A 57,671-nucleotide genomic window follows, 5' to 3' on the forward strand; every position below is an offset into this window, starting at 1 on the left:
TTAAGCTGGCTGAACAGCTCACGAGTGGTATATCTCTTGGTCAGATGCCTGCCCTTTTGACGCCATCCGCTCGCCTTAACCCGCCCGACCGCAGGACATTGAACATTCGATGGCTCGTCGGCACGGTTCTGACGGGCTGCACTTCGATCTTTCTGATGGGCGGAGCATTGATTGCCGGCATTCAAAGCACTGATGAGATTTCAGAAGAGGCCTTTTACAAGCAGACCGTCCAAACCCGCAAATTGAAGCCGGGCGAACTGATCTCGGCGGGCAAAAAGGGCAATCGTCTCTCCCGATCCATACGTCCGGTTTCGCATCGGCGCGAAATTCAGGTCAGCACCATTTCCAATCTTGGGACCGAAGATCTGATTACGACAAAGCCATTCATCCTGATTTCTGCATCGCTTGAAACCAAAAAGAGTCTCAACGTCTCTTTTCCCTCTTTTGATCCAGTAAGAATTTTCTCGACCACCGGTGCAAAACCGAAGCCCGCGAACAACCTTCAGGAAGACCAGTTCTATTCGGCGAACGTCGAGGGGGAAATGCGACTGCGCACCGAACCACTGACCCTCTCCTCAGATTACAAGCTGGATGCTGGCAAGCCGAGCAATTTTGCCATTAGGCAACTGGTCGATCAATCCGCCCTTTTCTTTTCTGACCAGGCGAACGGACCCGAACCTGCCATTGGCGTCATTGATCCCGCCCGCTTTGACTTCCCAACAACCTCGGTGGACGCCTTGACGCCTGCCTATATCCGAATCATTCCGGAGAACATGAGTTCGATTACCAAAAACGAACTCAATGGACAGGGATCGGAAACAGAAGAGAAAATCGTCGTTGCCGTTCAGGGCGACACCGTGCGCAATCTGCTGTTGGAAAATGAAGCAACAGAGCAGGAAGCGGCTGATCTCGCAAACCTGATCGCGGCCAAGGCTGGCATCGACGCCCTTTCAAACAATCAGCGCATGCGGATTGTCTATGAGTTGGTCCATGATGGAATAAGAGAACGCTCTCCATTGCGAATCAGCCTCTATCTGGGCGAAGAGCACCAGATAACCGTTGCCCGGTCTGATCAGGGCACCTTCCAGGTTGCCGACGAGCCGATGGAAAACACGCTTGCCCTTTCGGCCACCACCGACAATATCGCCAACTTGCAGTCCGGCCCGCGCCTCACCGTTTACGATTCGGTTTATCAGACAGCCTTGAACAATGGCATTGAGGCCGAAATGATCGACGAGATCATCAAGATCCTGTCCTTTGACGTCGACTTCAATGCCAAAGTCCAATCAGGCGACTCCCTGCAAATATTCCATTCCGCGCCCCAGAGCGAGAAGGATGAACATGCCGAAATCATGTTTGTCGAGATACAGCTCAACGGCCAGACCAAACGCTATTACAGATACCGGACACCCGATGACGGAATCGTCGACTATTATGATGAAAATGGTCGCAGCGCGAAAAAGTTCCTCATGCGCAAACCGGTTCCCGGTGCAAAATTCCGGTCTCCGTTCGGCTGGCGTCGCCATCCGATTCTCAAGATCATGCGTCTGCATAAAGGCGTAGACTGGTCCGCGCCGCGCGGCACGCCCATCCTTGCATCCGGCAACGGCAGGATCGTCACCAGAAAATGGTCGAGCGGCTATGGCAAATTCATCCAAATCCAACATACAAACGGCTATGCAACCGGCTATGGCCACATGACCCGATTCGAACCGGGCATAGATGTTGGCGATTATGTTCATCAGGGACAGATTATCGGCTATGTCGGCTCGACTGGCCTCTCGACCGGACCACATCTTCACTATGAAGTCACGGTCAACGGCAGACATGTCGATCCGATGCGCATTCGCCTGCCTCAAGGCCGGAGCCTGAATGGCGAGATGCTCGCCAATTTCGATGATGAACGCATACGTGTCAATGAATTGCTCGGCAAATCAAGCAATATCAAATTGGCGAGTGCCGACAACTGATCTGATTCATTCGGATCACTGCCGAGACTGACCCCGCTCGCATCAGATAAGACGCAAAAACGCCCCGGAAGACAAGTCCGGGGCGTTTGCCGTTTTACGATTGCACAGGCAAGCCTGCATTATTCCTCGACGCCAAAGGTCAGGGCGTCATCCTTGACCAGCACATGTACCCTGGAACAATCCAGAATACCGCCCGAAAGCAATTCCTCGGCCAGAGGATCCTGCAAGTAGCGCTGAATGACGCGCTTGAGCGGTCTTGCACCATAGGCCGGGTCATAGCCCTTGTTGGCCAGCCACTGCACCGCCTCGTCGTCCAGAACCAGCTCGATCTTGCGATCAACAAGCAGTTTGGCCATGCGCTGCATCTGGATCTCGACGATAGAGGCCATATGTTCTCTCATCAGACGATGGAAGATGATGATTTCATCAATCCTGTTGAGAAATTCCGGACGGAATGCACTGCGCACCACATTCAGAACATTTTGCCTGTCTTCCTCGCCCAGATCCGTCTCTGCCTTGCCGAGCAGGAATTCTGCACCAAGGTTGGACGTCATGATGATCAGCGTATTGCGGAAATCAACCGTCCGTCCATGACCATCGGTCAGTCGCCCGTCATCAAGCACCTGCAACAGCACGTTGAACACATCCGGATGCGCCTTTTCAATCTCGTCGAAAAGAATCACCTGATAGGGCCGCCGGCGAACCGCTTCCGTCAGAACACCACCCTCTTCATAGCCAACATAGCCCGGAGGTGCACCGATCAGGCGGGCAACCGAGTGTTTTTCCATGAATTCGGACATATCGAGACGAACCATCGCGTGCTCATCATCAAACAGAAAATCGGCAAGCGATTTGGTAAGCTCGGTTTTGCCGACACCGGTCGGACCAAGGAACATGAAAGAACCGATAGGCCGATTCGGATCCTGCAAGCCCGCACGTGCACGTCTGACGGCCTTGGAAACTGCGGTGACGGCTTCTGCCTGACCAATCACCCGCTTGCCAAGCTCGTCTTCCATTCTGAGCAGCTTGTCCCGTTCTCCTTCAAGCATCTTGTCAACGGGGATGCCGGTCCAGCGAGACACCACATGAGCAACGTGATCCGGCTGAACGGAACGTTCAACCATAGCACCCGCCTGCTGTGTCCGTTCTTCCACCTCAGCCAATGTAGCCTCGATGCGCGGAATTTCGCCATAGGCCAACTCACCCGCCTTGGCAAGGTCGCCCCGCCTTTGCGCCTGCTCAAGTTGCACCCGAGCCTCATCAAGCTGTTCTTTCAGCTTTGTTGCATCGGACAGCTTGTCTTTCTCACCTTGCCAGCGCTGTGTCAGAACCGCGGACTCTTCTTCAAGCCCGACCAGTTCACTTTCCAGCTTGCCAAGTCGATCTCTGGATGCCTCATCCTCTTCCTTTTTCAAAGCTTCGCGTTCGATCTTGAGCTGAATGATACGCCGGTCAAGCTCATCAAGGGCTTCCGGTTTGGAATCCACCTGCATGCGAAGGCGAGAAGCTGCTTCATCGACCAAGTCAATTGCCTTGTCGGGCAAGAACCGGTCCGTAATATAACGATCCGACAAGGTAGCTGCCGACACCAATGCATTGTCACTGATGCGGACGCCATGGTGCAGCTCATATTTTTCTTTCAAGCCGCGCAAAATCGAAATCGTGTCGGAAACGGTCGGCTCATTGACCATAACCGGCTGGAACCGACGGGCAAGAGCGGCATCTTTTTCTACATATTTGCGATATTCATCAAGCGTCGTAGCACCCACGCAGTGAAGCTCGCCACGAGCCAGGGCCGGTTTAAGCAGGTTTGAAGCATCCATGGCGCCGTCCGACTTGCCAGCCCCGACCAGCGTATGCATCTCGTCAATGAACAGAATGAGCTCACCGCTCGCAGACTGAACCTCATTCAGAACCGCTTTCAGTCGTTCCTCAAATTCACCGCGATATTTTGCGCCGGCAATCAGAGCGCCCATATCAAGAGCCAAAAGCCGTTTGTCGGTCAATGACTCGGGCACATCACCATTGACGATTCGAAGTGCCAGTCCTTCGGCAATCGCTGTCTTGCCGACACCCGGTTCGCCGATCAGCACAGGGTTGTTCTTGGTTCTGCGTGACAGCACCTGAATCGTGCGGCGAATTTCATCATCACGACCGATAACAGGATCAAGCTTGCCGTCTTTGGCATCCTGCGTCAGATCACGTGCATATTTCTTGAGCGCATCATAGCCATCTTCGGCAGAGGCCGAATCGGCAGTGCGCCCTTTGCGCAAAGCTTCGATCGCCTGATTGAGCGTCTGCGGGGAAACACCCGCCTTGTTCAGGATCTTGGCGGCATCACTGTCGCTGACAAGGCTCAGGGCCAAAAGCAAGCGCTCAACCGTAACATACGAATCCCCCGCCTTCTTCGCGACCTCTTCAGCCTTTTCATACAATTTTGCCATGGTGGGCGACAGATAGAGCTGCCCCGCCCCGGATCCGGATACCGACGGAATGGACCTGAGATGTTCATCCAGCAGCTTGCGAACTTGCGAAGACTGGCCGCCCGACCGGTCGATCAGACCACTGGCCATACCTTCCTTGTCGTCCATCAGAACCTTGAGAAGATGCTCAGGCAAGAAAGCCTGATGCCCCTGCCCTATGGCATAGGTTTGCGCTGACTGCATGAAGCCGCGCGCCCGCTCTGTGTAGCGTTCCAAATTCATCTCTATTCTCCTTGTGCACGATCTCTCTCATCCGAATATCGGCATGATTGAGATGCCACTGATTGATTTGATTATCTCACAGCCCCCCGATCAAAACCCAGCAGGACATTGCGATAATCACTTTTCTTCCCTGCTGCACTCAGCCAGAAAAGATCTCCCTTCCAATATGGTGTGGCATTTACGCCACAAAAGGGCCTATGCGCAAATTAATTCGATTTCCCGAAGAACCAAATGGCGAAAAGGAAGCGCCAGAACTGAACAAACAAAAAAAGCCCGGAACATGTGTCCGGGCTCTCGGTTTTTCAAATGGAATTCGCCGCCAGCAGCAGCATCAATCATCGCCGGCAGCTGCCGCTGCCTCGGGCATTGCGGACACATCCGGCTGAGGTGCGCCCTCTCCACCATCCTGAGGCGCAGGGCGTTTGCGTGAACGATAGGTCGTCCGGCGACGCCGCCGCGGTGCCGCTGGGGCTTTGCCTTCATCATCTCCATCACCGGAGCTGGCTTCGCTAGGTGATGAACTCTCCGATGATGCATCATCGTCATCGGACAAGCCATCAACGACAGCCACGTCCATCTCCATGGCCGTATTCTCGAAACCGCTCACCTCGGCCTGTGGTTCATCACCAGAAATCTCGGTCACATTCGATGGCTTGCGGTTGGAACGCTCAACAGAGGGCTGATCACCGCTGCCATTGGCCTGTCTTGCATCATCACGCGAGGAAGACTGAGCCGACGCGATGATGCGCAAATAATGCTCGGCATGCTGATAATAGTTTTCTGCCATGACAATATCACCCGACGCCAAGGCGTCTCTCGCCAAGGACTGATATTTTTCGGCAATATGGCTGGCCGTACCACGAATTTTCACATCCGGACCATTGCTGTCATAAGACCGGGACAGCGGATTAGACGGTTTGCGCCCGCGACTACGTGTCCGGCTGCTTTTTTGGCTCTGTCGCATTGTTTTTCTCTCGTATAAAAGGCCGACCAAAAGGTTTCTGCATGACAATTTGGCTGGATATTGCCCAACATTCACGCGGCCCTATCTGATCGCTCAGACCCTGGCATCGAGTTGTCAACCTGTTTGAAATGTCACGAGCCTGCCCAAATCCATGTTTGAACGGCTTCTTTGACTGAATAAATCTGAAATCTGCTGTCGGCACGCCTTGTTCTCAGGCCCGACGGATAGATATCCCAACGCCAGTTGAATGGAGCATAATCAGCAAATCAACCGGAACCTCGTCTTGGTAAGTCAAACTTATCGGGTTACGACATAAATTCAAGCCCCAAGAGGTTTTTTTGTTCAAATGCAAACACTGCTTTCAACAGAAGTTTGGCAAAAAGGCTTAATATTGCATACTTTGAAGCAGATATACGCGATTTCGCCCCCCCAAATCCTTCAATATTTTTCCAGAGCTTCCAGCCCGTGCCACGAGACCTGTCATTTTTGCGAGCTCTTGCACATCTTGTGCTTGGGCATGCCCGAATTCAAAGGCCATCAATCCCGGAATCCGATCCCACTCATGAACTGACGAGAAGATCTGCTGATAGGCTTCGAGCCCACTTTCACCGGAAACCAATGCTCCAGCAGGGTCATATTGGGCGACGTCCACCTCCAGATCATCCATCTCATGGGCTGCGAGATAGGGAGGGTTGGAAATCAGAATATCAATCCCGCCAGAAAATGCCTCGGCATAATGGCCACGAACAAAGCAAGCCCGCCCCGCAAGATCCAGAGCCTCCGCATTCTGCTGCGCAACGGCCAGCGCAGGAGAACTGATATCGGCTCCAACCCCGACAGCATTGGGCAACTCGGAAAGAAGCGAGAGCAACAGGCATCCGCTTCCGGTGCCAATGTCGAGAATTGTCAGCGACGCATCGTGGTCGTTGATCGTGTCAAGGATCCCGGCGACAAGCGTCTCGCTGTCCGGTCGTGGTACCAAGGTGTCCTTGGTAACCTTGAAGAGCAGACCCCAGAAATCCCTCTCTCCCAAAATATGAGCGACCGGTTCTCGTTTGAGGCGACGCTGCATCAAGACCTCAAGACAGGCGATATCCCTGTCGTCAAGAATGCGATCAAAACCGGAAAGCAGACCGACATCGCTCAGGCCCAGGGCGTGACGAGCCAATAGCCGCGCATCAAGCTTCGCTGTGTCGATTCCATCGTTTGACAGACGCGCTGCCATTTTGGCAATCATCTGATCGAGGCGCATTGCTTTCCAACTCTATTTGTCAGACCGTCTTTGACCATGTTTGGGCTGTGCGTGAAAGGGTGCACCGTCCGACAGGCTAGATTTCATCAGCTTCCGCAGCGGCCAGCATCTGGGCCTGATTCTCTGCGATCAGAGCATCGATCAATTCGTTCAGGCCTTCCCCCGCCAACACCTTGTCAAGCTTGTAGAGCGTCAGATTGATACGATGATCGGTCACCCTGCCTTGAGGAAAGTTATAGGTCCGAATGCGCTCGGAGCGATCACCGGATCCCACCTGCCCACGACGGGCATCGGCACGCTCACTGTCAGCCCGGGCCCGTTCAGCTTCAAACAGGCGAGCCTGCAAGACCTTCATGGCATTTGCCCGGTTCTGATGCTGGGATTTTTCAGAAGACGTGACCACAATACCCGTTGGCAAGTGAGTAATACGCACAGCAGAGTCGGTGGTGTTCACATGCTGCCCACCAGCGCCGGACGCACGCATCGTATCAATGCGGATATCTTCGGGTCGAATATCGATATCCACCTCTTCGGCCTCGGGCAACACGGCAACAGTTGCCGCAGAGGTATGAATTCTACCACCTGATTCCGTCTCTGGCACGCGCTGGACGCGATGCACGCCGGACTCAAATTTCATTTTCGCGAACACACCGACACCGGCGACGCTGGCAATGATTTCCTTGTAGCCACCAACTTCGCCCTCGCTCACCGACATGATGGAGACCTTCCAGCCATTTTCCTCGGCATACCGCTGATACATGCGAAACAGATCGCCAGCAAAAAGCGCGGCTTCGTCCCCGCCCGTCCCGGCACGCACCTCCAGAATGGCGCTCTTGCTGTCAGCGGCATCCTTGGGAAGAAGAAGAATCTGCAACTCTGAAGCCAGTTGCTCGATCTTTTCTTCCGTTGGTTTAACATCCATCTGCGCCAACTCGCGCATCTCGGCGTCCATATCCGGGTCATTCAGGATTTCCTTCAGGTCGTCAAGTTCCCGAAGCGCCTTGACATATTCCTGAGCCTTCTGGGCCACCGGCTCCAGTTCGGCATAGTCCCGGCTCAATTTCACATAGACATCCGGAGCAGGTCCTGCTGCCATCTCGGCAGAAAGAGAGTCAAATCGTTGAATGAGCGCATCGACGCGTCGTAAAGGAATAGAAATTCCTGCCATTGTCTTTTCTTTCTGTCATCCTCAGCTCTTTTCGGAACATCAACTCGCACCTGCCGAACAGGGAGCAAGTCGCAATTGGGCATCCGAATGGTACCGCTAGATGTTTCCGGCTGAGATATGGATATCATGCTCGGCAGCAAAACCTGCCAGAAATTCGATGACCTGCTCGCTGCTGGTGGCTTTTTCCAAAACAGGTCTGAACTCTGCTTCAAGCTCAGCGAGCGGCAAGTCAAGAACCATCGCCTTGACCGGACCAACCGAAGAGGGTGCCATCGACAAACGCCTGTAACCGATTGCCAGCAAAGCCATCGCGCCAAATGCCTTGCCCGCCAGCTCGCCGCAAACAGTAATCGGCACACCCTTCTCATCACCCTTGCGAATGACACATTGCAGGGCTCGCAAGAAGGACGGGGAGAGAGAAGAATAGCGACCGGACAATCGGGTATTTCCCCTGTCACAGGCCATCATGAACTGATGCAGATCGTTGGTCCCGATCGAAATGAAATCGACCCGATCCATCAATTCATCAAGCTGGAACAGCAAAGACGGCACTTCCAGCATCGCACCAAGACAGATTTTGTCCGGCTTCTGATGGCCATGTCGATCCAGATGGGCAATCTCGCGTTCAAACAAGTCCTTTGCCTGATCAAACTCACCAATATCGGTGATCATCGGGAACATCAAACGCAAATAGCGCCCGGCCGCGGCATGCAGAAGAGCTCGAATCTGTGTCCTCAACAATCCGGGCCGATCCAGTCCCAGACGAATGGCCCTCCAACCCATGGCCGGGTTTTCCTCAGCACTCATGCGCAAGAAGGAGAGCACCTTGTCACCTCCCACATCCAAAGAGCGGAAGGTCACTGGCATCCCTGCGGTGTTGTCCAGAACACGGCGATAGACTTTTTCCTGCTCGCGCATGCGTGGGAAGCTTTCAGCCACCATGAACTGCAACTCGGTTCGGAACAGGCCGATCCCCTTGGCACCGGCACCACTGAGATTGGGCAAATCAACCAGCAGACCGGCATTCATGTAGAGATCGATTTCAACATCGTCCCTGGTAATCGCCGGTTTGTCCCGCAGCTTGCGATATTGCTCCTGACGGTGCGCACGAAACTTCACCTGATCAACGTAGGACGCTTCCACGTCGGCCGGTGGGCGGATATGAACCTGTCCGGTGTCCCCATCAATAATGATGGGATCGCCGTCCTCGCAAAGGTTGACGGCAGTTGTCACCTGTCCGACGGTTGGAATCCCGAGCGCTCTTGCAACAATGACCACATGGCTGGTAGGCGCGCCCTCTTCGAGCACCAGCCCACGCACCCTGTCACGCCCATAATCGAGCAGCTCCGCCGCGCCCATATTGCGTGCAACGACAATAGAATCCGTTGGACGCTCGACGCCCTTCCCCGCGAGCTGGTCCCCTGTCAGTTTCCGCAGCAGGCGATTGGCAAGATCATCAAAGTCATGCAGACGGTCCCGAAGATAGGGATCGGTCGAGCGCATCAGTCGGGCCCGGGTATCACTTTGCACACGCTCGACAGCGGCCTCGGCAGTCAGGCCGGTCTGAACGGCTTCCTTCATCCGCCGCACCCAGCCCCGGTCATAGGCGAACATGCGATAGGCTTCCAGAATATCGCGATGCTCACCGCCGTGAGAGATATCATCCCGGCTCAGAAGATCATCGACGGACAAGCGCAATTGCTCGATCGCCGTTTCCAGACGTTTTTCTTCAGCCAGCGAATCCTCGGCGATCAGATTCGTTACGACAATACGCGGCTCATGCAGCACAACCCGCCCAAGGCCGATTCCTTCCGCCATCGCCAGCCCTTCGATCCGAAGGGGACGCACCAGATCGAGATCCGCTCCAGGGTCTGAAAGCCCTTTCAGCTCGCCCGATGCGATCAGCTCGGCAAGGACCATTGCCGTCGTTTGCAGCGCCTCGACCTCTTCATCCGAGTAGATGCGCTGGGTCTTGTTCTGCACCACCAGAACCCCGAGCGTGCGTCCAGAGCGCAAGATCGGCACACCAAGAAAGGCATGATAGATTTCCTCGCCTGTTTCCGGGCGATAGGCAAAAGCAGGATGGTCCTGAGGCTCGGACAGATTGAGAATGCGGGCTTCAGAGGCGATGTGCCCGACCAGACCTTCCCCGACATGCAATCGGGTTTCGTGAACGGCCGTGGGATTGAGACCTTCCGTGGCATAAAGCTCAAGCTGGCTGTCCGAACGAAGAACATAGACAGAGCAGACCTCGGCCACCATATTGGCCGCGATCAGCTGCACGATCTCGTTTAATCGTTCCTGCGCATCCGTGGGCTTCGCCATCGTTTCGCGAAGGCGTCGCAACAAGATCCGCGGACCAGCCAGATTTCCACGCATCGGCGTCTCTCCGGGTTCCGCATTTTACGATTTGGCCAGACCAGAGGCAAGACCAACGCGTTTCAACACCCAACCCGCACAGCATGACAGAAGTCCATGCACTGGTGGATGGGGATTCGTTCCAAATTCACTATGGCACGTGGCAAACAAACAGATCAATCATTCCTAGCATACTGAAACGATTGAGGATCAGCTCTTGAACAAGTGTCAACACACACAGGCTGACATGCAAGCACGCCAGCCCGTATTTTGCCGTTATTTTTTATCCAGACCATAAAGCGAGTGCAAGGACCGCACCGCCAATTCAGCATATTCAGCGTTAATCAGAATAGAGATCTTGATCTCGGACGTCGTGATTGCGCGAATATTGATACCCTTGTCCGCAAGCGCCTTGAAGGCCGTTGAGGCGACCCCGGCGTGACTGCGCATGCCGATACCAATGACAGACACTTTGACAACATCCGTGGAACCATGCAGCACCGCATAGTTGATATTCGAGCGGGCCTCTTCCAGCACGATCTTGGCGCGCTCGAAATCCCCTTTCGGAACCGTGAAGGTCATATCGGTGATGGTGCCATCCTCAGATATGTTCTGCACGATCATATCGACATTGATATTGGCCTCTGCCAGAGGACCAAAAACATGCGCCGCAATACCCGGCTTGTCCTCAACACGGCGCAGAGAGATTTGCGCTTCGTCCTTTGAGAAGGCAATTCCGGTTACAACCTGTTTTTCCACAATCTCATCCTCATCACAGATCAAAGTTCCCACGGGGTGGTTGCTGTTCATCAATTCCGGAGCATCCGGCTCAACAAATGACGACCGCACGAAGGTACGCACATTATGAACCATTGCCATTTCTACCGAGCGAACCTGCATCACCTTAGCCCCCAGAGAGGCCATTTCGAGCATTTCCTCAAAGGAAATCTGCTCCAGACGACGCGCTTCCGGCACGATCCTCGGATCGGTCGTATAGACCCCGTCGACATCGGTATAGATGTCACAGCGATCGGCCCGAATAGCCGCAGCAATCGCCACAGCACTCGTGTCAGACCCACCGCGACCCAATGTCGATATGCGATTGTCCGGGCCGATTCCCTGGAAACCCGCAATGACGGCAACCTGATTCATCTCGAGCCGCTCGACAAGAGCATCCCCGTTGATTTCTTCAATCCGCGCCGCACCATGTACGCCATTGGTTTTAAAGGGAATTTGCCACCCGAGCCACGACCGGGCATCAACTCCGATATTCTGCAAGGTCAATGCAAGCAAACCGGACGTAACCTGCTCACCTGAGGATACGACCGTGTCATATTCCCTTGCATCATAAAGGGGGGCGGCTTCCTGAACCCAGCCGACCAGTTCATTGGTTTTTCCTGCCATGGCAGAGACCACGACGGCCACCTGATTCCCGGCATCCACTTCACGTTTCACATGTCGGGCGACTCGTCTGATGCGATTAAGATCCGCTACAGAGGTGCCACCAAACTTCATGACAAGACGAGCCATTCACTATCGCTTTCTGTCACTGGTTTCCTTGTTACGAGACAATCGAGGCAGCTCCTGAGACTGCCCCTCTTGCCGTTTGCGCATAGTCATACTCGGCAGACGCCCTGCTTGCAAGCATTCAAAGGCTTGACTTTTTCGATGCCAGACCGAATTTATCAAAAAACCAAACAGACTCCTCCTCTCGTATAGTGATTTATTCAATCTTCGGGCAGTCCTTAGCATCAGGCGGAATTCAAATGACTTCTGAAAATAACCGGCCAACCTCGACTGTGGATGACGCAGAAATCGAACGCTTCTCGGCGATGGCCGCAGAATGGTGGAACCCCAAAGGCAAATTTCGCCCCCTGCACAAATTCAATCCGACACGGCTTGCCTATATCCGGCAGATACTGGTTGACCATTTCGGACGGGACAACAAGTCCGCAAGGCCGCTGGAAGGCATCCGCATTCTCGATATCGGTTGCGGTGGCGGCCTGCTGTGCGAGCCCCTCTGTCGCATGGGTGCTAAGATCGTCGGGGTGGATGCATCTGAAAAGAATATCGGTGTCGCCTCAACCCACGCCAAGGAAGGCGGACTCGACATCGACTATCGGGCCACGACAGCCGAAGCCCTCGCGGAAAATGGCGAACAGTTTGATGCAGTCCTCAATATGGAAGTCGTCGAACATGTCGCCGATGTTGATCTTTTCATTCAGACAAGCGCCAGCATGGTCAAACCAGGCGGACTGATGTTCATCGCCACCCTCAACCGGACCATGAAAGCGCATGCTCTGGCGATCATCGGAGCGGAATATGTCCTGCGCTGGCTGCCCATCGGCACCCACAGTTGGGAGAAATTTGTCACCCCGGACGAGTTGGAACGCGCCCTTGCGCCAACATCGCTGACCGTCCTCGAAAAGACCGGCGTGACTTATAATCCCCTGTTCGACAAATGGTCGCTCTCCAAGGATCTTGACGTCAACTACATGATCCTGTGCGAGCGTCCCGAAACAGACTGAGCAACCCCGATTATCTGCCCCAATCATCTGAGTTGAGCCAAAGGCTTTCAAAAGCCGGCACGATCATCAGTGCAGACAATATCGCGCGTGATGGCACGGTGACAGACACATCGAAGACCGATGAGCGGCTTCAGGCCTTGGCACATTTCTGAAAAGGATCGCCAATGCCCCAGACCTTGACGCATCGGACATTTCTTCAGCGGGAAAAGGGTTGGGGCGGCTTCGGCTTCGCACCAGCCCTTGTCAGGGACATTTCATGACAGACCCGACAACGCCCATCGAGCGTTCAGTTCTTGTCTTCCGGCAATGATGGCAACGGCAGGCAATCAATGCCATCCTCTGCCAAAGACTTGGCATCCTCAACACTCGCTTCGCCGTAAATGCCGCGCTTCTCGCTTTCCTTGAAATGGATCTTGCGCGCCTCTTCGGCAAATTTGTCACCGACATAATCGGCATTCTGCACCACATGGTCCCTGAAGGCCCTGAGCATGTGCTGAACCTGCTGTTGGTCAGGTGTTGCAGCTCCAACCGTAACCGCCTGACTGGGCGCTGAGTGATTGGCAGGAACAAGGGCAGGACCAGATGGCGCATTCTGAGACCGGGTCCCGGACACTTTCGGCGACATCAGGGATTTCGAAATCGCAGTGGAGCTACAGACCGGACATTCCACATGCCCATGCTTCATTTGCGCTTCGCAATCATCATTATTGCGAAACCATACTTCAAATACGTGATCATGATCGCAGCGCAGCGAATACTTAATCAAGGTAGCTCCTTTGAAGACTGAAAAGACCGGCGCTTTGTCGAAAACTGCCGACAAGACCGGATACCGAATTCGGCATCTGTTGGATCCTGTCTCTACATTTGGACCCTGTCTCTATATATAGAGTAATCGGTATCAAATTTCAAAAGAACGATCATGCTGAAGTGATGGAATCGCCTTGCGACAAACGTCTACGCGCGTCATGTCGATATTAGCTGCAATAAAGCCTGGCTCATCTGCGGCTTCGGCCAAAATCGTGCCCCACGGATCTACGATAAGGGAATGACCATAGGTCTTGCGACCATTCTCATGCTGCCCCCCCTGCGCCGCAGCGATCACGAATGCGCCATTCTCGATCGCCCGGGCTCGCATCAACACATGCCAGTGAGCCTGGCCAGTGCGTTTTGTAAAGGCCGCCGGAATTGCCAGAATATTGGCATTCATTTGCTTACTGAGGGCACGATAAAGATAGGGAAAGCGTAAATCGTAACAAATGGAAAGCCCAAGAGTTCCCCACGGCAAAGGAGCCGCCACCGCCTTTTGACCCGGAACAAAGCTCGCCGACTCCCGGTAGCTCTCGCCACTCTCCAGATCGACATCGAACATGTGTATCTTGTCGTATGAAGCCGCAACACGCCCAGCCGGAGATATCAACAAGCTTCTGTTCACGGCCCGAGCATCATCGCCTGTTCCGACCAGAAACGACATCGAGCCGATGTGAAGCCAGATATCCAGCTCTTCGGCCAACGCCTGCATACGCTTCAGGCCCGTGCAGTCCTCTTGCGCTGAAATCACATTCATCATGGCCTGACGATTCATTTCCATCGTCGCGGTCTGCTCCGGTGTCTGAATATACTGGCAGCCATCGCGTCTTGCGTCCCGGATCAGATGCTCGGCATCGTCCAGATTCCGAACAGGGTCCAACGCTGAACACATTTGAATACAGGCGGCTCGAAAAGACGTCATGCGGCTCTCCACGCGGTTGATAGGCAACATCATCAAAAACAAGTCTGAAAACGAATGTTTAACAAGGACTTAAACTTGTTTAAAAGCACATTTTCAAAAGCAGTCCTACTGCAACAGGGGACAAATGGGACAGAAGACTCAAAATAGCCCGGCACCCATAAACAGGGAAGCTCTAAAGTGCGGCCCACAGTGCTTTTTACACCTCCCTTACCCCTCAACATGATTAACGAACCACTCCCGCCCGGAGCTGCACGACACCACAACGCTGATAACAGTCTCAAAATTGCAACAGTGGTGAAAAAAACCATGCAAGCAACGCAATATAGCTGTTCATATTCCGTTAATGTCGTGACTTGCCTCGACCTTCTCCCCTAAGATGCAGCCAACTACGAAACGCGCCTCCGCAACACTTGTTTTGTGTTTTTTTGTAGCAAGGTGGATGTGTCTGAAAATTCTTAAATTCAAGAAACTGCTGATCCCATGAAATTTTTTGAACAAATGCGAGCTGCTCGGTATAAAAAGACCATAGCCTCTTCCATGATCATGGTGGCGCTGTCCTCTTCCGCTTTTGCCGCAGATCTTCACACTGTTTTTGACACCCAGTCTGCCTATGACTGGAGCGGCCTTTACATGGGCGTTCAATATGGCATGGGCAACGGCACCATCAACAGCAAAGACGGCACAAACAAGACCAGCTTCAAATTCAACACCGGCGACTCCTCAACGGGTGGCGTTCTGGCGGGTTGGAACTTCCAGCAGGGCAACATCGTCTACGGTCTGGAAGGCGGCGTTTCGGTTAATGAACTCAAAGGCAATTACAGCGGATCGGCGCTTCCCTACCAGAACAACGATTATGTCTGGCACGCCGAAGCACGTGGTCGTCTGGGTTACTCCTTCGGACGGTTCCTGCCCTACGTAAGCGCAGGTCTTCTGGCTGGTGAATATTATGTCAAGAGCGGCGCCACTGCGACCGGTTCTACGGCAGATATTGATGGCGTTTTCGGCTATACCGCAGGTGCCGGTGTTGATGTTCGGATTGCGCAGAACTTCTCCTTGCGATCCGAATATATCTATCAGAATTACGGCAAGAGCAATTATCAGCTCGCCAGCGGGCCAACCACTCTGACGAACGACTACGACGTCCATATTGCTCGCGCGGCCCTGCTTTATCATTTCGGCAATCCGATGCAGGCTGATGCAGACACCATGGACAAGGTCCTCTTTGCAGGGCCTTCCCTCGGCCTTAACGTGGGCTTCTCGACCGGCAAGGTCAAACTGGACGGCTATAGTGATGGCAAGATCGATCTGGCAACTGCATCGGCAGGTGCCAAGGTTGGCTATCTTTATCCGATCGGCAATTTCCGGCTTGGTGCAGAGGCTGAACTGGTCTTTCACAATGGCACGAAAAGCACGAACCCGTCCGGCCCTGTTACAGATTTCAGCTATCGCCTGATGTGGCATTCTGCGCTGCGTGCAAAAGCTGGCTACGCGTTTGATCGCTTCATGCCTTATGTTCTGGCTGGTGCCAACCTTGCACAGTTTGTGACCGAGGTCGCTCCTTCCTCAAACACCAATCTGGATCCTTTCAAGCACGGCTTCAGTTTTGGCGGTGGTCTGGAATATGCGATTACCGACCGCATCAGTGCAGACCTTGGCTACACCTATAACAACTATGACAGCTTCGCGGTGGAAACTGGCGGCAGCAAGTCAAACATCGAACATGACTTCCATCAGGTTCGGCTGGGCGTTGTCTTCCGCTAACTGGCCACGGCCTAACGGCAAGGCATCCCGAGATACAAAAAGCGGTTCAGAGGATAAGTCACGGACTTGGCTCTGAGCCGCTTTTTATTTGCAACCCCATCATCGGCAACATGTCCGAGGCATTCCGCTTCAAGGAAATTCCGGCTCAGACCGAAAGACTAATCTGTTGCTTGACCCGACCATCAGGCAGCAAGCATGGCGTCAAGCTTTCCTGCCTTCTCAAGAGCATAAAGCTCATCACAACCGCCAACATGGCTGTCATTAATGAATATTTGCGGAAAGGTCCGCCGCCCGGACTTGTTGACCATTTCCTGCTTGAGGCCGGCATCAAAGGTCGCATCAAATTCACGAAACGCGACGCCCTTGTCGCCGAGCAATCGTTTCGCCGCCGTGCAATAGCCGCACATTTTTCGAGTATAAATCACCACATCTGCCATTTTGGTCTCCAAACACACCGGCGCATATAAAGAGCGCCCTTTCTTTTGATTAATTCTAGGCTCGATCTTATATGGGAATTTCCGAAGATCCGGCAACCCGGGAAAAGGTTATTATGTCAATTTCCTTGGCTCCGGCCCGCCTCAATACGCGACAACAGGATTCCAAAGTCGCACCGGTCGTCCAGACATCATCGACAAGCACCACCGTTCGCCCGGCCACGGTCAGCTTGTGCGGCTGAGACAATCTGAATGCACCTTCAACATTCTGCCTGCGCTCCTCATCATTCAAACCGACCTGTTGTAGGGTTGATCGTGTCCTCTGAAGAAGATCGGGCAAATAGGATCGCTTGGCTTCCTCTGCAATGACCTTTGCAAGCAGGGCTGACTGGTTGAAGCCCCTGCGCCAGAGTCGCCTTCTGTGGAGAGGTACTGGCACGACAAGTGCTTCCGGATCGGCCAGACAGTCAGCCCCTGCCCGCGCCATCCAACGCCCCATCACGGTCGCGAGTTCAACGCGATCATGATATTTCAACTGATGCACCATACGCCGCGCCGTCTCGCCGAAAAGGGCAACTGATCGGGCGCGATCATAGAAGGGAGGCACTGCAAGCACCGAGGGATCGACAATCATCGTCCCCAGATCATGAGAAAAGGGCAAGCCCGAGATCGGACAATAGGGCGGTACGATCCAGTCCATTTTGTGCCAACAGTCACCACACAAATGGTTCGCCCGCTCCACGACCTTGCCACAACCTGCGCAACGGGGAGGAATCACCAGATCCAGCAAACCTCGAGCAAGCGACCGCACCCCGCAGCCAACCGCGGGCCTTTCAATGGATAGGAATTTTGAGAATAAAACCACAAGCCCCCCAAAAAATGCGCAAAATGGCGACAGCCAGAGCAACCAAGGTCAGCCTGCATCAACGAGGCGATTGCATAGCCCAGCCATATCAGACATGAATATTCGAAAGGAGACAAGGCATGACTGATATACCGCAAATCTTTGATACACGACTTCTGAAGGAACGTCGCGTGAGAGCCTATCGAAAATTTGGCCGTCAGGGTGACTTTCTTCTGACCATGTCCATCGAGGATTTGCTCGACCGCCTCGCGATCACGTTGCGCCCTTTTCCCAAATGTGTGGAATTGGGCGGCCATAGCGGCATCCTTGCTCAGGCTCTTTCAAAAAGAGAGGGAACCGAAAGCGTCATGCGTCTTGAACAGGATCCCGTCTTTTTCCAACCGGAAGATGCCGGGCTTGTCATGGAGAGCGAAGAGCTGCCCCTTGAGGCCGAAAGCATCAATCTGCTGGTCTCCCCGCTTTATCTCCACTGGATCAACGATTTGCCGGGCCTTCTACATCAAATCCGCCAGAGCCTTGCTCCCGATGGCCTTTTGCTTGCCAGCCTGTTGGGACGGGAAAGCCTTCGAGAATTGCGTCAGGCCTTCCTGATGGCTGAGAGCGAGCTGAAGTCCGGCTCAAGCCCGCACGTCAGTCCCTTCCCAGACGTCAGGGATATGGGGACCCTATTGCAGCGCGCAGGCTTTGCGCTGCCGGTCGTCGATCACGATTTGATCACGGTTCGCTACGATACCATGTTTGATTTGATGCGTGATCTTCGCTTCATGGGGGCTACCAATGTCTTGCACGAAAGAAGCCGCACGCCACTCAGAAAAGACATTCTCTATCGGGCCGCGGAGATCTACAGGGACACCTTCTCCGAGCCTGACGGGCGTCTTGTGGCAACTTTCCAGATCCTGTATCTATCCGGCTGGTCACCGCATGAAAGCCAGCAAAAACCGCTCGCTCCGGGAAGCGCCCAACAGTCACTGGCCACAGCTTTGGGTGACAAGTCTGCGGAGTGAAATCAACGACAAGAAAGCAGATAAATGGAGATGTCTATTCGAAAATTCCGTTCAGAACCTCGGTCAAATAGTCCAGTAAACCTGTCAGAACGGTAACCACATCGCCAATCGACAAAATAATAATCACACCAACCAAACCAACAAGAATGCCATATTCCAGAAAAGTGGCACCACTTTCATCTTTCATGAAATCGCGAAAGTTTCGAAACATAACCATCCCAATCAGTTTAGGGTGAGACCTCATCCTTTACTCGACTATTTGATACGATTTTATCGAAAAACGTAAAAAAATCTCGAAGAAACGACTTCTAGTCCCCTTTTTGTCGGGATTTGGCAACCAAAATATTAACGGGAAATTTTACTCAGACCTTATGGACCCAACAGGTCGATCAGCGGGGCGATCAAAGGCAGATCAGCCGGAGGCATCGGAAAATCGCGCAAGGCACCGGCCCGCACCCATTTCAGATCCTGGCCTTCTCTTGAATGAGGCACCCCGTCCCAACGTCGGCAGACATAGAGCGGCATCATGAGATGAAAGTCATCATAGGCATGGCTTGCAAACGTCAGGGGCGCCAGACAGCTTTCCCATGTCCTAATCCCCAATTCTTCATCAAGTTCGCGTATTAGAGCCTCTTCGGGCCTTTCACCGGGCTCCAGTTTGCCACCTGGAAATTCCCACAATCCGGCAAGAGCCTTTCCTTCTGGCCTTTGTGAAATAAGGATCCGGTTGTCCGGATCCACAAGCGCAACAGCCACGACAAGCAGCAATCGGACAGACGAAGAGACCCGTTCGATTTCAGGTACCATGCCGTGCCCCTTAACTGCGGTAGTCGCCATTGATCGAGATATATCCATGGGTCAGATCACAAGTCCACACCGTGGCCTGCCCCTCCCCCATATCCAGATCGACACGAATCTCCAGCTCGTCCTGCTTCATGTAGCCCGACGCGGCCTCTTCAGAGTAATTCGGATCCCTCACACCATTTGAAGCAAGGCGATGTGGTCCGAACCAAATGGTCAGCTTGTCGCGATCGGCCATCTCTCCGGCCTTCCCGACCGCCATGACGACACGTCCCCAATTGGCGTCTTCACCTGCCGCAGCGGTTTTGACCAACGGGCTGTTGGCGATGGAAAGCGCAACGCGTTTGGCTGCTCCATCGCTCTGGGCACCGGTCACGGTAATCTCGAGAAACTTGCTTGCCCCTTCACCGTCTCGCACCACCATCTTGGCCAGATCTTCAAGCAAGGCCGAAAGAGCGGCTGAAAAAGCGACAAGCCGATTGTCATCAGCGTCTTCGATCGCGGGGCAACCACGTTTTGCCGCAGCGCCAGAAGCAAACAGCATCAGGGTGTCACTGGTCGATGTATCGCTATCAACCGTAATCGCATTGAAAGAGGTCTCAACATGCTTGCTGAGCAAAGCTTGCAAGACATCGGGCGCGATGACTGCATCGGTGAAGACAAAGCCCAGCATTGTCGCCATATCCGGAGCGATCATCCCGGACCCTTTGGCAATGCCGTAAATGGAAACCTCTACCCTGTCGATATCGACGCTTGCGGTCGCCATTTTCGGAAAGGTGTCTGTCGTCATGATCGTTCTGGCCGCGTCCATCCATGACGCATCCTGTTTGCCTTCGTCAAACAGGGCACCAAAACAATTGACGATCGGCGCCGGATCGAGAGGCTCGCCAATCACCCCAGTTGACGCGAGAAAGACTTCCTCTGGCTTGCCACCAACTTTGTCGGCAGCCGCTTGAGCAACCGTAGTGACGGTCTGCACCCCGGCAGCACCGGTAAAGGCATTGGCGTTGGACGCATTGACAATGAGCGCCCGCGCCCGGCCTTGGGCAAGATGCCCCTTGCACCAGTCGACCGGAGCAGACGGACATTTTGACTTCGTGAAAACGCCTGCAACACTTGCACCTTCAGGCATCGAAACGACGAGAACGTCATTACGAGCCTTGTATTTTACACCAGTTCCGGCAACACCGAGACGAAAACCATCTAGCGCGTCCATATCAGGATAGTCGGTCGGTGCAAAAGGTGAAGGCTTGAGTTCCATTGCAAGCATCCTTCCTGTCAAAAAAAGAGGGAAAACAGGCGGACCATAAAAAGGCCACTGTGTCCCCTCTCCATAAACCGTGATGTTGGCAAATACCAGTTCTATTTAACGAATATAAGCAACATCAAACCGATTATTCTGCAATCTCAATCTTGGCATCGCTGCGCAGTTTGTCCAGAAGCTGGAGAAATTTCTGCTGTGCGACCAAGCTGCGCAGATTGTCCTGCACCTGCTCGAATTTCGGTTTTGGAACTTCGCGCTTGTCTTCGACCTGAATGACATGCCAGCCGAACCCTGTCTGCACTGGCTCCTTGGTGTAGGCACCCGTTTCCAGCGCCATGGCTGCCTCTTCAAAGGTCGCATCCATGTCACCCTTTGTGAAATAGCCAAGATCGCCACCGCTTGGGCCAGATGGACCTGTGGAATTGCCCTTTGCCAGCTCGGCAAAATCCGCACCACCATCAAGTTGCTTGATGATGTCTTTGGCTTCCTCTTCCGTTTTCACAAGAATATGGCGCGCCTTGATCAGCGGCTGGGCAGGCATGGCCGCGATCTGCTTGTCATACTCGGCTTTCAAATCTTCGTCTGTGATGGTTTCGTCGACATTCTTGCGGAAAAACTCATTCTGCAAGGCCCGAAGCTTGAGGAATTTGACCTGACGTTCGAACTCATCGGTCTTGTCAAGGCCCTGTTTGACAGCCTCTTGCGAAATCAGCTCCATATTGACCAGCGTGTCAGTCAGGGCCTCTTTCTTCTGCGCGTCAGTCATTTCATGGGTTTTTTCACCCAGCTGTTCAGCAATGAAATTCAAATCGGAGCTGGTTATCACCGTACCATTGACTGTTGCAATTGCGCTGTCCGTAGCGGCCTCCTGAGCCGAGGCACCCTCAACTGCACAAATCATCAACAAAGAAGTCGCTGCGGCCATCAAAGACCGGGTGAAATGGGCACGTACCATCTGTATCTTTCCTATCATTGTTCACTTTGGAACGAAAAAACCTAAAAAACTGCCTCTCATGTGACCTACCCGCCTTTCTTGGCGTTGACAAGACAAAGACCCAATCTTATCTGTCAGCCGAGCAGTTTATTGTCAAAACGGTTTTCTGGCTGTTGACATTCATAATATTGTCGGGACGAGTGTCATACTCGTGGCCTAGTCTCGCCGCAATTGCGTTACAAATATGGCCATCGATGAAAATCTGGTGGTAATTCGAAGGAAGGATCCGGTCTATGGTCGGTCTCGGAGCAATCGCTCGCAAAGTCTTTGGTTCGGCAAATGAGCGTCGCATCAAGGTCTATCGTCCCACAGTCGCAGCCATCAACGCGCTGGAAGATGAATACTCGCAGCTCTCCGATGAGGACTTGCGCAACAAGACCGTGGAGTTCCGTGAACAACTCGAAAATGGAACCAAGCTGCAAAAACTGCTTGTGCCCGCCTTTGCAACTGTCCGCGAGGCTGCCAAACGAACGCTAGGCCAGCGCCATTATGATGTGCAGCTGATCGGCGGCATGGTACTCAATGACGGTGCCATTTCTGAAATGCGAACCGGTGAAGGTAAAACCCTGGTCGCAACGCTGGCTGCCTATCTCAATGCGCTGGAAGGCAAGGGCGTTCATGTGGTTACGGTCAACGACTATCTCGCCAAGCGTGATGCCGAATGGATGGGCCAGGTTTACAATTTTCTTGGAATGAGCACCGGCGTCATTGTCCACGGACTGGATGATGCACAGCGCAAGGCAGCTTATGCCGCCGACATCACATACGGCACTAACAACGAATTCGGCTTTGACTATCTGCGCGACAACATGAAATATGATCTGGATCAGATGGTCCAGCGCGGTCACAATTTCTCGATTGTTGACGAGGTCGACTCCATTCTGGTCGACGAAGCACGAACCCCGCTGATCATTTCCGGACCATTGGATGATCGCTCGGAAATGTATAACACCATTGATACCTTCATTCCCAGGCTGTCTCCAGAGCATTATGAAGTCGACGAAAAGCAGAAAACAGCGACCTTCACCGAAGAGGGCACCGAATTCGTCGAGAAACTTCTTACCGAAGCTGACATGCTTCAGGGCGAATCTCTTTACGACATCGAGAATGTGACGATTGTTCACCATCTCAATCAGGCCCTGCGTGCTCACACCCTGTTTGCCCGCGACAAGGACTATATCGTCAAGAATAACGAAGTTGTCATCATTGACGAATTCACTGGCCGCATGATGGAGGGCCGCCGTTTCTCCGAAGGATTGCATCAGGCACTGGAAGCCAAAGAACACGCAGCCATTCAGCCGGAAAACCAGACGCTGGCCTCTGTCACTTTCCAGAATTATTTCCGCCTCTATGACAAGCTCTCCGGCATGACCGGCACGGCCCAGACCGAAGCGGAAGAATTCATGGACATCTATAGCCTCGAGGTCATCGAGGTTCCGACCAATCTGCCGATTCAGCGTGCCGATGACGATGACGAGGTGTACCGCACCTTGCGAGAAAAGGATGACGCACTGATCGAACTGATCAAGGATTGTGTCGAACGCGGCCAGCCAGCGCTCGTCGGCACCACCTCAATCGAGAGGTCCGAAGAATTGTCCGCACGCCTGAAGAAGGAAAAAGTTCCGCATCAGGTCCTGAACGCCCGTTTCCACGAGCAGGAAGCCATGATCGTGGCACAGGCCGGGAGCCCGGGTGCCATCACGATTGCGACCAACATGGCCGGTCGAGGCACCGACATTCAGCTTGGCGGCAACCTTGACATGCGGATCGCACAGGAAATCGCCGAAGACATTCAGGGCGAAGAGCGCAAAAAGAAAATTGCCGCGATCAAAGCCGACATCGAAGCCAAGAAACAAAAGGCTATCGAAGCAGGTGGCCTGTTCGTGATCGGCACGGAACGCCATGAAAGCCGCCGTATCGACAACCAGCTCCGTGGTCGATCCGGTCGTCAGGGCGACCCTGGACGGTCCAAATTCTTCCTCTCGCTGGAAGATGACCTGATGCGCATCTTCGGTTCCGAACGCATGGATGGCATGCTCCAGAAACTGGGCCTCAAAGAAGGCGAAGCAATTGTCCACCCATGGATCAACAAGGCTTTGGAAAAAGCCCAGAAGAAAGTGGAAGCCCGCAACTTCGACATCCGTAAGAACCTGCTCAAATTCGATGATGTGATGAATGATCAGCGCAAGGTGATCTTCGACCAGCGCGTCGACTTGATGAAAGACGACAATGTCGCCGAAACCGTCGCAGACATGCGCCACGAAGTGATCGAGGATATCGTTGCCAAACACATCCCCGAGCGTGCCTACGCTGAGCAATGGGATGTCGACGGTCTGGAAAAAGAAGTTCAGGAAATCCTCAATCTCGATGTTCCGGTCAAGGACTGGGCCAAGGAAGAGGGTATTGCCGACGAGCAGATCATTGAACGCCTGAAACGGACGGCGGACGAAACAGCTGCCGCGAAAACCGCCAATTTCACCCCGGACCTCATGCGGCAGGTGGAAAAATCAGTTCTGCTTCAGATTCTTGATCATCTCTGGCGCGAGCATCTTGTGGCTCTTGACCATCTTCGCAACGTCATCGGCTATCGAGGCTATGGCCAGCGCGATCCGCTTCAGGAATATAAAACCGAAAGCTTCGAGCTGTTCCAGGCCATGATGGACAATATGCGTCGCGGCGTGACCCAGCAGCTTGCCTATGTTCAACTGCGCCAGGAAGAACCCAATCCTTTCGAACAACAGCAAATGCCGGAAATGCACGAACAGCATCTCGATCCGGCAACCGGCGAAAATGCTGTCGGTGAGCAAAGCCAGGGCACACCGGCGGCACCATTCGGAAAAGTGTCACGCAATGCGCCATGCCCTTGTGGATCGGGCAAGAAATACAAGCATTGCCACGGAAAGCTAAGTTAAACCACGACAAATAGCTAAAATATTTTTCTATTCAAGAAAATCAACAGGGCTCGGAAAGTAATCACTTTCTGGGCCTTCTTTTTTACCTAAATTTTACCTGACACCAGTCATAATCATAGACAAAAATAACTAAACCTAATCACTCTGTAAAAGCTCTATTAACTCACAGAGTGATAAAACTCATCAAACATGTCCAAAAAATGGATAGCGACACCATAAGAACACCCTGGATGCAACATGGCCAAAGATACCACGCTTACCGGTAAGGAACGCTTTTTTGACGAGTCCGACATCATTGTTTCCAAAACAGATCTCAAAGGCCGCGTGACCTATTGCAATCGGGAATTTCAGCGCGTTGCCGGTTATACCGAACGGGAAATGCTTGGCCAACCCCACAACATCATTCGACACCCGGATATGCCACGATGTGTCTTCGAGCTGATGTGGGAGACGATTCAGAACGGCGACGAGATTTTCGCCTATGTCGTTAATCGTTGCAAGAATGGTGACCATTACTGGGTCAATGCCCACATCACACCAAGCTTTGACAAGACGGGCAAGATTGTCAGCTATCACTCAAACAGGCGTGTTCCAAACCGCGATATTGTGAAAGACAAAATCATACCGATTTATCAGAAGTTGCTTTCCGAGGAGAAGAAATACAGCAATCGGAAAGAAGGCATGCAGGCCTCACGCAAAATGCTTGAAGATTTCCTGAAATCACAGGGCATGGCCTACGATCAATTCGTTGCAACCCTGTAGCGCGAAATAGAGTAACAATCCGTTTCGAACGCCCATGAGTTCGAACATCATGAGTAAGAGTCCGGACATATGATCAATTCACAGTATAAACGCGCCGTAAAAAAAGCCATTGACGTGGTAGAGGCCGCAACAAGGGGCGACTTCGAACAACGGATCCTCAACATCACCGAAACCGGAGATGCTGGACGATTGTTGCATGCCATCAACGATCTGATCGACAGATCCGACGCTTACCTGCGCGAGTCTTCTGCGTCGCTCCAATATGTCTCGGAAAACAAGTATTTCAGACGGATTTCCGAAAAGGGCATGATGGGAAGCTTTGCCAACGCCAGTCGCACGGTCAACGAGGCCATGACCGTAATGGAAGACAGGGTGCATTCATTTTCAGATATCGTCGGAGAATTTGAAGAACAAATGAGCGGCATCGTTCAGCTTGTTGCATCGGCGGCAACCGAACTTGAAGCATCTGCGAAGTCCATGGATGACATCACGAAATCTTCCAGCACCCAGGCAACCCTTGTAGAGAATGCCTCTCAGCAGACCGCAAGAAATGTCAGCGCAGTTGCCGCAGCGACCGAAGAGATGACCAACTCGATCAGGGAAATCAACGAGCAGGTCACACTGTCAGCAGAACAGACCTCCAGCGCAGTGCAGGAAGTCTTGAAAACGAGCAACGACATCAAGGGCCTGTCATCTGCGGCCGAGAGCATCGGTAAAATCATGGACTTGATTGCCGATATCGCCAACCAGACCAATCTTTTGGCGCTGAATGCCACCATAGAAGCGGCACGTGCGGGAGAAGCCGGCAAAGGCTTTGCGGTGGTCGCCAATGAAGTGAAGGCGCTTGCCACTCAAACCGCCGACGCGACAAGCAACATCAGTGCTCAGATCGCGAATATTCAACTGGCGAGCAACAATGCGGTTCAATCGATCTCGGGCATCGAGCACACCGTCAACAACACCAAGGAGATCGCTCACGCCATCGCAGCAGCTGTTGAAGAACAAAGCATCGCCTCCAACGAAATTGCCCAGCGCATTGAAGAAGCCTCGATCGGCACAACAGAAGTCACAGACAATATTTCCTCTGTCAATGGCAGCATCGGAGAGGCATCAAACGCCGCTCAGGACGTGTATCAGGCATCGCAAGAGCTCGCAACCAGCGGCGAGAAGCTCCGCTCCGGGATCGAAACATTTCTCGTTGAGGTCAAAAAGGTCGTCTAGGCCAGACGACCTCGACCAGAGCTTGAAACAGAGCGAAACGGGGCCTGTTGGCATCTTGAGGACGGGTGCGACAGATGAATATTCACAAAGCCTCGCCTCAACAGCGCTTTTCGATTGCACCACCCCCACGCATCAGCTAAGAAAGCCGACATATCTACTTTGTGCGTCTTTCAGCTGTCACAATCGCTTCCCTTGAATGCCCATCCGGGCGACCAACAAAGAAGCGGCCTTTGACACACCGGAAAGGGCCACAGCAAGCACCCGTAGCTCAGCTGGATAGAGCGCTGCCCTCCGAAGGCAGAGGCCACAGGTTCGAATCCTGTCGGGTGCGCCAATTCTCTTTTTCTTCTCCAGTTTTAATTAGTGTGTTGAATGAGAACTGTATTTCAGGTTCGAAATCGCCGTATATTCAGATATCACAAATATTGCCAATTTGACCTCTGCGAAGTGCTCACCAACTGAATCTAGCGTGTTTGGAAGGAAAAAAATTTTAAGGCTTGGCAGAAAAGTGTCGGCACGTTCGAACTTTTTCGGCTGACCTTCAAGTTGCGCTAACAGACTTGAGGTTTATCTAGCCACTACAAGCTGTGTTTTGTATTACAAAAAACTTGGCAGGAGGCGACACCCCGTTGCATCCCCCAAAAGAGATAACCAGATAGTGGTTTCAAACTAAGGCATTATTTTAACCACGTTTTCACAGCGAGATTTAATCGTTCCTGCTCCAACTCGTCTGTTGGATTGCAGTGCGCTATTGGTCTTCTCAGAGAGAAAAGCTGAGCAGGTGACATGAGTGGATTTTCGGCCTGTATTTTTGCCTTTGTAGGAGAACTGACAATGGCACGACGTCCCAGACGCAATCACACATCAGCTTTCCAATCCAAGGTAGCCTAAGCAGCCCTTCGTGGCGAAGCAGACATTAAGTGAGCTTAGTCAACAAATTGATATCCATCTGTTTCCGACAGGCGATGGCATGCATCGCTGAGAGGTCAACCAAATCAAGCAATGGTGGGAACACTTTCTTGAAGGTCTATTGATGTCTTTGAGAAAGACTGAATTATCCTTTTGCGGGAGTCAAAATCTACCCCTATTGATTGAGGAACCTTGCCAGCACTCAGCCTAATCAGGTTTGGGCGATGGATATCATTTACATCCAATAGCCAAAGGTTTTGTCTATCTGGCTGCCATGGTGAACTGTTTCTCCCGACGCGTATTGTCTTGGCGTCTGTCCCCGCCTTCTGCATTGAAGCTGTCGAAGAGGCTATGGCAAAAAACGGCAGGCCGAATACTTTCAACACAGATCAGGGCAGCCAATTTGCATCGCTCGCCTTCATCAAATTGCTCAAGGATGCCAATATCAACATCCCAATGGACGGCAAAGGAGCTTGACTAGATAATGTCTTTGTCGAACGGCTTTGGCGATCCATCAAATTCGAAGAGGTATATTTGCACGCTTATCGCAATATGCCAGAGGCAAGAAACGGGATTGGAAAATATCTGAAATTTCATAATGTCAACCGCCTTCATTCATTGCTTGGCCGGATGACACCGGATCAGGTCAGCTTTAACCACAAAACCCAGCTGGCCATCGCAGCACGAAATCAAGCCAGATCCACTTAAAAAGACTGCTGCAATCTGTACAGACAAAACGAGCCATTCTCGGCAAACGGGTGACAAATATCATTTAAACGCCTACTCCTTTAGGTGCAACTCCTTAATTTTAAAAGAGTTTTCTTGACATTCCATTCATGGTTGTAAATAATTTGCTTCAATCGATTGTGGTTCCACACCGTCTCGTTGAAGTGTTTCGCCGCACACACAATTCTCGGCATCGCTTTAGTCATTACAACCAAAATTAAATGTTAGTACGAAAATGTATTTAGTTCGGAAACTCGTGTGGTGGCCTTGGACTCGTTTAATCTTGTTCTGGGGACTGTTTGTTGCGGCTCTAACATGTATTGATAAGACCTTTTCCAACGTAGACTTTATTTTACTAGGAAAGAGTATCCTGCTCGCAGTTGACTTGGCTCAATATAAACTAGTCGGAACTGACGCTGAACTGGCATTGAAACAGCTCAGCGATACTGATTTCATTTTTTCGTTAGCCTATGGTGTCGTGAGTATCGCTGCAGCATTTGCATTGGCCTTTCTGATTTGTCATGTGCTTATATTGGCTGGATCGCTTTGTTGGGCTAGGCGAATGGTGCGCCAACAACCTTCGCTTGAGGCGTTTTTTTCAGTCTACAATCGCGATATTTATCCGAAGCTAAGATCGCATCCTTTGTTTGGAGCTGCGTGGAGAGAGTTCGATGAAACTCTTGTCTCTCCGAAAGAGTACGACCAGCAGATATTCAGAAATACAGTCAGACCATAGTCGTTTATCAATATAGGTGTCGCTCGAGAAAAATTGATCGGCTTAAAAATGCTGTCTTCGATCCCAGGATACTTTGTTGCTGTGGGCCTTCTGCTGACCTTTGCTGGTATTGTTCTGGCGTTATATAAGGCTGGAGAAGCGTCTGGTGCCGAAGACGTAACAGTTATGCAACATGCTATGACCGAGTTGCTGCAAATCGCCTCGTTCAAGTTCGCAACTTCAATTGCCGGGTTGGCATGCTCGTTGAGCCTTTCCATCATTTTTAGACTCTACACGATTTGGATTGAAATGAGCTTCAACGCATTTTGTGAAGTTGTCGAAGAAAAGCTGAAATACATTCCCCCTCAGTCTCAGGCGCACGAAATCAAAGAGGTTATGCAGGATCAGCGAAATCAACTAAAAGAGATCAATTCAGACAAGTTTCACTTGCAGCTTGGGCAAGCAATCTCCCCTCAAATACACTCCGCGTTTTCTGAAGCTATGGTCCCAGTAAATCAGAGCATTTCCAATGCTTTGGACAGGGTAACTGAATCCAGCCAAAGCGGCGTAGCGGATATGCTTAAAGAATTCTCCAATAACGTTCAGGAAAGTGCCGGCACAGAACTGAGAGAACTTGCGGGAACACTTGCCACGATGCAGCAAACCCTGGCGGATATGCAGGGGGGCGTCCGCAATAGTGGAGAAGATTTTGCTCGACGGATGAGCGAAGCAGCCGAAAACCTCAACAGCTTGGTTCGTGATGCAGCGCAATCAATGAACGACGGAGCTGCGTCGAACAGAGACAATCTCAAAGAAATGGTCGCTGCTATGCAAGCAACATTCGAGCGGGCAAATAGTGCTCTGGATGAGGACTTGGGAAATGCTGCCTCTAGTGCCTCAATGAAAATTGAAGAAGCAATGGGGCGGGTAATGGAGAAACTCGAAGGTCAAGTTGCTTATTTAAGTGAAGGCATGAATTCCCTGGGGGGAAATTTAAGCAGTTCAATTCAGGAAACTCAAAAGTCGATAACAGAGGCACAAAAAAGTGCAGTATCCACCGTTACAGAGGTTACGGCTTCTGCTGCTGAAGCGTTTAAGACTGGTTTGGCTGAAACACTGCAAAGAATTCGGGATGAGATCGAGCGCTTTGAAGCCTCACTGGAAAAATCTAGGAGTGCTCTTTCATCTCAAGCAAATGCAATAGGAGATGCAAGCTCTCAGACGAGGCAAATTGCTGATGTCTTTTCAAAGGCGGCGACTGAATTGCGTAATGCAACAAACCCATTTACCCAATCAGCAAGCCAGATAGCCCAAACGACTAATAGTTTCAAGAGTTCACTAAACGAAGCAGTAGAGGCCTTGCAATACAGCCAAGCCGGATCAAGCGAGCTCGCCGCGTCTCTCAAGAAGAACGGAGAGAGGTTGGTTTCCATGTGGGATTCTTATGAAAATCGCTTCCAAAGAATTGATGAAGAACTGGGTCGTGCAGTCGAAACACTATCAAAAGCCACAATCGAGCAGGGAGATGCATTGAGCCGATATGCTAGCGATGTTGATCAAAGCCTCGCCCATGCAGTAACTCAGCTCAACAGCGGAGTCAATGACATCGGAGATTCCGTGGAAGAGCTTAGTGAAGAAGTCGAGAAACTGCGTTCCGCTCTACGATCTGCTCCGGAGTAGCTTAGAACATGTTGGCATTTGATGACTCTCAGCAAAGGAACCTCCCAGAAGAAGAAGGTGAAAACTATTTTGTATCCATGACGGATATGATGGTTGGTATACTTTTCATATTCATTATCATGCTCATGATATTCGCACTTCAGTTCCAGAAGCAGACAGATACATCAGAAGACAAACTGAAAGATATTCTTAAAAAAATAGAAGAAGTGACAACCCACCTTGATACCTTGCAGGATCAAATCTCTGATCGGCTTAAAGACCTCAATCAATCCAGAAGAGAAAGAACCAGACTGTTGCATGATATCGAACGAGAACTGAAAGCGGTTGGATTGGAAGTTCAAATCGATCCTGAAAATGGGGTGTTGCGCTTGACGGAAAACGCAATTCGATTTTCAACAAACCGTTCAAATCTGGATGCAGAAGCTCAACTAAATGTTCAAAAAGTAGCTCACGTTCTGAATAGCGTCCTACCTGGATACACAAGTTGCCTGATTGAAAACGGAAAAGAAGCGTGTCGGGAACTACCTCCCGGAGGAGCAATTGACACTGTTTTTGTCGAAGGACATACCGACAAACAGGGGGCAGATACGGAGGCTGGAGATAAACGAAATTGGCAGCTTTCAACCGAACGGGCTGTCTCGACATATCGTGCTTTGACAAAAGAGGAACCTGCGCTTCGCACTATGCGAAATCCTGACAGGAAAGAAATTCTCTCTGTTTCAGGCTATGCATCCACACGCCCCATTCCCGGAACAGATAATGAAGTGCTTGATGCTCAGACCCGACGAGCCATGCTGAGGCAGAACCGCCGAATTGATATCCGATTTGTTATGCAAGTCGACCCGACAGACCGACTTCGAGATGTACTAAAGTTGACCAACAAAATGCAATCAGAAATAGCGACTTTAAGGAAAACGATACGGGCAAAATGACCGAAGTAGTATTGCAACAAGCCTGTCGCGATGTAGTGTCCCGGTTACAGAAACCGCGAACATTCCTGAAGCTGCCTGACGTTGGACATGTCCAAAAGGCCGTTTCTTCGATGGCGATGGTAGATCTGATAGATAACGTGCGGTCAGATGTCAAAACATTGAACAGCATTGCCCAAGCCGTTTGGGAGAGGCTGAAGAATGGCAAAGATGTTAGCAAGAAGCAGCTTCGGCAAGCGATATGGTGCCTCTGGGAGACCAAGCCCGCGTTGGCAGAAGATGAAGGCGTTTTGCGTCGCCTTCTCAATTTGATCGTTTCATCAGGAAAGCGTCGCTTGTTTAAAGCGCTGTCAACTGCGTATCTTAGTCAGTTCCGAAATGACAGACCCGGGCTTTCAATCATCTCCCGCACATTGCAAGCAGCGGCACCCAGCTTTGGTTCTCCTTGGAATGAGTTCCAGCAGAATTTTGCACTTTACGACATTGTGAATGGGCCTGACAGGATTGCGCAAATGGCGCTCACCCAGGGAAAAGCAGCAACCGAGGTAATGCGAGAAATCGGGCTGTCCGCTTTGAGCGCTCAGTCGGGCTTTGCCGAAGCAATCACAAAGAGCATTTTGAGGCGCATTGCAAAAGATACAACACGCTCACATGACCGTAGACTTGAGCTGGTCAAACTCTTCGCACTGGATCAAAAGGGCTCGCAGCTTTTCCCATCACTCGATATTGACATAGCAGAAGCATTGGTCCGACCAGTCCTTGCCGCAGGCGGATCTCCTGATGATAGCATCAAGGATCCACTTCTGGACATTCTCATCCGACTTTTTGATGATCCACGCCTTAAATCTGGGCGGTGGGAAAAGATGGCGGAGATAAAAGACGTCGTGATCTCATGGCTTACGAAGCAGTCTCTTCGACAGTTTCTTGATATTGTTGATAGAATTACAACGGAACCGACTGAGAAGGATATGTGGAAGTATCGCCGAGCCTTCTGGGAGGCAATCTATGAGAATGGTTTGATCAAAGGCGCATGGGTGGTGTTCGCTGACGATGGTGTAAATGAAACCCGGCGCTTTTTCGGCGACGAGGTGAAGTTCGGTAGGTTCCGCCGGGGAGGCACCAAGCAGACTCGAAACAGTCACGCAGTTCTTTTGTTGCAGATTGGGCAAGGGATCGTTTCTGACTGGAGCCACAACGGCAAAGTTAATGTGTGGAGCTCGGCTGAAGACACGACAGCACCCAAGCTATATAAGCCTTGGTACAAATCCAATGAAGTCCAATACTCGACAGCAGATTTGAAGACAAAACATCACCTGGTGAAAACGCACAGCTCTCCCAAGACTTACAGCTGGCAGGACGCTGTTGCGCAGCGCATTTACGAAATGACAAACACGCGCATCCACAAATCGAAATACAAGGTCTGACAAAATGCCATTCATTTGCACTCCGATGATCGAAGGTGGCTTCATCCAATTCCAAAAGCGTTCGCTCTTTGGAAAAGGAAGCGCTTTGCCATTTCAAAGCTGGGAAACTTCACTTTCAGAGAAAGATCTATCCGCCTTTCGCCTGTTAAGAGACCTGATCGCAGAGGCGGAAGCATTTCAAAAAGATGATGGCATACTCATCCCAACCGAAAGCCTGCTGCTACTGCCAGACGTGCATCTTCAACGGCTAGGCGTTCCTCCATTAGCGGGACTTTCAGTCGAGCTTTCTATGAGGGGTAGAGTCGATAGTTCTGATAGTTTGCTTCGTATCGAGTGGCAAGACAGCGGCTCAAGGACAATTAATCCGGACTTTAAAGGGCCATTCCTCAAAGTCGGCAGAGAATGGCATCGGCTTTCTTTTCGACTTTACGAACTTAAAGAGGCAGCCTTACACTTCAATCAAACGACTGGCAAACCTTTCAGAGAACGCCTTCCAATTTGGGAAAAAGTTCAATCGGTGCTAAGCGAGCACCTGGGACAGCAGATAAGGGCAGACAACTATCTTCGAGCGGTAAGAATTTATCAGGCTGGAGCACTGACACTTGATATCAAGGAAACACTGGACGGTCCTGATTTTTTCCCCTGTTCTTCTACCGAAAGGACAAGATCCTGAGCTCTATGCGGTGGACGACGGTCCAGACCTAGAGAATGAAGGCTCTTTTGGCCAATCAGAAGCCGCAGAGCCCTCTCAAGCTACGACTCTACTGCCGCCAATGCTTGAAGAAACATTTGAGCAGCAGTTTAGTACCCAACCCAGCGACACTCCCCCGGCTTACTCGTTAGGCAATAACTGTTTTGTTCTGATAGATCCTCCAATGCGCAGAGCTCTTGATGTCGTAAAAAGAGCCAAGCGGTGGCCTGAGAAAGAAAGACGAGATTTTTTACGCAATCCTCGAACGGTTCTCGCACAGGTTTTGGGGGAAGACGGTGACGCATTGGCGCAAACGATATTTGTTGAAACCGCCCAATACTCTGATCGAGTTCATGGATTAGGGCTTTGGGAAAAACCGAGCCTGCCTTGGATTACAAAAAAGTCCAACCAATGGCTTCCTGAGCGTTTTCCGGTCACCATCGGCAGTAAAACGGTCGATACTTCCGCAGAAGAAATCGATGAACTCGAGATCACTTATACAAATGCGAAAGCGAATGGGGACGACAAAGTCGATTTCCAAGGAGAAAGCTTTGCCATTGATGAGGTGGGAGAAGCGCTAGCAAGCTTGCGTGGAGAAGACCCGGAACGTGAAACAGACGACCCAACAACTAACGCGGAACTGCAAAATCAGCTTCCAGAAAAAGATAATAGTGTTCTGCTTATTCAGGAAAACCTGGAAGCGAATGAATATACTGCAAAATTCTCACAGAGAACGAACAGAACGCCTTTGGCATTTCCTAAAGTCTGGATTAATGGAACCGTCCCCAAGCGGCATCAGCTTGATGGTTTTGAATGGATCTGCAACGCATGGAAACAAGGCTGGCCCGGTGTTCTTCTTGCCGATGACATGGGCGTTGGCAAGACCTTCCAGGCATTGGCGTTCCTAGCGTGGATCCGCGCCAATAAGGCGAACATGAAGAGTATTGTCAGAGAACTGACTGGACCGATTTTGATCGTCGCTCCAACAGCGCTTTTGAGCAATTGGAAAAAGGAAGCCGAAATTCATCTTGTGCCCAACGCTCTTGGTGAATGTTGTGAAGTTTTTGGAAGCCATCTCAAAGCGATAAAACGGAAGTCAGATGGCAGCATAGCGCCCGAAGATCTTTTGGATATCGATCAGATACGCCATGCTGATTGGATTCTCACGACTTACGACACGCTCGCCCTTTATCATAAGTGCTTTGCCAGGGTCGCATTCTCAGTTGCCATCTTCGATGAAATCCAGAAAATCAAAGCACCGGATACAATTAATTCGCGCACAGCGAAAACCGCCAATGCAGATTTCGTTCTCGGCATGACTGGAACCCCAATCGAAAACCGGATTGAAGACTTGTGGTGCATCATGGATCGCATTGCACCCGGCTACTTGAAAGATCTGAAGACCTTTTCGAAGATCTATGGCGAAGAAAGCGAAAGCGCTCTGGCTGAGCTGAAGGAAAAGATGGACAAGCCACAAGGCAAAGCCCCACAGGTCATGCTTCGCCGCATGAAAGAACAGATCTCGAAGGACCTCCCAACCAAGACCATAACACCTTATGAGGTGCTGATGCCTGATCGACAGGCATCGATATATGAACAGTTAATCGGAGATGCGAAGGGGAAGTCGGTATCGCATAAAAGCATGCTTGAGATCCTCCATAAAATGCGCAGTGTCTCATTGCATCCAGATAGCGTTGAAGGCATAGACCTCTATGATCCCGCTCAGAGGAAGAATTGGATACTGGCATCTGCACGATTAGCCAAAACATTCGATATTCTGACTGCAATAAAGAAGAAGGGTGAGAAGGCTCTAATTTTTCTGGAAGATATTGCCATGCAACACGCGCTTGCAACCGCTATATCAGAGCATTTCAGCCTTCACCAAAAGCCGCCGGTTATCAACGGAGCAATGCCAGGACAAAAAAGACAGCAGTATGTCGACAGTTTTCAGGCTCTTCCGAAAGGTTTTGCCGTGATGATCCTTTCGCCTAAAGCTGCGGGCATAGGACTTACGATTACGGCGGCCAATCACGTCATTCACTTGAGCAGGTGGTGGAATCCTGCAGTGGAGGACCAGTGCAACGACCGTACATATCGTATTGGTCAGAAGAAGGATGTTACCATCCACATCCCACTAGCGGTCCACCCCGCTTACAAAGACGGCTCCTTTGATGTGCGACTGCACGAGCTGCTAGAACGAAAACGCACCCTTTCGCAAAACATGCTTGCTCCTCCAGTTCGAGAAGCAGACGCGCAAGCGTTGTTTGGTCAAGTGGTCAACTAGCCATCCTCGGAGAAGAAATCTTCGTCCAGTCTCTGCACCTGGATTGTGCGATGTGCCCTGGTGCCGACGCCGTGCTCAATCATCAGATCAGCAAGGCGGGTTCCGTCGATAAGGATCACGCGTTGAGGCAGGTTTTTGGCATAGTCCACCGCGCCTTTGGAAAAGCTGGAGGCGGTCACAAAGACACCCTTGCTGGCCCCAAAGCCGACGAGCGAGCCGACAAAGGCTTGAACAGCCGGGCGACCAATGGTGTTTTCTTCTGCATATCGCTTGGCCTGAACATAAATCCGGTCAAGGCCGAGCCTGTCTTCATTGATGACGCCATCAACGCCGCCATCGCCTGAACGCCCCAATTGTTCAGCCGCATTGCGGTGCGAACCGCCATAGCCCATAGCAACCAGCAGATCGACGATCAGCGATTCGAAGAAGGCTGGCGAGTTGTCTCGAATCCTATCCAACAGATCCGCTCTCAAAGCTGCATTGAGGGAATGATAGGCGGCTTCAATCTGCTCTTCAGGTGTGGCTGTGTGATCATCTTCTTGAGCCGAAGTGGGGCTTATTTCATCTTCATCTTTGCCATTTTGCTTGTGGCTGGCATTGAAAAAATCTTCAAATTCCGGAAACTGCAAAAGTGCTTTTGTGTTAATCTGCCCAACATGGTTCTGCAAAAACTTTTTGCCCTCTTCCGACGCAGTAAAGCGTCCGTGAGCAGGACTAATGATCAACCCAGCCTTCGTCATATAAAACTTGGCCCAATGGATGCGATTATGCAAAATTCTTTGCCGACCACTGGGAAACAACTCCTCACGTTCCTCAACGGTTAGCTGAAACTCATCAGCGATCTTTTCCGCTACCTCAGGAACGCGCCGTTCACCATGAGTGGCATAGCGCAGGACGGGTTCCATCAACTCTTGATAGCTTGGTATGCTCATCCCTTCTTCCTCCCTCTTTTTGCCTTCGGTGTGGCGGCGCGTTCGGCTTTGATGCGGGCGAGGAGGGTTGAGGCGGGTTCGTCATTGGGGTCTTGCGGCACGAGTTCGCCACGGAAGGCCTTGGCGAGGATGGCTTCGTCCAGCCGGTCGGTCAGCGCCAGTGCCCGTTTGGCATCAGCCGCCAGCTTGTCGATCCTGGCGAAGGCAGCCTCAATGCGGCGGACGATTTCATCACGCTCTCTTTCCTCGGCATAAGGAATTCGCAGAGATTTTAGATTTTTCTGACTTATGTTTCTCATCGACAACTGATTGCCAGAAGAAATTTCCATCAAAGCGGAGCGGCCTTCATCAGAACGAAGATACCACAGAAGCCAACCTTCGATCTTTTCTTTAAAATCAATACGTAAAACTTTGTCGCTGAGATAAAGATTGCTCGGAGCATTTTTTACAATAACAACAGCTCCTACTAACTCTATTGTATTGGCTCGAGAAAATAGAAAATCACCATTGCTAATCAACGTGTCGCTGTTTGGAACGAAGTCAATAGGCAGCGTCTTGGATTCTTCTGGTTTAAACTCGCCCCATGTAACGGCGCTAACTTTTACAACACCTTTTTCATCTGAGGATGGTGGACGCTCTTCACAGCGAAGATTTTTTCCTGCTTTGACCGAAAGCATCAGATCATCCAAAGGAACTCGTTCAAACTTACCTAAAAACGCTTTCGAGAGCACGGCTTGTTTGTAGCGTTTGGTGAGGGTTTCGATGCGGGAGAGATGGTCGCGGGCGCGGGCGGATTTCGCGCTCAAGGCATCCAGCTTCCCCACAATCCGCTTCTGCTCGGCTAGAGGAGGAAGAGGGAGTTTCGTTTCCTGAAACTTCCCTTTAGTTACGTGGCGCAGCCCAACTCCTCCATGGGCTTTGCCAATTAGTTCTTCAAGCTTGTGATTGATAGCCGTCCGAAAGAAAGAACTATCTAGGTGTCGCTCGTTGAAGTTCACCTTAAAGATGTGCTGATTTAAAAGAGCTCTGCCGCCATTCCAAACATGGGCTCCAAATGACGTTCCGGGAGTGCCCGACCAAGCAAACAATAGCTGGCCATCATCAATAAGAAACTTTGCCTCAAAATCACCGTTGAAACGGTTATAAGGAGCATCTGGCTTATTTAGGTTTTGAATTCTAACGATTGGAAGACCGTCGGCAGACCAATCCGACGGTTTGAAGGCTTTACCATTTATCAGGTCACAAAGACCACCTATTTCAGCCTCAACCCACCCGTTCGGCAGCTCACTCATAGTGTTCCCTCCGGCTCGGCGTCTTGCCCGCTCTCACCAAGCTCTGCGCTCAAAGCCTCGATCTCGATCATGGCGGCTTGCAGATGCTCCAGAATGGAAGCGGCGATGTCTTCCGGCTCGGTCAGGCCGTCTTCGGCTTCCTCTTCGGCTTCACGCAGCCAGGAGATATCGAGATTGTCACCACGAGCAGAGATTTCCTCGCGAGTGAAACAGCGCCAGCGACCTTCCTCGCCCTGATTATCTCCCCGTTCATGGCCAAGCGCATCGCCGCCAAAGGCCTTGATGAACTCGGCAAAATGGGTTTCGGTCAGCTGGTTGGTCTTGCCGAATTTAGGCATCTGGGCGCGGAGGTCATAGACCCAGACCTCGTCAGTGTTCTTGCTGTCTGTGGTCCCTCGGGTGAGGAAGATGACATTGGTCTTCACCCCTTGCGCATAGAAGATGCCGGTGGGGAGCCGAAGGATCGTGTGCAGATCGCACCAGTCCATCATCATCTGGCGCAAGGCCTTGCCGCGACCATCTTCAAACAGCACGTTATCAGGCACGACAATCGCCGCCCGACCGCCGGGCTTCAGAGAGCGGATGCAATGTTCAACAAAGGGCAACTGATAGGAGGAGACGGAAGCGGTGATCGTCAAGTCGTCGCGCGTCGGCGCTCCAACCTGCCGGACCAAACGGAGGGTTGGTCAGGATCAGATCTGCCTTGCCAAGCCGCTGCCCCTTGTCTGATAGGGGTGTCGCCGAGATCCACATGCTCGCTATCAATGTCATGCAGATAGAGATTCATCAGAAGCAGACGCAAGGTGCCGGGCACATTCTCCATACCATGGAAGGCATGATGCTTCTGCCCAGTCGGCCTTCTCGCCAAGGTCGAAATAGTCGTCCGTCCGCGCTCGCATGAAACGGTCTGCGGCAATGAGAAAGCCGCCGGTGCCTGAGGCGGGATCCTGAATGACCTCGCCTGGCCTGTGGCTGCATCAGCTCAACCAGCACATGGATGAGAACGCGAGGCGTGAAATACTGGCCAGCGCCGCGCTTGGTTTCTTCCGCATTCTTCTGCAACAGGCCTTCGTAAAGATCGCCAAACTGGTCGCGCTCTTCGGAATACCAATCCAGATCATCAATTGCGGTGATGATGGTCGTCAGATTTTGCGGCTCGCGAATGAAGGTCGACGCATTGTCAAAAATCGCCTGCACCATGCGCGGATGTCCGCCCTCCGGGTCGCCCAGCTTGGTGAGGGCTTCGCGATAGAGCCGCAGTTTTTGCAGCGGTTCCGCCTTGGCCAAAGCCTCCCAGCGATATTCCTCGGGGATGTTGCCCCTCTTCCCGGCCTCGCTCTGCCATCATCTTGAGGAACAGCAGATAGGTAAGCTCGGTCACATACTGCTGATAGGTGATGCCGTCCTTGCGGAGAACAGCGCAGAGACGCCAGAGTTTCTGGACGATGGAATTTGCATTCATGGCGAGACCGTTTTCAAATTAGTAAATCAGAATAAAGCTATAGCGGTTGGAAAGTGAGTCGGACAGCTCACGCGGCAGGAGACCCCCAGATAGCTTCGTTGAATTCGTGCAAAACCTCGTCCAGTGCGCCGTCAAACTCCTTGGAGATGCGCTCAAAGCCCCCCTTGTCAGCAAAAGAGCCGTGCTCCAACAGGGTCGGGGTCGGCAACCGGCTTGTCCTTGAGCGCCCGCCCGATGCGGCTAAGCCACTGGCGTTGACGCTTGGTCCAGTCGCGGGAATTGTAGAGCTTCTCAAGCGCAGCTTCCACCCGATCCCGATAAGGCACTAGCGGATCCCCGAGGGCTGCCTGACGCACGAAGCCGATAATGTGGGCCGCAATGTCCGCGTTCCGCGCCTTGCCATAGGCTGCGCGGAGCATGGATTCAGAATAGTGCTTCTCATCCAGCAGACCGGCGAGTTCTGAAAGCTCCTTGCGGGTTAGCTCTCGGGGCTTCTGGGTCACGGCAATCAGCGCCGGGATGCTGTTCATGTTCTCGCGGACATATCGCTCAAAACCTTCAATATAGTCTTCCGGCTTGGTGTTCTTGCCAAAGATTTCCTCAATGCGCAGCAGCTCATCATCATGGTGGGAGATCGTCACACCATCGCCGCCCTTGTAGATTTTCACCGGCCTGCGCTCCAATAGCTCAACTGCAAGGGGATTGGCCTTGAGCCAGTCAATCAACTCTAGCGACGATTTCCGGGACAATTCGTGGATGGCTGCGACCGCTGTCTGACCCGTCGTGCGCTCAAAGCTCTCCCTGCGTTTCCTCATCGATATGACCTGCCAGATTGCGCATTTTGACGATAACCTGCCCCGGCCACCCAATCCCTGTCTTCATCATCTGGCGCATTGAACAGGTCGGTTACCAACTGGCCGAGCGAAAGGTCAGGCTTGGTGACAACCGGACGCATGTCCGACATCTCCTGCAATTCCGCATAGACATCGACGGCATCATAGATCTTGAAATGTTCCTTGCCGATGTCAGGGCAAAGGCGCGTAGCGCGGCCAATCATCTGATCATAGAGAATGCGGCTCTTGACCCTGCGCATGAAGACGAGATTGCAGATGGATGGCACATCGATGCCGGTCGTCAGCAGATCGACGGTCACCACGTATTTCGGCAATGCGTCATTCTTGAAGCGCAGAATGTGGTCTTGTGGCTTGTCCGTCTTGCCTGTGATTTTTTGCACCATGGCAGCAGGCACCTCATCGATGCCATACTCGTCCTGCAATTCCTCAACCAGAAGCCGGACGATATCATCGGCCATGTCATCACGGGCAGCAAAGATCAGCGTCTTGCCCGGCTTACTCGGTGGGATCTCTCGTGCAAGAGCCTGACAGACAGCCCGGTTGAAGTTTTCCGAATAGACCTTGCTGTTGAACTGGGCCAGATCATAGTCGAGCTCCACATCATCGGGCAACTCAAACAAATCCAGTTGACCTGTTTTGCGGTCCAGTATCTCCACCTCTTCACCACCATCAAAATGAATGCCTGCTTCTGCAAGAGCAGTGGTGATGCGTCGGGGCGGCAGATGGTCGATGAGGTATCCTTCGATAACGGCTTGACGATAGCCATAATGATAGACCGGATGGCCGAAGATCTCACGCGTATGCAGCGCTGGAGTTGCCGTCAGGGCAATCCTGACTGCATCGAAATAGTCCAGCACCTGACGATAGGCTGACTGATAATCCTCAAGGCTGCGGAACGAAATCTCGCTTTCTTTGAGGTCGGCGTCCAGCGTGTAACCTCTATGGGCCTCATCCACGATAATGCAATCATACGTCCCCGGCGTTGGGCGAGCGCTGACGTCTTCTTCGCCTTCGATCCGTGCGATCATGGACTGAACGGTCGCCACCTGAACGCGCTGCTCTGCCTCTGGTAGTTTCTGACCAAGCCCAGCGACACCATAGATTTGGGCGAAGTTCAGCAGTCCTTCAAGCTCGGTAGTCTCGAGAGCATCTTCGGTTTGCTTGCCCAGGGCGCGGCGGTCGACGAGAAAGAGAATGCGATGAAAGCGGGAATGCTTGAGCAGGCGATACATCAGTGCAATCGCGGTCCGGGTCTTGCCGGTTCCCGTTGCCATCGAAATGAGGATGTCTTTCTGCCCCTTGCTGATAGCCTCTTCAATGGAATAGACGGCTTCTTCCTGATAGGGGCGCAATTTCCCCTTTCCAAAGCTGTCTTCCGCCAACCCCTTGGCTGTCGCGTCCACGTTGGTCTTGAGCTTTTGCAAAAGGTCTTGTGGCGAGAACCATTGCGAAATCGCATCCGGCTTGTTGCTGGCCTGGCGCATATCGCAGTGCCATATCCCGGACTTGTTCTTCCATTGGCGCACATAGGGGCGACTGTTCGTGGCAAAAATGAAGGGAACACGGAACGGATTTTCCAGACCATGCGTCCAGGGTGCATCTGCGTGAAGGTTTTCGGGATCGAGTTTTATATCCTGCGCATATCTGCGAGCCTGAACCAGTACGCCAGGGACATCCAGCGCTTCGCGCTTGGCTTCGATGACACCGACACAGATCAGGCCGACAAATAGAGCATAATCGACAGGACCAGACGCTGTCGGCCATTCTGCAATTGCACGGTTTTTCCCTGCTTCGGGACGTGCTCCATGGCTATAGCGAAGTGATGTCGAGTCCGCTTCCCACCCCATTTCCATGAGCTGAGCCATCAATGAGAATGCGCGTGTCCTGTTCATCAAGCTCAAGGTTTGCAGCTGCGCTACGGGATGCGTGCTGTCGCTCGCGATGCGTTTGCTCCGGTTCGGTCTGGGCCTTCTTCTGAAGCTCTGCCAGCTCTTTGGCAAGGGCCAACGCATTGGCTTCCTGCTCGGCGGCTGTCTCTTCCCAGATCGCGAGATCTTCGGTGGCCTGCCTGGCCATCTCCTCATAGGCAGCCTGGGCCCTTTTCAGCTCTTCGGTTTCAACCTGCGCAGCCTCCAGAGCCGCTTGCTTCCGCCTGATCTCATCTCGAAGGCGCTCAAGATCTTCCTTGAGGGCAGCGCTTGCGTCTTCCGGCTCTTTAGGCGGAACGAACGCGACCTGGTTTGAAATTTGGATCTTTCCCGAACGACCAGCGGTACCAGACGCCAAGAGCCCGACAGAACTTCAAGGCCGAAAGAGCATCTCGCGCTTCGCCATTAAACTGATGCACGGCCTGATTTCCGAGCTTGCGAACTGCGTGAAAGACGCTGGTAACCTCGTGCGGCAAAATCTGTTGTGCAGACAAACGCTTGATTAGGTCGTGAGTACTTTCTTGTCGCTGCTCGTCATACTGCCCAGAGAAAGCCGCAACCTCTTTAACCATCAGCTCCATGAACTGACGGCTCTTCATGAGTGATGTGTTAGCATCCTGGCTGAAAAAGCGCTCGGCCAAAACGCCCAGCTTATGAAGCTGCGGGCTAAGGCTTTTTAAATGATCAAAGTTCGTGGAAGTCATAACGGCTGCTGCCCTTTATCCGATACCCGAACTGATCACGCCACAAAGGAGGTGTCAACGGTGGACACAACCAGAAAGCCAAATTCCTACAACTTTGCCGGATAACATGAAATCGCGCATCGCCACTCATGCGAGCACTCTACGACTGACAACCCAAAGCAATCCCACCGACGACCCCAAGGCTGGCTAATCGTGACCGGCCTTTCTTTGTGCTTCACGAAAGGAAAGCAGCCTTCTCCATTCAAGACATTCGGATGAAGCAGAGCACCATAAGTTTGTCACCCCCCTGATGGCTTCCAGCCAAAAGTAGACAAATAGAAATATTGCAGGCAAAAGTGTTAAATCACCATCTCATGGTTGAAAAATCACTATACACCATGCAAAACTGGTTCGGTCGAGATCTATCCACGTAGAGCTGCATTCACCAAGAAACGAGGAGATCTCATGCGAGGAAAACATGGGAAGATCATCAGGAAGCCAGTGTAGAAAAAGGTTCGGGACCAGTTCTCATGTTTTGCGGTGTCATTCCTGCCGTATTGTATTTTTTGCACTTTGCTTGCTGGCAACTTACGTTTCAGTTGGATTTTCTCAGACGCCAGCTTTGATCAAGGTTCAGACCTTTCTCGCCAGCGAAGGATACGAGCCCGGCCCGATAGATGGCCTTTACGGTACTCGTACCCGCCGTGCTTTACTGGATTTCCAAAGGGCAAATGGTCTTGAAGTCACGGGCAAAGCCGACAATTCAACATTACAGGCGATAGATGAACTGATCTTGCGCGCGGCAAGGAAAGAGGCAACTTCGTTTTCACATACAAAGAATAAAGGACAAGAACAAACGCCCCAGGCGACTAAACAAATCGAAGCGCGATCATTAGATGATCTGAAACCTGATCAATTGCCGCAAGAAAGCAAGTCTCAGATGCCAGTGCCTCGAGCAAGGCCAGTGTCTACACAATCTGATGGATTGATTACACCATCGGTCCCTCTCAGTCATGAAGAAGAAAAAAAGGACGAGGCTCCCCAATCATGGACTGTTGAGCAAGGTCTTCCAGATCGGAGAACCGAGCCCTCAGCAGAGCCAATTATTCAAGCCACAGAAAAATCCCAACAAATACATCAAAGCGAAAGCCCTTCTGATTTGAAGCCAGCTTCAAATAGGAGCAAGAGTGAGGAAGGAGGAAGCGCATGGTTGGGTTTTACCTTCCTTCTTGTTCTTCTGGGGTTGTGTTTCTTCATCATCCGCTGGTGTTATCGTATGGCTACCAAGATGCTCAAACGCCTGCTGTCAGATGTGGGAGACGGTAAAATCAATGACGATAACATGAACCAGTTCAAAGGCGAGAATGAAGATACCAAGTTGGGAATATCCATTGAGATTCGGTCCTCGTCTGAATCTGTGGCGCTATCCAGAGACAGGGAGCAAACTCGCGCGATTACAAAGTCATTAGCAAGACATCGCGAAAAGGGAGCAAAGAACCAACAAAAATCTATCAGCGCATCCCGTACGGCAGAGGCAGCACCAAGAACGACCAAGGCCGGCCTGTTTGGATCTGGCCAACGAAAGGGCTGGATGGCGGCTAGTGAAAGTGTTCAAGTTGCCGGACGCGAGATTGGTGGCATGGTCTATATCGGACCGGTGCCATCAAAAGGAGAGAGGCGCAAATCCTATATATATCCCTCCCTCAATGTTGCCAAACAAGGCTCGGACAAGGAAGGAATTCATCTGCCCTATTGGCCGAGCTATAGCGAGGTCAATGCCACGGTGCGCGCGACCTATCTTGACTGGCTGGCTCTTGGGCGTTGCGACCCCTCATATGATCCTGGTTACATGTTCCTCTATTTTTATGGTTTGGAAGAGAGGTTTTTCGACGACGATCCAGATAGGGAAGAGCAAAGACAAATTATCGCAGAAGTCGATCGTCTCAAGACCGTTTATGGCGATTATCGATCGGTCGAACGCTATCTGGACAATTTTCTGGAGCTCGCAAATCTTGTATTCGATCCAGATCACTTGAAGCTACCGGACGAACCGGGCTGGACCTCTGAGCTGCCAATCTCAGTGAACCTTCATATCGGCCGTAAACTTGTCAACGACCAGCCCCTCGGTGCCGAAGATGCCTTTCTATGGCTCCGACATCACCCCAACCGTCGTATGCGAACCCCGGCAAGGCGCTGTGCCAAAGAATTCAAGGCTCTGTTTGAATGCTTGTTTGCAGATAGATATCCCAATGGGATGACATTGCGCAAACCGCGCAAGAAACTCAAAATAAGTTACAACGCCGCCTCAGGTGAGTTCAGCCGGCAAATCTCTGATCGGATAGGAGATCTGCCGGATATTGGTGGTCTAACCAAACCTATCGAGGACCTACAGCTCATAGCTGATGAAGCTATGAATGCGTTGGACAAATATAGCCGCTTTCTTGGAACGGATGAGGTCGGCAGGGGAAGCATTCGCGGGCATACCCTTCTTCCTCAAGTTTTACGAAATCAGTTCCAAAGTCAGGAATTGGACAACCTCAAGGCATGGGCCGATCCAGTTCTGCAAGGAAATGGACTGATGCCTGTGGCCGACCTTCTTGAGAAATTGGAAGGACAGGCACCAGAGAAGACCACAAAACGGAGTTTGACTGATGCCGCTGATGCATTGGCCATGGCTGGGATCGGTCTCGCCCCAGACCCTCGATTTGCTCTGCGCGGTCCTCGCATTGAGGATCCGGTCATCCTTTTCTTGTTGCCACAAGGGGAACGTCAAGTTGCCCGGCATTCCGATGCCTATCAACTTGCCTTGTTGGAAGTTGCCCTGGGCACCTTTATCGCCCAGGCCGACGGAACGGTAAGCGAGGAAGAAAGCCGGGCGTTACAACATGCCATAGACAGCAATGAAGTGCTGTCGGACGCCGATCGACTCCGCCTTTCCGCCAATCTGTCATGGTTCCTTTCCGTGCCCCTCAATCTGCAACAATTACGCGGCAAATTGAGACAGGCAGGAGACGAGCAAAAGCAGGCCTTTGCCGACATGGCATTAAGGATGGCTGGTGCCGATGGTGTTATTCAGGGTCAAGAAGTCAGCCAGATCGAGAAGCTTTACAAGATTCTCGATCTATCGACTGCGGGCCTTTATTCCCGTCTACATGACCATGCTATCTCTCCGCCGATAACTGACGATCCAGTTATGGTTCGCGCGGCCGAGGAAATTGAGGAAGGCGTCACGATCCCCCCGGAAGCCATCCCGCAGCAACCTCCGCATGCCAATGGTCTCGACCTTGCGCGGCTGGAAGCAAGACGGAAAGATACAGCTCGCGTATCTCAACTACTCGGTTCAATCTTTTGCGATGACGACGATGAATATGCAGAGGCTGAGGCAGACAAGATTGTGACTGCACATGCTTTTTCCGGCCTTGATGAGAAACACTCCGGCATGGTGTCAGCTCTTATCGAACGAGAAGAATGGGCACAGGCAGAATTTGAGCAACTGGCTACACGCTTCGGACTAATGGCGGCAGGTTGTCTTGAAATCATCAATGAATGGGCTTTTGAGCAGCATGACGACATGCTGATCGAAGAAGATGAATGCTATGAAATCAACGGCGACATCGCCGCGCTTCTGACAATCAAACAAGCTTGAGGGATCTAGAATGAAAAGGGCGATCAAAAGACGGGAACGGGATACAATAATTCAGGCCTTACGCGCTGGCGTCGTGCCAAAACTCGGTCTGCAGCACATCCAGGTGGGACGCGCTGCTGAGATCGCAGAACTGGTCAAGGATATCGACCGGATCTCTGAAGGAGGGGCAGCTATCCGCTTCATCATCGGTGATTATGGCTCAGGCAAGACATTTTTCCTCAATTTGGTACGTTTGATTGCGCTGGAAAAAGGATTGGTCGTCATGTCAGCCGACCTTGCCCCTGATCGACGCTTACATGCTTCGGGCGGACAAGCGCGGGGCCTTTATGCTGAAATGGCGCGTAATCTGTCTACCCGCACCAAACCCGAAGGGGGAGCCATGGCCAGCGTGGTGGAACGTTTTGTCAGTCAAGCCAATAGAGAAGCAGAGGAGAAGGACTGTCCTACTGGTGAGGTCATCAGATCCCGCCTGGAATATTTTGAAGAGATGACGGGCGGCTTTGAATTTGCGCAGGTGGTCCATCGCTATTGGGATGCCTTTGAAGCAGGTGATGACGATCTCAAGTCTTCCTGTTTGCGATGGTTGCGCGGAGAATTTGCGACCAGGACCGATGCCCGCAAGGCACTCGGCGTTCGTACGATAGTCGATGATAGAAATGTCTACGACCATCTCAAGCTTATGTCCGCCTTTGTCGGAGCCGCCGGTTACAAGGGCCTGCTGGTTTCGCTCGATGAAATGGTCAATCTCTATAAGCTTACCTCCAGCCAAGCGCGCAACTCCAACTATGAACAGATCCTCCGGATTCTGAACGATGTTCTACAGGGCACTGCCAGCCATCTTGGCTTTCTGATGGGGGGAACCCCGGATTTCTTGCTCAATACACGCCGCGGGCTCTATTCCTATGAGGCGCTGCAATCCCGATTGGCCGAGAATCAATTTGCAAGAGAAGGTCTGGTGGATTTGTCTGGGCCGGTCATCAAGCTGGCCAATCTGACCCCTGAAGACATGCATGTGCTACTGGAAAATATTCGTGCTGTTATGCAGGAGCCAGATAGACAGATACCAGATGAAGCCTTGGTCAGCTTCATGCAACACTGTGCTAATCGCGTCGGAGAAGCCTACTTCAAAACCCCGCGCAATACAGTTACCGCCTTTGTCAATCTTCTCTCGATTCTTGAGCAAAATCCCGGAACTAATTGGGCAGATCTTATCGACAACGTTGACGTCGCTCCCGATGGCGGAGACGACCTGAGTGACATACTCGACGAGTATGAAGCAGGCAGTTCCAAAGAACCCATCAGAGTGTTGGAGGAAAACGACGATCTTGCTTCATTTCGACTTTAGGAATGCTGCCCGATGAACGAGTTTGATCGCCTGGCAAGGCCCATCCAGAAATGGATCAGGGGAAGAAACTGGACCGCATTGCGCCCTATTCAGGCTGAGGCGATCAACGCCATCTTTGGAAGTGAAGCTGATCTGATCATCGCAGCCGGTACAGCCGGGGGCAAAACCGAGGCTGCCTTCCTGCCGCTCATTTCGCAGGTTTTACAAAGCCCCTCAGAGTCAGGTTTCGATCTGGTCTATATCGGCCCTCTCAAGGCATTAATAACGGATCAGGCAAGGCGAATGGAAGATATTTGCCAGCACGCTTCACTCGCCATAACACCATGGCACGGCGATGTTTCTGCCTCGATAAAGGCTCGTGCAAGGAAGAAGCCAAAGGGAATTCTGCTGATCACGCCAGAATCACTGGAAGCGATGTTCATTCGAAATGGATTGCAGGTTCCTGTGTATTTTTCCCAGACTCGAGCGATTATCATCGATGAGTTGCATTCTCTACTCGATAATGAAAGAGGTGTGCATCTGCGTTCTTTGATGAACAGAATGGAACTGGCTGTAGGTCATCCCATCCGTCGTTTGGGCCTGTCTGCGACACTGGGCGATATGGATCTAGCCCGCACCTATCTCTGCCCAAACAAGCCCGAGCAAGTACAACTCGTTGAAGGTCAAAATGATAGTTCGGAATTGCTATTGCAATTACGTGGTTATGTTCAAGGCTCCATGCAATTTCCCGAAAACAAGAAAACGACCGATGGTTGTGAATGGACAAGGAATGAGAACGATACCGAGCAAGATGAGCATGCCGCCGATAGGGCAATTGCAGAGCACATTTTCGAGAAAATGCGTGGCAAGCGCAACTTGGTTTTTGCCGGAGCACGCAATCGCGTTGAACTTTATGCCGACCTTTTGCGCAACAAATGCGATAATGAACACCTGCCACAGGAATTTTATGCTCACCATGCCAATCTCTCGCGATATGAGCGTAGCTTTGTCGAGGACAGATTAAGCAAGGGAAATTGTCCTACGACCGCCATCTGCACCTCGACACTCGAACTTGGCATCGATATTGGCGATGTAAACTGTGTCGGCCAGATCGGTGCTCCCTTCACTGTCGCATCCTTGCGGCAGAGGCTGGGCCGCTCCGGCCGCCGGGCCGGGCAACCAGCTATCTTGCGGCAATATGCAATTGAAGACTATCTTTCGCCGGGAAGTCATATCGCAGATCGCCTGCGGCTAAATCTATTACGTGCGATTGCAATGATCGAATTACTACTTAATCGTTGGTGCGAGCCGCCAAGTCAGGAAGCGCTGCATCTGTCCACCCTGGTTCATCAGACATTATCTATCATCGCTGAACGAGGAGGAGCATCGGCGAAAAGGCTTTACATCACGCTTTGTCAAAAAGGACCCTTTCGAAAGGTAAGTCCGGACTTGTTTGGCAAGTTGCTGCGTTCTCTTGGAGATCCAGAGATTGGACTCATCGAACAGGCCGATGGTGACTTGCTGCTATTAGGGCCAAAGGGTGAAAAGCTCGTTGAGCATTATAGTTTCTATGCAGTGTTCAAAACGCCTGAGGAATATCGCCTCTTGCATGACGGTAAGGAAATCGGCACTTTGCCGGTGGACATGGTCCTGAACAAAGGATCTCAGTTGATATTTGCTGGCCGTCGCTGGGAAGTGATTGAGATCGATATAACCAGCCGGGCCATTCTCGTTATACCGTCACAATCTGGCACGCCTCCAAAATTCGGTGGCGATCCGGGACTGATAGATGACAAGGTCGTCAGCAAGATGCGGTTTGTGCTTGCAGATAGCTTTGTCCCGCAATATCTAGACAAGACTGCCGTCGCTCTATTGGAAGAAGCCCGTTCCAACTATCAGAGCTACCGGCTCGATAAATCCAGGCTTATCTCTCAAGCTGATGGTAGTCACATCCTCTCAACCTGGCGCGGCACGGTCAAGACCTGTAGCCTGGCCTTGGCACTCCAGACCCTTGGCTTCAAGACATCTCTCTATGATGGCATGATAGAGGTATCCAGCAACCCAGATAATCTGACAATTGAAGATGGATTATGTCAGATAGCTGATGGTCGTCATAACAACATGTTCAGCGAAGATTCCAACCTGATGTTTGAAAAATTCCATCCTTTTCTTACTGAGGAGTTGCTGCGCCTCGATGCCTTGTCCAACAAGCTTGATCAAAGCGCGTTAGCTCCGTTAGCGCAGGAAATCATCGAGGATGCTTGAAAGCAAGGAGAGATCAAAATGCAATCTGAACAGGTACAAATATAGACTTTTTGATCACTTTGTAACGTCCCAGTCTCCTTTGGCTCCCATACTGCGCTAAACGGCAGAAATGGTGCGGGCAAGTCGTCCATTCCGAAGGCAGAGGCCACAGGTTCGAATCCTCCCGGGTGCGCCAATATCTCATAGTTTGCTCGGGCAAAGATCTTGGCTCTGAGAAGTGGAAATATAAACCCGTCTGTAGTTTTCGCCTTCATGAGCCTTGCATACCGATTGATTTCCTGACCCGAGAGGGACTTGAGAGAATGATCACGAGGGCCTGAACGAGTCGCAGATTGTCTTTCGCAGCCAAGTGTGCGCTGGAGAGGTGTCATAGGATTGATGCCACAGCAGCATGATTGGCACTTCCTTCATTTCAACAGGAGGCTTCGCCGTTTCCAGTCCATACATTTTTGCAAAGCGCGTTGCCAGGCTCTCCGGAAGCGTAGCAACCAGAGGCGCATCCTTCAGCAACAGGGGGAAAAGCATGATCCTGGAAGAAGTCGCCACAACATTTATCTTCTGCTCCTCACGCCCCAGTGCCAACCGCAAGGGGTCCGGCTCGCCCTTGCTTTCAGTCACAACGATGTGAGGCAGAGCCTGCCAGCTCTTCAACTCTTTCATGTTTGCCCGATCGATCAGATCGGGATTATAGAGACTAAGAAACTGCTCATAAAACAAGAGCCTGCGTTTGTGATGCGCTCTCCCCTCCAGATAAGCGCCAATAGCGAGATGAATGGTGCCATCATCAAGGGAATCCTGAATATTCAGCGACCCGATGGGAATGAGTTTGAGTTTCAGGTTTGGCGCTTCCTGTCTCACTTTGAGCAGAAGCATGGGAGCAAAATCCGCCTCTCCGACGTCTGGAAGAGCGATTGAAAAGGTCTCCGCGCACTGAGACAGATCGAAAGGCACGTCTTTTCTGAACAACTCGTCAATCTGCGAGAGAATAGAACCCAGCGGCTCCTGAAGGCTTTGAGCATAAGGTGTCTTGACCATATGCACGCCCTGCCGGGTCAGGATCTCATCTCCCAGCAAGGTCCGCAGACGCGCCAGATTGTAACTCATCGCAGACTGGCTGAGAGAAAGACTCTCGGCAGCTTGAGTAACATTGCTGGTCTGAAGCAGAGCCTGCAAGCTCCGCAAAAGATTGAGATCTATCTTTTCCATCAGTCTGACTGATTGTCTATATGACTTGCACTTGTTGGATCTTCATTCCTGAAAGACTTACAGTCAAACAGCGGAAAAAGGAAGAAGTTTGCAAGAAGTTCTGTCCATTTTTGCATGTCTCTGGCGCTTTATCCTTGGCGTGCAAACCGTCTTCGATCGGGAGATCGGAGGATCTGGGAGGATCAACAAGACATCATCTTGAGCCTGTTTCACTCCGATACCTTATCCGTATTCGGTGGAGGGGAGGTTTGCGCCCAAAAGGGGGCATGATGACACCGAGATCTGGAGAGTGATTTTCCCATCAATGAAAAACAACTCGAGATTTGGGAGGATCGAGTGAATCTGAAGTTTTTCTATTTACGGGACACGATTATTCCGACAATCGCAAATATTGCCATCGCCTTCGGCATCGCGTTTGGCCAGACATCGGGCGGCACACACGGCGCACCATTCGAAACGACGTCAGGGGCAATGATCGAATTCATCCCCGGCACATTCATGCCAGCATTTCTGATTGCGCTTGTCGGCACCTTTCTGACGCGCAAGGCAATAAGGTCAGGCGTCATTCCACCGAAATCCGGATCCGTCGCAATCCCCCGGCACAACTGTCTGGTTCGATCTCTTGGAATTGGCTTGATCACAACTCTTGTGATGGTCCCGATCGCCGGGTTCCTTGCTCATGCCTATTTCCCTGACATGACAGCCCGCTCGAGCATCATTCTGCTGATGTGTGTGGACGCAACAATCCTTGGGCTGATTGTAGCCCCGCTCACCATCACACTGGAAAGATTAACCCACCAAACCATTGAGTTGGCTGCTCAGGCGAGCTCGTAACGAAACAGTGTTTCCGAAAAAGAGGTTATAAAATGACGCAACACGCACAACCGCAACAGGACTTTGATCTGGAAGCCTATCTGGCGCTGACACCCGAGAAAGCCTCCTTGCCGGCTCTCACTGTTGAAGAAGAAGCCGGACCTTTGGCCAAATATTTTCACGAGACGATTCCAACACCGGACCCCGAGCATTTGGCCATGATGGCCGAGCCTTGCGATCCGGCAAAGGCAATCGGTCCCGAACAGCTTAACGACCTTCTCGATCCCGGTTATCTGGAAACCGAAACGGGTTGGTGCAATCTGGAAAATGGCGCAGGCTTCATTGCAAACAGGATGTTCTATCCCAATGCAACCGCCGAGATGTTCGATTGGTGGTTCGCCTGGCATCCAATGCAAGATCTGCGCTATCGTATCTGGTATCCGGACTATCATGCAGGCACCAAGATCTCACCCCAAGACCGTGCCCGCCTGATGGATGCAAGCATTCCCCTGTCCGAGCGAAATCAGGGATGCGTTCATCATGTCACAGAAAATACTGGCTGCGGCATGGAAAATATCGCGATTCATTTTCTATCGCCCGAAGACATGGGCTTTGACATGTCGCGCTTCAAGCGCCCCAACATCGCGTCTTTTGCCGGTGGCTTCGGTCTCAGCGCCCCTGTCATCAGAAAGAAAGACACAATACCAGCCCCAGCCATCATGTGCCACACCTTCAGAGAAAAGGATGGCGGACTGGAGCATCGCACCCGCTTCTGGCTCGGCTATCTCATCAAGGACAAGAGACCTGAACTGATGCTCCCACCGGGCATTGCCATTCCTCCATTTGTCATCAAGGGTCTTGCCGAACATTGCGTACACGAATTTACCCGTCTTGGTGAAATGCTGCCCCGCATCCATGCGGAACTCGGCGCCGGTCCCATCGCATAGAACACGATCAACGCTTGGAGAAAAAACATGAAAGTTGCCGTTATCGGTCATACTGGCATGGGTGGGTCTGCTCTCACCCAACAGCTATTGTCTCGCGGTCATGAAGTGACGGGCCTGTCACTTGATGCCGAAAAGGTCCCCTCCCGCAATGGCCTGACCAGCGTCCGGGCCGACATATTCGATGTGCCCGATCTGACCGAAAAGCTCAAAGGGCACGATGTGGTTGTCTCAATCTTTTCCGGCGGTCACGAGGTCGATCTGAAGGTCTATTACCGTCAGGCAGAAGGAACGCGCCGCATCATCAAGGCATTCCGCGATGCCAAGGGCAAATATCTGATGTATGTCGGAGGCGCAGCCAGCCTGTTTGTCAAACCCGGACTTCAGATGTTTGACGATCCTCGCTTCCCGCGCTGGTATTTCGGCGTCCAACCCGCCGTTCATCTACGCTGGCTGGGCGACATCACCGGCGAAAGCTTCTTCTATGATGCCGCCGCACGCAAGGAGAGCGGAGAAATCAAACCGGGGCAATCCGATCAAGTCCTCGAAGACTGCGTCAAGAACTGGAAGCAGGTCCCTCTGCTTGAAGGGTGTCGCATAGCGCTGGATCTATTCGAAGGGCGCAGTGATTTCACATGGAGTTTCCTCTCGCCACCATGGCTTTATCGCCCAGGCACCGGGAGCGGAAAGTACGAACTCAGCGTCGATTATATGATATTCGAAAATGGTGTCCCGACCGGCATTGCCGTTCCCGACCTGGCTTTGGCGCTGGCCGACGAAGTTGAAAATCAGGCTCTTGTCCATAAGCATTGGACAGTTTATGGCACCCAGATCGATTGATCATATGGGACAACGCGCGTTCCGGGCATGCGGACCCCCGTAGAACAGAAGCGAGCCGGCGTCGGCATGACGCCGGCTCACAAATGTCCTTTCACATTCCTGTTCCAGATATCAGGCCTCGCGGATCTTCTGAAGCGCCTGAGCCAGACCCGCCTTCAGATCATCTCCATCTTCAAGCTCGATTTGCGCCGAGCGGGCACCCATGACATTGCCAGTCATTTTGCTGAAAATCTCACGGCGTGAGGAAGCGCAACGGTCCTGAGACCCCGGACCTTGCCTTGATGAAAATCCGCCGGATCACATCAGCAGAAAGGGTGGAGATCTGTCACATCGGCAAACATCACTTCGAGCCCGTCACTTGTCCAACGATAAAAATGACTGCAAACAAAAGGAAGATGAGCAAGGCAACGTTATAGCGGAAAGGAGAGGCATTCTTTTGTGATCTCGGTTGGCCGACGTAGCCATTTTCATGCATGAGATCAAGATTATGCTGCGCGTCCTTGTCCCCTTGCGCGGCAGCGAGCCCGTAATAATGCGCAGCCTTGTTGAAATCCTTATTCAATCCACCCCGACCATGCTCATACATGAAACCAAGATCAAACTGCGCTTCTGCTTGTCCCTGATCAGCTGCAAGCATGAACAATTGAGCTGCTTTTGCCATGTCTTCTTCAAGACCGCCACCACCAACATAATAGTTGTAGCCCAGATTGGTTTGCTCTTCGGCAGTCCCCTGCTCGACAATACGCCTGAATATCTGCTCTTCATGTTCACCGTCACTGGCCGATCCAGTTGCATCATCTTGCGTAGCGATGCTCTCCCCGTCTCCGACAATCTGATAGCCTTGATCAAGAGCAAGCCTTTTCAGGCGTTGAGCCTCCGTCTCGTCCTTGACCAGCCCTCCCTCGCCTTTTTCATACATCAGACCAAGGCGATATTGCGCATCCGCAAGTCCCTGATCGGCTGCCAGACGGTAGCAATAAGCGGCCTTGACAGCATCAAGCTCGAGCCCACCCTCACCATGCTCATACATGAAGCCCAGATTGAATTGAGCACCGCTCTGCCCCTGCTCCGCAGCAAGCGAGAATAATTGCACCGCCTTTGCTTCGTCCTTTTCCAGACTACCAGCGCCGGTATAATACCACACACCCAGATTATTCTGAGCATCCGCATATCCCTGATCGGCTGCGAGCATATAAAACCGGGTCGCCTCGCCATCGTCTGCTTCAAGGCCACCATGCCCATGTTCATGCATCATCCCAAGATAATACTGAGCCGGGGCATGGCCGAGTTCTGCTGAACGTTTGAAAAAACGCAGAGTTTCCTTGTGATCTTCTTCATAGATGCCCTTGCCGAGATAATATTGTTCACCCCATTTGAAGAGCTTTTCTGCTTCCTTTTGCCTTTTTACCAGATCGTCAGGACTATCCTGTTCACCATCGCTCTTTGTGAAAACTGGGTCATCCTGTGCTTGACTGGGGAGATCACTCTTTTCCGGCAAGATTGGCGGCAGCTGATTGCCTGCGACAAAAATCGGAGTTCTTGAAATATGCTCCGTCACATTGCCCGGCGTGTGGCATTCGGGAACCACCCCGTCCCTGCGCTTGTATCTGAGGCCAATATAGTCCGTTATTTCCTTGTGCAGGTCTTCAAGCGAGAGATAAGCAGGCGGATGGCCCGACTCGCCTGAAAGAACGGCGATCATCGCGCCGGTGAACATCGTCAACCCGCTCCCATCATCACCCACAGCGGCTTTTTCCTTGCTGGCGGCGGCGAGAATTGCTCGGCCCTTGGCAACAAACAAAGCATCGATCTGCTGCTTGATCATCTGGATGGGTCTGACAAACTGAAAATGTTTTACTGCGGCACCCGCATAGCAAGCATCGATAATGAAGTAGATACGCTTGTTGCAGAAATTGGAGTTATCGATCAGATACTCGAAATCCTCCATCACGATGGATCTGAAGGATTCCTTCTTATTGATATTATTCTTCAATAGCAGGCAGTATTTCTGATCGTTATTGCCCGAATAGGTGCCATGTCCGCAATAATAGATGATCAGATCATTGATGTCGGGATGGTCTTCGACATGCTGTTCGATTTGATCGACAATGCGATCAGCCCTCAGATCGGTGTTGAACAGATCAAGGATTTCAACCTTCTGGAAAACCGAATGAGCCGACCTCTCTGAAAACAGCCTTTTTACCGCTTCCGCGGAGTTTTTCAGATTCGGGTTATCAAGCCCATCATCCGGCATGTTGGGAAACTCACTTGCCCCGAGAATAACGACACCAAGCGCGTTCAACTCCGTCATTCGCCTGATCTCATTGTCAGGCCGTGACCCAAGAATGATTTCCTGATTGTCTCTTTTCCAGATTCGTCCTCTGGTATTGTATTTTTTGAGAAGGGCCTCGATTTTCCTCACAAGAACCCGGCCTGTTTCGTTGGCCGCGCCCTTTATGACTTCAAACCCCAAATCTCCAAGAATTACACCCGCACCACCAAACAGCAGGGACGCTCCGAGACTTTGATCACTCGGATTTTCGCGATAAAGACGAAGAGCAAAATCCTGCTCACCGGCTTCAAGCAGATCCTTTTCCAGCTCCCGCCGCATTTCCATGGCAAGAACCGACGCTTCACGATGAGAAAGGTCTGGGAAAGAAATGACGACTGTATCATCCGAATGACTACGCATGAATACACCCATTGAGAGTCCTGAATAATGAATTGGCTTCGATCATCAAGCGTAACACCGCCTAAAACAGTCAAGAGCAATCAAAAAATTGTTTGGCAACCTCAAATAGCTAAGCACTAAACAGGACGATTTTCTACAACTATTCGTCCAAAAACAGAGCATCCCTTCGGGCTCTTTTAAACTATGCCTAATTTCACTCGTTAATTTCGTACTATTACTTACAATATTGCGATAAACTCAATATATGCCCAGCATAGAAAGCGCTGCCTGCAAGACCTGCCACACGAAGGTAGGAAGGGCTTGGTCCCCGCGTTTGGTTGCCTTTTTCCCCATCGCTATTTGGTAGAATATACAAGGGTAAAAACTTATACCTAGACTGCCAAACCCAATTGCTTGTTCAATAGATCCGACACAACCGCCAGAATAATTGCTTCAACATCAATAGAACACAATTCTGCTTCGTAACTATCGGGCCGCCGCCCACGCAATCAGATCCATTCAATCCTCTCAGTCTCGGCGCATGAATGTTTCTGTCTCCTGATCGTTCTAACAAACTGAAATCAATATGAGCTTCACTCATTTAAAAGCCCTCGAATATGAAAGCATCCACATCATCAGAGAAGTAGCCTCTGAATTTCAGAATCCAGTTATGCTCTACTCGATCGGCAAGGATAGCGCAGTGATGCTGCATCTTGCCCGCAAAGCCTTCTACCCCTCCCGTTTGCCCTTCCCGCTCATGC

At 51.8% G+C, this 57,671-nt stretch carries 46 protein-coding genes, 1 tRNA gene and 2 pseudogenes (2 of these 49 only partly in view); 22 read left to right on the top strand and 27 right to left on the bottom strand.

All coding sequences use genetic code 11. The annotated features are described in order from the left end of the window. Positions 1-1,970 carry the 3' portion of a M23 family metallopeptidase gene (locus tag ACHZB8_RS19605; RefSeq protein WP_316862815.1) on the top strand. Its footprint begins 55 nt before the window's first position, so the window shows 1,970 of its 2,025 coding nt (coding positions 56-2,025); its start codon lies beyond the left edge, outside the window; its stop codon occupies positions 1,968-1,970. Between the two features lie 119 nt (positions 1,971-2,089). Here ACHZB8_RS19605 and clpB read toward each other — a convergent pair whose 3' ends face one another. The 6 genes from clpB to ACHZB8_RS19635 form a co-directional block, all read right to left on the bottom strand. Then, the gene (gene clpB / locus ACHZB8_RS19610; protein ID WP_316862816.1) at positions 2,090-4,675 is read right to left on the bottom strand and encodes an ATP-dependent chaperone ClpB; all 2,586 of its coding nucleotides are present in this window, start codon (positions 4,673-4,675) and stop codon (positions 2,090-2,092) included. Positions 4,676-5,006: 331 nt separating this feature from the next. Then, positions 5,007-5,639, bottom strand: a complete 633-nt coding sequence (locus tag ACHZB8_RS19615) for a DUF4167 domain-containing protein (RefSeq protein ID WP_316862817.1) — start codon at positions 5,637-5,639, stop codon at positions 5,007-5,009. Between the two features lie 385 nt (positions 5,640-6,024). After that, a complete protein-coding gene (gene prmC, locus ACHZB8_RS19620) occupies positions 6,025-6,891 on the bottom strand; it encodes a peptide chain release factor N(5)-glutamine methyltransferase (RefSeq protein ID WP_316862818.1) in 867 nt (288 codons plus the stop codon). A 76-nt stretch (positions 6,892-6,967) separates the two neighbouring features. Then, entirely contained in the window at positions 6,968-8,059 is a 1,092-nt protein-coding gene (prfA, locus tag ACHZB8_RS19625; RefSeq protein ID WP_316862819.1) for a peptide chain release factor 1, read from the bottom strand. Positions 8,060-8,155: 96 nt separating this feature from the next. Then, on the bottom strand, positions 8,156-10,438 hold the full coding sequence (ptsP, locus tag ACHZB8_RS19630) for a phosphoenolpyruvate--protein phosphotransferase (RefSeq protein ID WP_316862820.1): 2,283 nt from the start codon (positions 10,436-10,438) through the stop codon (positions 8,156-8,158). A 255-nt stretch (positions 10,439-10,693) separates the two neighbouring features. Next, entirely contained in the window at positions 10,694-11,947 is a 1,254-nt protein-coding gene (locus ACHZB8_RS19635; protein ID WP_316862821.1) for an aspartate kinase, read from the bottom strand. A 236-nt stretch (positions 11,948-12,183) separates the two neighbouring features. Here ACHZB8_RS19635 and ubiG point away from each other — a divergent pair, with 236 nt between their 5' ends. Beyond that, on the top strand, positions 12,184-12,945 hold the full coding sequence (ubiG, locus tag ACHZB8_RS19640) for a bifunctional 2-polyprenyl-6-hydroxyphenol methylase/3-demethylubiquinol 3-O-methyltransferase UbiG (protein ID WP_316862822.1): 762 nt from the start codon (positions 12,184-12,186) through the stop codon (positions 12,943-12,945). A gap of 286 nt (positions 12,946-13,231) precedes the next feature. Here ubiG and ACHZB8_RS19645 read toward each other — a convergent pair whose 3' ends face one another. Both ACHZB8_RS19645 and ACHZB8_RS19650 read right to left on the bottom strand, forming a co-directional pair. After that, the gene (locus ACHZB8_RS19645; RefSeq protein WP_316862823.1) at positions 13,232-13,711 is read right to left on the bottom strand and encodes a DUF1178 family protein; all 480 of its coding nucleotides are present in this window, start codon (positions 13,709-13,711) and stop codon (positions 13,232-13,234) included. Between the two features lie 132 nt (positions 13,712-13,843). Continuing rightward, a complete protein-coding gene (locus ACHZB8_RS19650; protein ID WP_316862824.1) occupies positions 13,844-14,674 on the bottom strand; it encodes a carbon-nitrogen hydrolase family protein in 831 nt (276 codons plus the stop codon). Between the two features lie 480 nt (positions 14,675-15,154). Here ACHZB8_RS19650 and ACHZB8_RS19655 point away from each other — a divergent pair, with 480 nt between their 5' ends. Continuing rightward, positions 15,155-16,435 (top strand): outer membrane beta-barrel protein, encoded by a 1,281-nt coding sequence (locus ACHZB8_RS19655; RefSeq protein WP_316862825.1) that lies wholly within the window; start codon positions 15,155-15,157, stop codon positions 16,433-16,435. 182 nt (positions 16,436-16,617) lie between these two features. On the opposite strand, the gene grxC is transcribed toward ACHZB8_RS19655, so the two are convergent. Further along, positions 16,618-16,872: a glutaredoxin 3 gene (grxC, locus tag ACHZB8_RS19660; protein ID WP_316862827.1), complete on the bottom strand. Its 255-nt coding sequence runs from the start codon at positions 16,870-16,872 to the stop codon at positions 16,618-16,620. A 67-nt stretch (positions 16,873-16,939) separates the two neighbouring features. Continuing rightward, positions 16,940-17,734, bottom strand: a complete 795-nt coding sequence (locus ACHZB8_RS19665; RefSeq protein ID WP_316862829.1) for a ComF family protein — start codon at positions 17,732-17,734, stop codon at positions 16,940-16,942. Positions 17,735-17,853: 119 nt separating this feature from the next. Here ACHZB8_RS19665 and ACHZB8_RS19670 point away from each other — a divergent pair, with 119 nt between their 5' ends. Continuing rightward, positions 17,854-18,738, top strand: a complete 885-nt coding sequence (locus tag ACHZB8_RS19670; protein WP_316862830.1) for a methyltransferase domain-containing protein — start codon at positions 17,854-17,856, stop codon at positions 18,736-18,738. A 34-nt stretch (positions 18,739-18,772) separates the two neighbouring features. On the opposite strand, the gene ACHZB8_RS19675 is transcribed toward ACHZB8_RS19670, so the two are convergent. The 4 genes from ACHZB8_RS19675 to ACHZB8_RS19690 all read right to left on the bottom strand — a co-directional run bounded on the left by ACHZB8_RS19675 (position 18,773) and on the right by ACHZB8_RS19690 (position 21,758). Further along, positions 18,773-18,949 carry a Flp family type IVb pilin gene (locus ACHZB8_RS19675; protein ID WP_316862832.1) on the bottom strand — a complete coding sequence of 59 codons (177 nt, stop codon included), beginning with the start codon at positions 18,947-18,949 and terminating at the stop codon, positions 18,773-18,775. A 158-nt stretch (positions 18,950-19,107) separates the two neighbouring features. Beyond that, the gene (locus ACHZB8_RS19680; RefSeq protein ID WP_316862833.1) at positions 19,108-19,545 is read right to left on the bottom strand and encodes a (deoxy)nucleoside triphosphate pyrophosphohydrolase; all 438 of its coding nucleotides are present in this window, start codon (positions 19,543-19,545) and stop codon (positions 19,108-19,110) included. 10 nt (positions 19,546-19,555) lie between these two features. After that, positions 19,556-20,800 (bottom strand): bifunctional glutamate N-acetyltransferase/amino-acid acetyltransferase ArgJ, encoded by a 1,245-nt coding sequence (gene argJ, locus ACHZB8_RS19685; protein WP_316862834.1) that lies wholly within the window; start codon positions 20,798-20,800, stop codon positions 19,556-19,558. 133 nt (positions 20,801-20,933) lie between these two features. Continuing rightward, positions 20,934-21,758 carry a peptidylprolyl isomerase gene (locus ACHZB8_RS19690; protein WP_316862835.1) on the bottom strand — a complete coding sequence of 275 codons (825 nt, stop codon included), beginning with the start codon at positions 21,756-21,758 and terminating at the stop codon, positions 20,934-20,936. Positions 21,759-22,030: 272 nt separating this feature from the next. On the opposite strand from ACHZB8_RS19690, the gene secA reads away from it, so the two are divergent. The 11 genes and pseudogenes from secA (at position 22,031) to ACHZB8_RS19745 (ending at position 36,050) form a co-directional block, all read left to right on the top strand. Continuing rightward, positions 22,031-24,709, top strand: coding sequence for a preprotein translocase subunit SecA (secA, locus tag ACHZB8_RS19695; RefSeq protein WP_316862836.1), 2,679 nt, complete (start codon positions 22,031-22,033; stop codon positions 24,707-24,709). Positions 24,710-24,946: 237 nt separating this feature from the next. Then, positions 24,947-25,471, top strand: a complete 525-nt coding sequence (locus tag ACHZB8_RS19700; RefSeq protein ID WP_316862837.1) for a PAS domain-containing protein — start codon at positions 24,947-24,949, stop codon at positions 25,469-25,471. 69 nt (positions 25,472-25,540) lie between these two features. Then, complete coding sequence (locus ACHZB8_RS19705; protein ID WP_316862839.1) at positions 25,541-26,692, top strand: methyl-accepting chemotaxis protein; 1,152 nt, start codon at positions 25,541-25,543, stop codon at positions 26,690-26,692. A gap of 257 nt (positions 26,693-26,949) precedes the next feature. Next, a tRNA-Arg gene (locus ACHZB8_RS19710) sits at positions 26,950-27,026 on the top strand. A gap of 724 nt (positions 27,027-27,750) precedes the next feature. Next, positions 27,751-28,309, top strand: a pseudogene (locus ACHZB8_RS19715) (DDE-type integrase/transposase/recombinase); the annotation flags it as partial. 301 nt (positions 28,310-28,610) lie between these two features. Beyond that, positions 28,611-29,063 (top strand): hypothetical protein, encoded by a 453-nt coding sequence (locus tag ACHZB8_RS19720; RefSeq protein ID WP_316862841.1) that lies wholly within the window; start codon positions 28,611-28,613, stop codon positions 29,061-29,063. 12 nt (positions 29,064-29,075) lie between these two features. Further along, entirely contained in the window at positions 29,076-30,722 is a 1,647-nt protein-coding gene (gene zorA, locus ACHZB8_RS19725; RefSeq protein ID WP_316863373.1) for an anti-phage ZorAB system protein ZorA, read from the top strand. 8 nt (positions 30,723-30,730) lie between these two features. Continuing rightward, on the top strand, positions 30,731-31,654 hold the full coding sequence (locus ACHZB8_RS19730) for an OmpA family protein (protein WP_316862842.1): 924 nt from the start codon (positions 30,731-30,733) through the stop codon (positions 31,652-31,654). Beyond that, positions 31,651-33,075, top strand: coding sequence for an EH signature domain-containing protein (locus ACHZB8_RS19735; RefSeq protein WP_316862843.1), 1,425 nt, complete (start codon positions 31,651-31,653; stop codon positions 33,073-33,075). The genes ACHZB8_RS19730 and ACHZB8_RS19735 overlap by 4 nt, the downstream gene beginning before the upstream one ends. A 4-nt stretch (positions 33,076-33,079) precedes the next feature. Further along, complete coding sequence (locus ACHZB8_RS19740; protein WP_316862845.1) at positions 33,080-33,748, top strand: hypothetical protein; 669 nt, start codon at positions 33,080-33,082, stop codon at positions 33,746-33,748. A 202-nt stretch (positions 33,749-33,950) separates the two neighbouring features. Further along, the gene (locus ACHZB8_RS19745; RefSeq protein WP_316862846.1) at positions 33,951-36,050 is read left to right on the top strand and encodes a DEAD/DEAH box helicase; all 2,100 of its coding nucleotides are present in this window, start codon (positions 33,951-33,953) and stop codon (positions 36,048-36,050) included. Here ACHZB8_RS19745 and ACHZB8_RS19750 read toward each other — a convergent pair. From ACHZB8_RS19750 to ACHZB8_RS19800, 11 genes and pseudogenes are all read right to left on the bottom strand, one after another. Beyond that, positions 36,047-36,982: a restriction endonuclease gene (locus tag ACHZB8_RS19750; RefSeq protein WP_316862847.1), complete on the bottom strand. Its 936-nt coding sequence runs from the start codon at positions 36,980-36,982 to the stop codon at positions 36,047-36,049. The two genes, ACHZB8_RS19745 and ACHZB8_RS19750, sit on opposite strands and share 4 nt — an antisense overlap. Continuing rightward, positions 36,979-38,274 (bottom strand): restriction endonuclease subunit S, encoded by a 1,296-nt coding sequence (locus ACHZB8_RS19755; protein ID WP_316862849.1) that lies wholly within the window; start codon positions 38,272-38,274, stop codon positions 36,979-36,981. Before ACHZB8_RS19755 ends, ACHZB8_RS19750 begins: the two co-directional genes overlap by 4 nt. After that, positions 38,271-38,912 carry an N-6 DNA methylase gene (locus ACHZB8_RS19760; RefSeq protein ID WP_316862850.1) on the bottom strand — a complete coding sequence of 214 codons (642 nt, stop codon included), beginning with the start codon at positions 38,910-38,912 and terminating at the stop codon, positions 38,271-38,273. Before ACHZB8_RS19760 ends, ACHZB8_RS19755 begins: the two co-directional genes overlap by 4 nt. Next, positions 38,909-39,097 carry a hypothetical protein gene (locus tag ACHZB8_RS19765; protein WP_316862851.1) on the bottom strand — a complete coding sequence of 63 codons (189 nt, stop codon included), beginning with the start codon at positions 39,095-39,097 and terminating at the stop codon, positions 38,909-38,911. Before ACHZB8_RS19765 ends, ACHZB8_RS19760 begins: the two co-directional genes overlap by 4 nt. Further along, entirely contained in the window at positions 39,042-39,227 is a 186-nt protein-coding gene (locus tag ACHZB8_RS19770; protein WP_316863374.1) for a hypothetical protein, read from the bottom strand. Before ACHZB8_RS19770 ends, ACHZB8_RS19765 begins: the two co-directional genes overlap by 56 nt. A gap of 67 nt (positions 39,228-39,294) precedes the next feature. Continuing rightward, a pseudogene (locus ACHZB8_RS19775) lies at positions 39,295-39,474 on the bottom strand (SAM-dependent DNA methyltransferase); the annotation flags it as partial. Further along, positions 39,455-39,736, bottom strand: coding sequence for a type I restriction-modification system subunit M N-terminal domain-containing protein (locus tag ACHZB8_RS19780; protein ID WP_316862853.1), 282 nt, complete (start codon positions 39,734-39,736; stop codon positions 39,455-39,457). The gene ACHZB8_RS19780 and the pseudogene ACHZB8_RS19775, both read right to left, overlap by 20 nt. Before the next feature lie 167 nt (positions 39,737-39,903). Continuing rightward, the gene (locus ACHZB8_RS19785; protein WP_316862854.1) at positions 39,904-40,551 is read right to left on the bottom strand and encodes a type I restriction-modification enzyme R subunit C-terminal domain-containing protein; all 648 of its coding nucleotides are present in this window, start codon (positions 40,549-40,551) and stop codon (positions 39,904-39,906) included. Beyond that, positions 40,548-42,455, bottom strand: coding sequence for a type I restriction-modification system endonuclease (gene hsdR / locus ACHZB8_RS19790; protein WP_316862855.1), 1,908 nt, complete (start codon positions 42,453-42,455; stop codon positions 40,548-40,550). The genes ACHZB8_RS19785 and hsdR overlap by 4 nt, the downstream gene beginning before the upstream one ends. Beyond that, positions 42,400-42,876 carry a hypothetical protein gene (locus ACHZB8_RS19795; protein ID WP_316862856.1) on the bottom strand — a complete coding sequence of 159 codons (477 nt, stop codon included), beginning with the start codon at positions 42,874-42,876 and terminating at the stop codon, positions 42,400-42,402. Before ACHZB8_RS19795 ends, hsdR begins: the two co-directional genes overlap by 56 nt. Continuing rightward, the gene (locus tag ACHZB8_RS19800; protein WP_316862857.1) at positions 42,806-43,222 is read right to left on the bottom strand and encodes a DUF4145 domain-containing protein; all 417 of its coding nucleotides are present in this window, start codon (positions 43,220-43,222) and stop codon (positions 42,806-42,808) included. The genes ACHZB8_RS19795 and ACHZB8_RS19800 overlap by 71 nt, the downstream gene beginning before the upstream one ends. A gap of 457 nt (positions 43,223-43,679) precedes the next feature. Between ACHZB8_RS19800 and ACHZB8_RS19805 the strand changes: the two genes are divergently transcribed. Genes ACHZB8_RS19805 through ACHZB8_RS19815 form a run of 3 tightly spaced genes read left to right on the top strand, consistent with a single transcriptional unit; the run spans position 43,680 to position 50,436 of the window. After that, a complete protein-coding gene (locus ACHZB8_RS19805; protein WP_316862858.1) occupies positions 43,680-46,847 on the top strand; it encodes a TerB N-terminal domain-containing protein in 3,168 nt (1,055 codons plus the stop codon). A gap of 10 nt (positions 46,848-46,857) precedes the next feature. Next, complete coding sequence (locus ACHZB8_RS19810; RefSeq protein ID WP_316862860.1) at positions 46,858-48,192, top strand: ATP-binding protein; 1,335 nt, start codon at positions 46,858-46,860, stop codon at positions 48,190-48,192. A gap of 12 nt (positions 48,193-48,204) precedes the next feature. Continuing rightward, on the top strand, positions 48,205-50,436 hold the full coding sequence (locus tag ACHZB8_RS19815; RefSeq protein WP_316862862.1) for a DEAD/DEAH box helicase: 2,232 nt from the start codon (positions 48,205-48,207) through the stop codon (positions 50,434-50,436). Positions 50,437-50,742: 306 nt separating this feature from the next. On the opposite strand, the gene ACHZB8_RS19820 is transcribed toward ACHZB8_RS19815, so the two are convergent. After that, complete coding sequence (locus tag ACHZB8_RS19820; protein ID WP_316862863.1) at positions 50,743-51,642, bottom strand: LysR family transcriptional regulator; 900 nt, start codon at positions 51,640-51,642, stop codon at positions 50,743-50,745. Between the two features lie 336 nt (positions 51,643-51,978). On the opposite strand from ACHZB8_RS19820, the gene ACHZB8_RS19825 reads away from it, so the two are divergent. The 3 genes from ACHZB8_RS19825 to ACHZB8_RS19835 are packed head-to-tail and all read left to right on the top strand — an operon-like array spanning position 51,979 to position 54,239. Then, complete coding sequence (locus ACHZB8_RS19825; protein WP_316862865.1) at positions 51,979-52,476, top strand: hypothetical protein; 498 nt, start codon at positions 51,979-51,981, stop codon at positions 52,474-52,476. A 32-nt stretch (positions 52,477-52,508) separates the two neighbouring features. Beyond that, positions 52,509-53,402, top strand: coding sequence for a DAPG hydrolase family protein (locus ACHZB8_RS19830; protein WP_316862867.1), 894 nt, complete (start codon positions 52,509-52,511; stop codon positions 53,400-53,402). 27 nt (positions 53,403-53,429) lie between these two features. Beyond that, positions 53,430-54,239 carry an NAD(P)H-binding protein gene (locus tag ACHZB8_RS19835; RefSeq protein ID WP_316862869.1) on the top strand — a complete coding sequence of 270 codons (810 nt, stop codon included), beginning with the start codon at positions 53,430-53,432 and terminating at the stop codon, positions 54,237-54,239. A 340-nt stretch (positions 54,240-54,579) separates the two neighbouring features. Here the strand turns inward: ACHZB8_RS19835 and ACHZB8_RS19840 are convergent, their stop codons facing one another. Next, positions 54,580-56,931, bottom strand: a complete 2,352-nt coding sequence (locus ACHZB8_RS19840; RefSeq protein ID WP_316862871.1) for a caspase family protein — start codon at positions 56,929-56,931, stop codon at positions 54,580-54,582. A 565-nt stretch (positions 56,932-57,496) separates the two neighbouring features. On the opposite strand from ACHZB8_RS19840, the gene cysD reads away from it, so the two are divergent. Continuing rightward, on the top strand, positions 57,497-57,671 hold the 5' end (the start) of the coding sequence (gene cysD, locus ACHZB8_RS19845; RefSeq protein WP_316862872.1) for a sulfate adenylyltransferase subunit CysD. The gene runs 725 nt beyond the window's last position; the window shows 175 of its 900 coding nt (coding positions 1-175); the start codon lies at positions 57,497-57,499; its stop codon lies off the right edge, out of view.

Origin of the sequence: uncultured Cohaesibacter sp. (assembly GCF_963556055.3) — a bacterium.
Taxonomy (GTDB): Bacteria; Pseudomonadota; Alphaproteobacteria; order Rhizobiales; family Cohaesibacteraceae; genus Cohaesibacter.

Bases quoted from the DNA above. Each gene is read 5' to 3' on its own strand.
- ACHZB8_RS19705 (WP_316862839.1), top strand. From the start codon at position 25,541: ATGATCAATTCACAGTATAAACGCGCCGTAAAAAAAGCCATTGACGTG.
- ACHZB8_RS19810 (WP_316862860.1), top strand. From the start codon at position 46,858: ATGAAAAGGGCGATCAAAAGACGGGAACGGGATACAATAATTCAGGCC.
- ACHZB8_RS19755 (WP_316862849.1), bottom strand. From the start codon at position 38,274: ATGAGTGAGCTGCCGAACGGGTGGGTTGAGGCTGAAATAGGTGGTCTT.
- prmC (WP_316862818.1), bottom strand. From the start codon at position 6,891: ATGCGCCTCGATCAGATGATTGCCAAAATGGCAGCGCGTCTGTCAAAC.
- ACHZB8_RS19785 (WP_316862854.1), bottom strand. From the start codon at position 40,551: ATGAGGAAACGCAGGGAGAGCTTTGAGCGCACGACGGGTCAGACAGCG.
- ACHZB8_RS19680 (WP_316862833.1), bottom strand. From the start codon at position 19,545: ATGGTACCTGAAATCGAACGGGTCTCTTCGTCTGTCCGATTGCTGCTT.
- grxC (WP_316862827.1), bottom strand. From the start codon at position 16,872: ATGGCAGATGTGGTGATTTATACTCGAAAAATGTGCGGCTATTGCACG.
- clpB (WP_316862816.1), bottom strand. From the start codon at position 4,675: ATGAATTTGGAACGCTACACAGAGCGGGCGCGCGGCTTCATGCAGTCA.
- ACHZB8_RS19800 (WP_316862857.1), bottom strand. From the start codon at position 43,222: ATGACTTCCACGAACTTTGATCATTTAAAAAGCCTTAGCCCGCAGCTT.
- ACHZB8_RS19700 (WP_316862837.1), top strand. From the start codon at position 24,947: ATGGCCAAAGATACCACGCTTACCGGTAAGGAACGCTTTTTTGACGAG.
- ACHZB8_RS19655 (WP_316862825.1), top strand. From the start codon at position 15,155: ATGAAATTTTTTGAACAAATGCGAGCTGCTCGGTATAAAAAGACCATA.
- ACHZB8_RS19650 (WP_316862824.1), bottom strand. From the start codon at position 14,674: ATGACGTCTTTTCGAGCCGCCTGTATTCAAATGTGTTCAGCGTTGGAC.
- ACHZB8_RS19820 (WP_316862863.1), bottom strand. From the start codon at position 51,642: ATGGAAAAGATAGATCTCAATCTTTTGCGGAGCTTGCAGGCTCTGCTT.
- hsdR (WP_316862855.1), bottom strand. From the start codon at position 42,455: ATGGCTCAGCTCATGGAAATGGGGTGGGAAGCGGACTCGACATCACTT.
- ACHZB8_RS19735 (WP_316862843.1), top strand. From the start codon at position 31,651: ATGACCGAAGTAGTATTGCAACAAGCCTGTCGCGATGTAGTGTCCCGG.
- ACHZB8_RS19840 (WP_316862871.1), bottom strand. From the start codon at position 56,931: ATGCGTAGTCATTCGGATGATACAGTCGTCATTTCTTTCCCAGACCTT.
- prfA (WP_316862819.1), bottom strand. From the start codon at position 8,059: ATGGCAGGAATTTCTATTCCTTTACGACGCGTCGATGCGCTCATTCAA.
- ACHZB8_RS19615 (WP_316862817.1), bottom strand. From the start codon at position 5,639: ATGCGACAGAGCCAAAAAAGCAGCCGGACACGTAGTCGCGGGCGCAAA.
- ACHZB8_RS19690 (WP_316862835.1), bottom strand. From the start codon at position 21,758: ATGGTACGTGCCCATTTCACCCGGTCTTTGATGGCCGCAGCGACTTCT.
- ACHZB8_RS19805 (WP_316862858.1), top strand. From the start codon at position 43,680: ATGGGAAGATCATCAGGAAGCCAGTGTAGAAAAAGGTTCGGGACCAGT.
- ACHZB8_RS19830 (WP_316862867.1), top strand. From the start codon at position 52,509: ATGACGCAACACGCACAACCGCAACAGGACTTTGATCTGGAAGCCTAT.
- ACHZB8_RS19675 (WP_316862832.1), bottom strand. From the start codon at position 18,949: ATGTTTCGAAACTTTCGCGATTTCATGAAAGATGAAAGTGGTGCCACT.
- argJ (WP_316862834.1), bottom strand. From the start codon at position 20,800: ATGGAACTCAAGCCTTCACCTTTTGCACCGACCGACTATCCTGATATG.
- ACHZB8_RS19835 (WP_316862869.1), top strand. From the start codon at position 53,430: ATGAAAGTTGCCGTTATCGGTCATACTGGCATGGGTGGGTCTGCTCTC.
- ACHZB8_RS19815 (WP_316862862.1), top strand. From the start codon at position 48,205: ATGAACGAGTTTGATCGCCTGGCAAGGCCCATCCAGAAATGGATCAGG.
- ACHZB8_RS19740 (WP_316862845.1), top strand. From the start codon at position 33,080: ATGCCATTCATTTGCACTCCGATGATCGAAGGTGGCTTCATCCAATTC.
- ACHZB8_RS19765 (WP_316862851.1), bottom strand. From the start codon at position 39,097: ATGGAGAATGTGCCCGGCACCTTGCGTCTGCTTCTGATGAATCTCTAT.
- ACHZB8_RS19780 (WP_316862853.1), bottom strand. From the start codon at position 39,736: ATGAATGCAAATTCCATCGTCCAGAAACTCTGGCGTCTCTGCGCTGTT.
- ACHZB8_RS19750 (WP_316862847.1), bottom strand. From the start codon at position 36,982: ATGAGCATACCAAGCTATCAAGAGTTGATGGAACCCGTCCTGCGCTAT.
- ACHZB8_RS19730 (WP_316862842.1), top strand. From the start codon at position 30,731: ATGTTGGCATTTGATGACTCTCAGCAAAGGAACCTCCCAGAAGAAGAA.
- ptsP (WP_316862820.1), bottom strand. From the start codon at position 10,438: ATGCGTGGAAATCTGGCTGGTCCGCGGATCTTGTTGCGACGCCTTCGC.
- ubiG (WP_316862822.1), top strand. From the start codon at position 12,184: ATGACTTCTGAAAATAACCGGCCAACCTCGACTGTGGATGACGCAGAA.
- secA (WP_316862836.1), top strand. From the start codon at position 22,031: ATGGTCGGTCTCGGAGCAATCGCTCGCAAAGTCTTTGGTTCGGCAAAT.
- ACHZB8_RS19635 (WP_316862821.1), bottom strand. From the start codon at position 11,947: ATGGCTCGTCTTGTCATGAAGTTTGGTGGCACCTCTGTAGCGGATCTT.
- ACHZB8_RS19670 (WP_316862830.1), top strand. From the start codon at position 17,854: ATGACTGATATACCGCAAATCTTTGATACACGACTTCTGAAGGAACGT.
- ACHZB8_RS19745 (WP_316862846.1), top strand. From the start codon at position 33,951: ATGCGCAGAGCTCTTGATGTCGTAAAAAGAGCCAAGCGGTGGCCTGAG.